Raw genomic sequence first — 56,687 nt, 5'->3', positions numbered from 1 at the left:
CCCATATTCACTTTGCCGGCGCGCAGGGTGCACGCACACGCACCGCAGTGGCCTTCCCGGCAGGAGAACGGCGCGTCCAGGCCCGCGGCCAGCAGCACGTCGAGCAGCTTGGCGGTGCGCGGCCAGGAGACGGTGTGGGTTTGGCCGTCGAGTTCCACCACCGCGGTCGCCGGCGCCTCGTCACCGCTGTCGTCGACCTTGACGGCCGCGAACGGATCCGATTCCAGCGACTTGAACACCTCGATGTGCACCTGTTGGGCGGGCACTTTCAGCGCCGCCAGGGCGTCCCGGGCCGCCTGCATGAACGGGCCGGGTCCACAGATGAACACCGGCCGGTCGGTGTAGGGCGCGACGAGCTTGGCCAGCGCGCTCGCGCTCGGCAGCCCCTGCAGCGACTCTAGCCAGTGCAGCACCGTGAGCCGGTCGGGATACTTCGCCGCCAACTCGCGCAGCGCGTCTCCGAAGATGACCGAGCGGTCGTCGCGGTTGGCGTAGAGCAGCGTCACCTGTCCACCGCCCTCGGCAAGCGCCGATTTGCAGATCGACATGATCGGGGTGATGCCGCTACCCGCTGCCAGCAGGAGGAAATCGGCGTCGAGGGTTGTGGGGACGAAGTTGCCCGACGGGGCCAGCACGTGGATGCGCATGCCCACCTGCGCGTGATCGCACAACCAGTTGGAGGCGTACCCGTCGGCGGTTCGTTTGACCGTGACCGCCAAGGCGTCGTCGGTGTAGGGCGAACTGCACAACGAGTAGCAGCGCGCCACCGAACCGGTACGCTCGCTGGGCACGCGCAGCGTCAAGAATTGGCCGGGGGCGTAACGCAGGCGCCGAGGGGGGATCTCCGGGTCGTCCGATCCGTCGGGCACCGCGAAGACCAGCGATCGCGCCTCGTCGGTTTCGTCGACGACCTCGGCGATCTGCAGTTCAAGGACGTGGTCGCCGAGTGGCTCGTCTCCAATTGCCTCGGTCAAGACCCGTCCTCTCTTCCGTCATAACTAGAACATGTTACAGAAAACCCATTTGGTATCGCTACCTGCCGCAGGAATACCTAGCTCGACACAAATCGGAACGTGTTCTAGTCTTTCTCTAAGTTCGCAACCCGGAGAGGCAAAAGTAAGTGACGTCCATTCAACAGCGTGATGCTCAGTCTGTCTTGGCTGCCATCGATGATCTGCTGCCGGAGATTCGGGATCGCGCCCAGGCCACGGAGGATCTGCGGCGGCTGCCCGACGAGACCGTCAAGGCGCTCGACGACGTCGGCTTCTTCACCCTGTTGCAGCCGCAGCAGTGGGGCGGACTGCAGTGCGACCCTGCGCTGTTCTTCGAGGCGACGCGTCGACTGGCGAGCGTGTGTGGTTCCACCGGGTGGGTGAGCTCAATCGTCGGCGTGCACAACTGGCATCTGGCGCTGTTCGACCAACGGGCCCAAGAGGAGGTCTGGGGCGAGGACCCGAGTACGCGGATCTCGTCCTCGTACGCACCGATGGGGGCGGGCGTGGTGGTCGACGGTGGCTACCTGGTCAACGGGTCGTGGAACTGGTCCTCGGGCTGCGACCATGCCAGCTGGACGTTCGTCGGCGGCCCGGTCATCAAGGACGGCCGGCCGGTGGACTTCGGCAGTTTCCTGATCCCGCGCAGCGAATACGAGATCAAGGACGTGTGGTACGTGGTCGGCTTACGTGGTACCGGCAGCAACACCCTGGTGGTCAAGGATGTCTTTGTGCCCCGGCACCGGTTCTTGTCGTACAAGGCGATGAACGACCACACCGCGGGAGGGCTGGCGACCAACAGCGCACCTGTCTATAAAATGCCATGGGGCACAATGCATCCCACTACGATTTCGGCGCCGATTGTCGGCATGGCCTACGGTGCCTACGCCGCGCACGTCGAGCACCAGGGCAAGCGGGTGCGCGCGGCGTTCGCCGGGGAAAAGGCCAAAGACGACCCGTTTGCCAAGGTCCGTATCGCCGAGGCGGCCAGCGACATCGACGCCGCGTGGCGCCAACTGATCGGTAATGTGAGCGACGAATACGCGCTGCTGGCTGCCGGCAAGGAGATTCCGTTCGAACTGCGCGCCCGTGCGCGCCGCGACCAGGTGCGCGCCACCGGTCGCTCAATCGCCTCGATCGACCGGCTGTTCGAGGCGTCCGGTGCCACCGCGTTGTCCAATGAGGCTCCGATTCAACGGTTCTGGCGCGACGCGCACGCCGGTCGGGTGCACGCCGCCAACGACCCCGAGCGGGCATACGTGATCTTTGGAAACCACGAGTTCGGGTTGCCGCCCGGCGACACCATGGTCTAGCTGGTCTAGGCGAAATGACAGCTACCGAGGAATTGACGTTCGAATCCACCTCGCGCTTTGCGGAAGTGGACGTCGACGGGCCGCTGAAACTGCACTACCACGAGGCCGGCGTGGGCAACGACCAGACGGTGGTGCTACTGCACGGCGGTGGGCCCGGCGCGGCGAGCTGGACGAACTTCTCGCGTAATATCGCGGTGCTGGCGCGGCACTTTCATGTGCTGGCCGTCGACCAGCCCGGTTACGGCCATTCCGACAAGCGGGCCGAGCACGGCCAGTTCAATCGCTATGCCGCGATGGCGCTGAAGGGGCTCTTCGATCAGCTGGGGCTGGGGCGGGTACCGCTGGTGGGCAACTCGTTGGGCGGGGGAACCGCGGTCCGGTTTGCGCTGGACTACCCGGCCCGGGCAGGACGGTTAGTGCTGATGGGCCCGGGGGGCCTGAGTATCAACCTGTTTGCGCCCGACCCGACCGAGGGAGTCAAACGGCTGTCGAAGTTCTCCGTTGCGCCCACCCGGGAGAACCTCGAGGCGTTCCTGCGGGTCATGGTCTACGACAAGAACCTGATCACCCCCGAGTTGGTGGATCAGCGGTTTGCGCTGGCCAGCACCCCGGAGTCGTTGACGGCAACACGGGCGATGGGAAAGTCGTTCGCCGGAGCCGACTTCGAGGCCGGCATGATGTGGCGCGAGGTGTATCGGCTGCGCCAGCCGGTGTTGCTGATCTGGGGTCGTGAGGACCGGGTCAACCCGCTGGACGGCGCGCTGGTTGCGTTGAAAACGATTCCGCGTGCGCAGCTGCACGTATTCGGGCAGTGTGGGCATTGGGTGCAGGTGGAGAAGTTCGACGAGTTCAACAAGCTGACGATTGAATTTCTGGGAGGTGGCAGATGAGCATCCGGTCGCTGGGCTATCTGCGCATCGAGGCCACTGACATGGCTGCCTGGCGGGAGTATGGACTGAAGGTCCTGGGCATGGTCGAGGGCAAAGGGGCCCCAGAAGGGGCCCTGTATCTGCGGATGGATGACTTTCCGGCCCGGCTGGTGGTCGTGCCCGGTGAGCACGACAGGCTGTTGGAGGCCGGTTGGGAATGCGCGAATGCCGAAGGCCTGCAGGAAATCCGGAACCGCCTGGATTTGGAGGGCACGCCGTACAAAGAGGCCACCGCCGCCGAGCTGGCCGATCGCCGGGTGGACGAGATGATCCGGTTTGCCGACCCTTCCGGCAATTGCCTGGAGGTCTTCCACGGTACCGCGCTGGAACACCGCCGAGTGGTCAGCCCGTATGGGCACAGGTTCGTCACCGGTGAGCAGGGTATGGGCCATGTGGTGCTGTCCACCCGCGACGATGCTGAGGCGTTGCATTTCTACCGAGACGTGCTCGGCTTTCGGCTGCGTGACTCGATGCGGCTACCGCCACAGATGGTAGGGCGGCCCGCCGACGGGCCGCCAGCCTGGCTGCGTTTCTTCGGCTGTAACCCGCGTCACCACTCGTTGGCCTTCCTGCCGATGCCGACGTCCAGCGGCATCGTGCACCTGATGGTCGAGGTCGAGCAGGCCGACGACGTGGGCCTGTGCCTGGACCGGGCGTTGCGGCGCAAGGTGCCGATGTCGGCCACCCTGGGCCGGCATGTCAACGACCTGATGCTGTCGTTCTACATGAAGACGCCCGGTGGCTTCGACATCGAATTCGGTTGTGAGGGCAGGCAAGTCGACGATCGGGACTGGATCGCCCGGGAGAGTACTGCGGTCAGCCTATGGGGTCACGATTTCACCGTAGGCGCTCGCGGCTAGCTCGAAAGCAAACGATGTCGGCTCAGATCGATCCACGCACGTTCCGCTCCGTGCTCGGTCAGTTCTGTACGGGGATCACTGTCATCACCACTGTGCACGACGACGTGCCCGTCGGGTTTGCGTGCCAGTCGTTCGCGGCGCTGTCGTTGGAACCGCCGTTGGTGCTGTTCTGCCCCACTAAGGTGTCGCGGTCCTGGCAGGCCATCGAGGCCAGCGGCCGGTTCTGCGTCAACGTACTGACCGAAAAGCAGAAAGACGTCTCGGCGCGATTCGGCTCGAAGGAGCCGGACAAGTTCGCCGGTATCGATTGGCGCCCTTCGGAACTAGGCTCACCGATCATCGAGGGATCGCTGGCCTACATTGACTGCACGGTGGCGTCGGTGCACGACGGCGGCGATCACTTCGTGGTGTTCGGTGCCGTCGAGTCACTGTCAGAGGTCCCGGCGGTCAAGCCGCGGCCGCTGCTGTTCTATCGCGGCGACTACACCGGCATCGAGCCGGAAAAGACCACGCCGGCGCACTGGCGCGACGACCTGGAGGCTTTCCTCACCACCACCACCCAGGACACCTGGCTCTAGTGGCGCGAGCAGACGCAAAATCGCCCATTTTGCGGGCGTGTTGGGCGATTTTGCGTCTGCTCGCCGTCGCCGGTAAGCAGTCTGGTGAGCCACGTCCGGTATGTCGCGTGGTTGGGGCAGCTGTCCTCGCGGATGGCGAATATGCAGACGCTTACGTCAAGGAGCAGCATTGTCGCCGATCAGTTCGGCGAGGGCTTCCTTGTCGTCCAAGTCGACACCGGCCTGCAAGCCTCCGGTGCCGTGGGTCGGCAATAGCATCAGTAACAGGCATCATGATGCGTTGTTGTGTCCGGCGCCGATCCTCCGACCCGCCGGGCATTCGGCCAGATGGCGCGAGCAGCCACCGGATGGGTGAGTGTCAGCGGGCAGTTTGCCGTAGCCGCCGACACGTGTCGCTGCGAGGGCACTTTGTTTGCCGTCGACCCAGAAACTCATGTGGCAAACCACAATCGGTGCGACATAGTTGGCCGGCTGCGCGACGAACGCCCGAATACCCTGCGGTCGGTCCGACGCGGCGACGAGGTCAGAATGGCAACATGGCACTGGATCTGACCGCGTACTTCGATCGCATCAACTATCGCGGCGCTACCGATCCAACCCTGGATGTTCTGCAGGATCTGGTGACCGTGCACAGTCGAACGATTCCGTTCGAGAACCTCGACCCGCTGCTGGGGGTGCCGGTCGACGACCTCAGTCCACAGGCGCTGGCCGACAAGCTGGTACTTCGGCGCCGAGGCGGGTACTGCTTTGAGCACAACGGGCTGATGGGTTATGTGCTGGCCGAACTCGGCTATCGGGTGCGCCGATTCGCCGCCCGCGTCGTCTGGAAGCTCGCGCCGGACGCGCCCCTGCCGCCGCAGACGCACACCCTGCTGGGGGTCACGTTCCCCGGCTCGGGCGGATGCTATCTCGTCGACGTCGGATTCGGCGGCCAAACACCGACCTCACCGCTTCGCCTCGAAACCGGCGCCGTCCAGCCGACAACGCACGAACCTTATCGGCTCGAGGACCGCGTCGACGGCTTTGTCTTGCAGGCGATGGTCCGGGACACATGGCAGACACTGTACGAATTCACCACCCAGACCCGCCCGCAGATCGATCTGAAAGTGGCCAGCTGGTACGCCTCAACACACCCGGCATCGAAGTTCGTCACGGGACTGACCGCCGCGGTGATCACCGACGACGCCCGGTGGAACCTATCTGGCCGCGACCTTGCCGTTCACCGTGCCGGTGGTACCGAGAAGATCCGCCTTGCCGATGCGGCAGCGGTTGTCGACACCCTGAGCGAACGGTTCGGGATCAACGTGGCAGATATCGGCGAGCGCGGCGCGCTCGAGACGCGCATCGACGAGCTATTGGCTCGGCAGCCAGGAGCCGATGCGCCGTAAGGCTTCTTCGATGTCGCCGCTTGGCCCGGCAAACGATATCCGAACAAACGAACCCCCCCGTGCGGTGTCGAAATCGATTCCGGGTGCGATCGCAACACCGGTGTCGGCCAGCAACTTTGAGCAGAAGGCCAGCGAATCGCTGGTGAAGTCCGAGACGTCGGCGTAGACGTAGAATGCGCCGTCGGTGGGTGCCAGCCGGTCGATGCCGATGCGACGCAGACCGTCCAGCAACAGCGAGCGGTTGATCGCGTAGCTGGCCAGGTTGCCGTCGGCCTCGGCGGTCGCCTCCGGGGTGAACGCGGACACCGCGGCGATCTGCGACAAGACCGGCGGGCAGATGGTGAAGTTGCCGGTCAGGCAGTCCACCGCGCGGCGCAGCACCGTCGGCACCAGCAGCCAGCCCAGCCGCCAGCCCGTCATCGCGTAATACTTGGAAAAGCTGTTGACTACCACCGCGTTTCGCGACGTCTGCCAGGCGCAGCTGGTTTGCGGTGCCCCCTGGTACACCAGGCCGTGGTAGACCTCATCACTGATCAACCGGACATCCGATGCGTCACACCACGACGCGATGGCCGCCAGTTCTTCGGGCGGGATGACGGTTCCGGTCGGGTTGGCCGGGCTGGCGACGACGACACCGCGCAGCGGTGGGTCGATCTCGGCCAGCATCTGCGCGGTCGGTTGGAATCGGGTCTGCGGTCCGCACGGGATCTCCACGACCTCACATCCCAGCGCTGACAGGATATTCCGGTAGCACGGGTAGCCGGGACTGGCCATCGCGACCCGATCACCGGCGTCGAAGCACGCCAGAAACGCGAGCAGAAAGCCGCCCGAGGAGCCCGTGGTGATCACCACCGCATCGGGTTCGACGGTGATGCCATGCCGGCGTTGGTAATCCGCGGCGATAGCGTCGCGCAGCTCCGGAATACCCAGCGCCACCGAGTATCCCAACTGGTTGAGATGCAGGGCGGCGGCCGCGGCCGCACGCACCGGTTCCGGAGCGCCCGCACTGGGTTGGCCCGCCGAAAGATTCACCAGATCCCCATGGGTGCGCTGGCGCTCCGCGGCCGCCAACCAGACGTCCATCACGTAGAACGGGGGAACGCCGGCACGCAGGGCGACACGATCCGTCACGGCGACTCCCACACCTCAGATTCCAAACGGCGCAGCACCTCTCGTGGCGACTCGAGCAATTGTGCACTGCCGTGCGCTCGTTTGAAATACAGGTGCATGTCGTGTTCCCAGGTGATCGCGATGCCGCCGTGCAGTTGGATGCCCTCGGCCGCCGCGGTGCTCAACGCCTCGCTGGCGGCCAGCCGCGCGGTGGCGGCGTTGGTGGGTGTGGGCGCGTGGCAGGCGTCGGCGACGACGGCCCGGGCCGCGGCGATGGTCACATACAGGTCGGCCATCCGATGCTTGAGGGCCTGGAAACTGCCGATCGGGCGGCCGAATTGCACTCGGCTCTTGGCGTATTCGACGGTCAGCTGCAGGCAGCGTTCGGCGGCGCCGATCTGCTCGGCCGCCAACAGGATTGCTGCGGTGTCGGCGATTCCGGGATCGGGGCACAGCGGCTCGGTCTCTTCGGATTGCAGGCGGGCCAGCCGGCGAGTGGGGTCCATGGTGGCGACGGGCTGCGCGCTAAAGCGAGTCCACCTGGTCAGCTGCCCGCTGGTGGCGGCGACGACGATATCGGCGATGTCGCCGTTGACCACGTAGTCGGGGTCCAGCACCAGCGCGCCGATCGCGCTGCCTTGGGCAAGCTCCGTGAGTGCTTGCGCATCCGGCTTAGCTGCGGCCAGCAGCGCCAGCTCCGCCAGCGTGGTGCCCAGCAGCGGAGAAGGCACCAGCGCCCGGCCCAGCTCCTGCACGACGATCGCGGCATCGGCGAGTTCACCGCCCGCGCCGCCCAGCTCCTCCGGAATGACCAGCGCGGCGGCACCGACCTGCTCACATAGCAGCCGCCACAGCGATTCGTCGTAGCCGCGGTCGGAGGCCATCGCTGCGCGCACCGCCGCCGGGCCGGCATGCTTAGCCACCAGGGAGGCGACGGTTTCCCGTAGCATCTGCCGTTCTTCAGGGGGGGTCATAGCGCCTCCAGCACACGCCGCCGATGCTCCTGCGGCGTACCCCAGGCCGAGTGCAACGCCTGCACCCGCAACAACCACAGCGACAGGTCATGCTCGCAGGTGAACCCGATGGCGCCGTGGGTCTGCAACGCCGAGCGTGCCGCCAGCAGAGCCGCCTCGCTCGCGGCGGCTTTGGCGGCGCTGACATCGCGCGGCTCGAGTGACACGGCCGCGCCGTAAACCAGGGGGCAGGCCAGCTCGATCGCAATGTGCACGTCGGCGAGTTTGTGCTTGATGGCCTGATACGAGCCGATCGCCCGGCCGAACTGCGTGCGCTGTTTGGCGTAGTTGACGGCGGCCTCCAGCAGCGCCTGCCCGGCGCCGACCAGTTGTGCGGCGGTGGCCAGCGCCCCGAACTCATAGGCGCGCGCCACTACGTCTTTCGGGGCCCGCCAGGCCTGGCCGGATGCCGCCACCTCATACAGCCGCCGGCTGGGGTCGACGGACCGGTGGCAATCACCCGGCGTCCCTTCGGTGACGCTGCCATCGCCCGCGAGCAGTACCAGCCCGGCGGTGTCGGCGTCGACGGCGCGCGGAACCCGCGGCGGCATGGCCACGGTGGCGATGAGCTCACCGGAAGCTAGCCCATGGCTGCGTTCAGCCTGATCATCATGAGCCAGCAGAATCGGTGCCACGGCAATGGATTCGGTGACCGGGCCGGGCACGCACCAGCGCCCGAGACGTTCGAGCGCGACAACCAGATCGACCGGACTGGCACCCAGTCCGTCGAACTTCTCCGCTACGCCCAACGCGGTGACGCCCAGGTTGGCCAACTGCTGCCACACCTTGCGGCCGGGCGCCACATCACCGGCAGCCCAAGCACGGACGACGCCGGGCAGGTCGGCGGCGCCGAGCGCCGCGTCGATGCTGGCCGCGAAGTCGCGCTGCTGTTCGTTGAGTGCGAATTCCATGGTCACGTCTTCTCGCGTGGCAGGCCCAGCAGCCGTTCGGCAATGATGTTGCGCTGGATTTCGTTGGTCCCGGCATAGATCGGGCCGCCCAGGGCGAACAGCAACCCCTCGGTCCACGGGCCGGCCAGCTCCCCATCGGCGCCGCGCAGGTCGAGCGCGGTCTGATGCAAGTGCACGTCCAGCTCGGACCAGAACACCTTGGTCACCGACGATTCCGCCCCCAGTTCGCCACCGGCGGCCAGCCTGGTCACCGTGCCGAAGGTCTGCAGCCGGTAGGCCTGCGCCTTGATCCAGGCGTCGGCGACCCGGTCGGCGAACTCCGGGGGCGAGCCGCGGTCCTTCCACAGCTGGACCAGCCGTTCGGCGGAGGCCAGGAAGCGGGCTGGGCTGCGCAGCGACATGCCGCGCTCGTTGCTTGACGTGCTCATGGCCGCGCGCCATCCGTCGTTCGGTGCCCCAATCACATCCCGGTCGGGGACGAACACGTCGTCGAGAAAGATCTCACCGAAACCGGTGTCGCCGCCCAGTTGGGCGATTGGGCGCACGGTAACACCCTTGGCTTTCAGGTCGAACATGAAATACGTGAGCCCGCGGTGCCGTTCGACCGCGGGATCGGAGCGGAACAGCCCAAAACCCATGTCGGCGAACGGCACCCGCGAGCTCCAGATCTTCTGCCCGTTGAGTAGCCAGCCGCCGTCGACCTTGCTCGCGGTGGAGCGCAGCGACGCCAGGTCGCTGCCGGATTCCGGCTCCGACCAGGCCTGCGCCCAGATCTGTTCGCCGCTAGCCATTTTCGGCAGGATCCGGTCAAGCTGTTCGGCTGTGCCGTGCGCGAACAGCGTCGGCGCCAGCATCGAGGTGCCGTTGGCGCTGGCCCGGCCCGGGGCGCCGGCGCGAAAGTACTCCTCCTCGAACACGATCCAGTGCAGCAGCGGCGCGTCCCGGCCACCATACTTAGCCGGCCAGGTGATCACCGACAGGCCCGCGTCGAACAGTACTCGGTCCCAATAACGGTGTTGCGCAAAGCCTTCCGCATTGTCGTAGGACTTCGTCGGGATCGATGCGGCATTGGCGGCGAGGAACTCGCGCACCTCGGCCTGAAAGGCCAGGGTCTCGTCGTCGAAATTCAGGTCCATCTAGCCCAGCTCTCGCAGTTGTGGTTTGCTCACCTTACCGGCGGCGTTGCGCGGCAGTACGTCGACGAACCGCACCGACCGGGGTGTCTTGAAGTTCGCCAAATGTTCACGGGTGTAAGCGATCACCGATGCCTCGTCGAGGCCCGTGCCGGGGCGCGCCACCACGAACGCCCGGCCGACCTCGCCCAGCCGCTGGTCGGGAACGCCGATCACCGCGGCGTCCGCGACGCCGTCCATCCGGGCCAGCACCTGCTCGACCTCGGCGGGATAGACGTTGAATCCGCCGCAGATGTACATGTCCTTCAGGCGGTCGGTGATGCGCAGGTTGCCCGCCTGGTCGACGGCACCGATGTCGCCGGTGTGCAGCCAGCCGTCGGCGTCGATGGCGGCCGCGGTCGCCTCCGTGTCGTCCAGATAGCCCACCATGACGTTCGGCCCGCGCAGCAACACTTCCCCGTCGTCCGCAATGCGCAACTCAAAGTCGGCGAACGGCCGCCCGCACGTCGTCGCAACGGTCACCGCGTCGTCCTCGGGGCGGCACATCGTCCCCATCCCGTTGGCCTCGGTCAACCCGTAGGCGGTCAGCACGATGTCGATGTCAAGTTCGGACTGCATGCGCTCCACCAGCACCACCGGCACGGTGGCCGCACCGGTGACCGCGAACCGCAGCGAGCTCAGGTCGAAGTCTTTGCGGGCCGGGTGATCCAGCAGGCTCTGGTAGATGGTCGGAGGGCCCGGCAACACGGTGATGCGGTGGCGCTCGATGGCCCGCAGCGCGTGCAGCGGATCGAACGTCACGTGCGGGATCAGCGTGGCACCGGTCTGCAGGCAGGCCAGGATGCCGGCCTTGTAGCCGAAGTTGTGGAAGAACGGGTTGATGCACAGGTAGCGGTCGTCGCTGGTGATCTTCCCGTTGGCGGCCCAGGATGCCGAGGCCGACAGCGACTGCCGGTGCGCGCACAGCACGCCTTTGCTGCGGCCGGTGGTGCCGGAGGTGAACAGGATGTCGCTGACGTCCTGGGGTGCGACGGCGGCGGCACGGGCTGCGACGGCATCCAGGGCCCCGGCACCCGTGGCGATGAACTCGTCCCAGGTCCCGTCGTCGGCTTCGACCGGCACCCGCACGACGTGCCGCAACGCGGGCAGCGCGGCCCGGTCCAGGCCGGCCGCCCGGTCGGCGCCCAGGAAGAGGCCCGCCGCGAACAGCACCGGCGCGCCGGCTCGGTCCAAGATGTCGGTGGCTTCTGTGGCGGTGTAGCGGGTGTTCAACGGCACCACCGCGGCGCCGGCGTGGTGGATCGCCAGGCAGGCCACCACCCAGTGCCAGGTGTTCGGCGACCAGATGGCCACCCGGTCTGCGGGTTCGACACCGAGGGCGATCAGCGCCGCCGCGGCGCCGTAGACCGCGTCGCGCAGCTCGGTCGACGTGAAACGCCGGTCCTCGGCGATCAACGCCGTGTGGTCGGGTAGCTGGCGCACGAGACGATCCAGCGCCGCGGGCACGGTGCGCAGATCGTTTATCAACGGACGCTCCTAACAAAGCAAGTGCTTGGTAGGTTAGCCTACAGGGCATGCAGGACGTCGAGGAGTTCCGGGCGCAGGTCCGCGGTTGGCTCGCCGACAATCTGGCCGGCGAATTCGCGGCACTTAAGGGCCTCGGCGGGCCGGGGCGCGAGCACGAAGCGTTCGAGGAACGCCGGGCGTGGAATCAGCGCCTGGCCGCCGCGGGGCTGACCTGCCTGGGCTGGCCGGAAGAACACGGCGGGCGGGGGCTCTCGACCGCGCACCGGGTGGCGTTCTACGAGGAATACGCCCGCGCCGACGCGCCGGACAAGGTCAACCACTTCGGCGAGGAACTGCTGGGTCCGACGCTGATCGCGTTCGGAACGCCGCAGCAGCAGCGGCGCTTCCTGCCGCGCATCCGCGACGTCACCGAGCTGTGGTGTCAGGGATATTCGGAGCCCGGCGCTGGCAGCGACCTGGCCAGCGTTGCGACCACCGCAGAACTCGACGGCGACCAGTGGGTGATAAACGGCCAGAAGGTGTGGACGTCGCTGGCGCACCTGTCGCAATGGTGCTTTGTGCTCGCACGCACCGAGAAGGGCTCGCAGCGCCACGCCGGCCTGTCGTATCTGCTGGTGCCGCTGGACCAGCCCGGCGTGCAGATCCGGCCGATCGTGCAGATCACCGGCACCGCGGAGTTCAACGAGGTGTTCTTCGACGACGCCCGCACCGACGCCGACCTGGTGGTCGGCGCACCGGGCGACGGCTGGCGGGTCGCGATGGCGACGCTGACCTTCGAGCGCGGCGTCTCGACGCTGGGTCAGCAGATCGTCTACGCCCGTGAGCTTTCCAATCTGGTCGAGCTGGCGCGGCGCACCGCCGCCGCGGATGACCCGCTGATCCGGGAGCGGCTGACCCGGGCGTGGACCGGGCTGCGCGCCATGCGCTCCTATGCTTTGGCCACCATGGAAGGGCCAGCCGTTGAGCAGCCCGGCCAGGACAATGTGTCAAAGTTGTTGTGGGCCAACTGGCATCGCAACCTGGGTGAGCTGGCCATGGACGTGATCGGTAAACCCGGAATGACCATGCCCGACGGCGAGTTCGACGAGTGGCAGCGGCTATATCTATTCACCCGCGCCGACACCATCTACGGAGGATCCAACGAGATCCAGCGCAACATCATCGCCGAGCGGGTGCTCGGTCTGCCCCGGGAGGCCAAGGGATGAACCTGTCCGTAGCGCCGAAAGAGATTGCCGGACATGGACTTCTGGATGGCAAGGTGGTCGTCGTGACGGCGGCTGCGGGCACCGGCATCGGTTCGGCCACCGCGCGGCGAGCCTTGGCGGAGGGCGCCGACGTGGTGATCTCGGACCACCATGAACGACGGCTGGGGGAGACGGCCGCCGAGTTGTCTGCGCTGGGGCTGGGCCGGGTGGAGCATGTGGTGTGCGACGTGACGTCCACCGCCCAGGTCGACGCGCTGATCGACTCGACCACCGCCCGGATGGGCCGGCTCGACGTGCTGGTCAACAACGCCGGGCTGGGCGGGCAGACGCCGGTGGCCGACATGACCGACGACGAGTGGGACCGCGTGTTAGACGTGAGCCTGACGTCGGTGTTCCGGGCCACCCGGGCCGCATTGCGCTACTTCCGCGACGCGCCGCATGGCGGGGTGATCGTCAACAACGCCAGCGTGCTGGGCTGGCGGGCCCAGCATTCGCAGTCGCACTATGCCGCCGCCAAGGCCGGGGTGATGGCGTTGACCCGGTGCAGCGCAATCGAAGCCGCCGAGTATGGGGTGCGGATCAACGCCGTCTCGCCCAGCATCGCCCGGCACAAGTTCCTGGACAAGACCGCCTCGGCCGAGCTGCTGGACCGGCTGGCGGCCGGCGAGGCGTTCGGCCGGGCCGCCGAGCCCTGGGAGGTGGCGGCCACCATCGCGTTTCTGGCCAGCGACTACTCGAGTTACCTGACTGGTGAGGTGATTTCGGTATCCTGCCAGCACCCGTGAGTGTCGCGCTACCCCAACAGCTGGCGCAGGTTGAACAACCCCGATATGGCGGTGCCCATGTTAAACAGGCCCGTGTTCAAGCCGCTCCGGACGGAGCCAAAGAGGGTGCCCGGGACGCCGATGTTGCCAATGCCCGAGGTCTGGCCGTTGATGACAGTGCCCCCGCTGGCCGTGTTGAAGAACCCGGAGACGTCGACGGCTAAGGGGCCGGTGGGGGTGTTGAAGAAGCCCGAGACGTCGGTGCCGGTGTTGCCGAAGCCCGAGTTGGTCAGGCCGCTGTCGGTAATGATCCCGAAACCGGTGTTCACATTGCCCGCATTCCACGAGCCGGTGTTGATGTTGCCCGAGTTCCCATTGCCGGTGTTGACGTTGCCGGAGTTGTCAAACCCCGTGTTGACGAAGCCCGCGTTTCCGAAGCCGGTGTTTAATTCACCCGCGTTCCCCAAGCCGGTGTTGAGGATGCTCGCGTTCCCGAAGCCGGTGTTGAGAACGCCCGCGTTCCCGAAGCCGATGTTGGCGTTGCCGGAATTCCCGACGCCCAGGTTGTTGAGGTCGCCAGGCACCAGGGTATTGGCTCCGGTGTTGAAGACGCCGATGTTGCCGCTGCCGGAGTTGAACAAGCCGATGTTGTTGGTGCCGGAGTTGCCGATGCCGATATTGCCGCTGCCGGAGTTCAGCAGCCCGGCCAGGTTGATGCCCATCTGATTGTTGCCGGTGAGCCCGATTCCGATGTTGTTGTTGCCGGTGTTGCTGAAGCCGAAGTTGTTGTTGCCGGTGTTGCCGCCACCGATGTTGCCGTTGCCGGTGTTGCCGCCGCCGGTGTTGGCGTCGCCGGTGTTGCCGAAGCCCATGTTGTTGTTGCCGATGTTGCCCAGGCCCACGTTGTTCTGGCCCGGCGTCGCCAAGAGGTTAACGTCTATGGGGCCCTGGTTGCCGAAGCCGATGTTTCCGGTGCCGACGTTGCCGGCGCCGAAGTTGTCGCTGCCTCGGTTGCCGCTGCCGATGTTGTTATTGCCGATGTTGCCGCCGCCGAGGTTGGAGCTGCCTTTGTTTCCGTTGCCGATGTTGCCGCTGCCGGTGTTGCCGCCGCCGAGGTTGGCGTTGCCCTGGTTGCCGATGCCCAGATTGGGCAGGGTGTTGAGGAACTGTTGCAGGCCGGCCGGCAACGGCAACTGCGCGGCGGCCTGCGAGGCCCCGGCGTGATAGCCGGTCATCGCCGCCACATCAGCGGCCCAGTATTCCTCGTAAAGGCTTTCAACGGCGGCGATCCACGGCGCGTTGAGCCCCAGCCAATTCGACCGAATCAACGCCAAGAACGCCTCACGGTTGGCCGCCACCGCGGCCGGAGGCACGATCGCGGCCTTGGCGGCCTCGAACACGCTGGCCACCGCCTTAGCCTGCCCGGCAGCCAGCTGGGCTTGAGCCGAGGCTGTGGTCAAAAAGCCCGCATACGGCGCCGCCGCGGCGGCCATCGCCGCCGACGCCGGGCCCTGCCACGCCTGCCCGGTTAACCCCGTGGTCACCGAGGAGAACGACGACGCGGCGGTTCCCAACTCCGCGGCCAGCCCGTCCCAGGCCGCCGCCGCCTGAAGCATCGGCGCCGAACCGGCACCCAGGTACATCCGCAACGAGTTGATCTCCGGCGGCAACACCGAAAAATGAGCCATGTTGACCTCCTCGTTACTGGCGCCGCCGCCGCACCAGGGTGATCGGCACGATCCGCGTAGTCCGATTAGGCTATGACGACGCGCGGAAGAATATGCGCAATCCGCCAGAATGCCCAGAACGCTAGGCACTCTCCGCCGATACCCCAGATGTCTCCCGTGATCAGGTACCAAGCCCCTCGATCCTGCACCTGGGCCGGGCTGTGCGGGCAAGGCGTCCATCCAGCGCCAGCAACGTCGCATCTAATGCCCCGGTGAGCGAAGGGCGCATCCCTCGTACCGAATTCCCGGATTCCCACCCCATCGAGGTCGCAGCTGGCCGAGCAAGCGCTTGGTTGATAGTCTGGTCGGATGGATCGAGTGGCCGGTCAGGTCAATAGCCGGCGAGGCGAGTTGCTGGAGCTCGCGGCGGCGATGTTCGCCGAGCGCGGACTGCGCGCCACCACCGTGCGCGATATCGCCGACGGCGCCGGCATCCTATCCGGCAGCCTGTATCACCATTTCGCCTCCAAAGAGGAGATGGTCGATGAGCTGTTACGCGGTTTCCTCGATTGGCTCTTCGCCCGTTACCGCGACATCGTGGATAGCACGGCCAATCCGCTGGAGCGGCTGCAGGGCCTGTTCATGGCGTCGTTTGAGGCGATCGAGCATCATCACGCGCAAGTGGTGATCTACCAGGATGAAGCGCAACGGCTGGCGTCGCAACCCAGGTTTTCCTACATCGAGGACCGTAACAAGCAGCAGCGCAAGATGTGGGTGGACGTGCTCAACCAGGGCATCGAAGAGGGCTACTTCCGGCCCGACCTAGACGTCGACCTGGTCTACCGATTCATCCGTGACACCACCTGGGTGTCGGTGCGCTGGTATCGACCCGGTGGGCCGCTCACCGCCCAGCAGGTGGGCCAGCAATACCTAGCCATCGTGCTTGGCGGGATCACCAAAGAGGGAGTCTGAAATGCCCCGTGTCGACGACGATGCGGTGGGGGTACCACTCACTGGCAACGGGAGAGGAGCGGTTATGACAGAGGCGTACGTCATCGACGCCGTACGGACCGCGGTCGGCAAGCGGGGCGGCGCACTGGCCGGTATCCATCCCGTCGACCTGGGTGCCCTGGCCTGGCGCGGACTGCTGGACCGGACCGACATCGACCCCGCCGCCGTCGACGACGTGATCGCCGGATGTGTCGACGCCATCGGCGGACAGGCGGGCAACATCGCCCGACTGTCGTGGCTGGCCGCCGGCTATCCCGAAGAGGTCCCCGGTGTCACCGTGGACCGCCAGTGCGGATCCAGCCAGCAGGCGATTTCCTTTGGCGCGCAGGCGATCATGTCCGGCACGGCGGATGTCATCGTGGCCGGCGGCGTGCAGAACATGAGCCAGATCCCGATCTCGTCGGCGATGACCGTGGGCGAACAGTTCGGGTTCACCTCGCCGACCAACGAATCCAAGCAATGGTTACACCGGTATGGCGACCAGGAGATTTCACAGTTCCGTGGCTCGGAGCTGATCGCCGAGAAGTGGAACCTGTCCCGTGAAGAGATGGAGCGGTACTCGCTGACCAGCCACGAACGCGCGTTCGCGGCGATCCGCGCCGGCCACTTCGAAAACGAAATCATCACTGTGGAAACCGAATCCGGGCCGTTCCGGGTTGATGAGGGCCCGCGGGAGTCGTCGCTGGAGAAGATGGCCGGCTTGCAGCCGCTGGTCGAGGGCGGCCGGCTGACGGCGGCGATGGCCAGTCAGATCTCCGACGGCGCCAGTGCAGTGTTGCTGGCCTCCGAGCGGGCCGTCAAAGACCATGGACTTAGGCCCCGTGCCCGCATCCACCACATCAGTGCGCGCGCCGCCGACCCGGTATTCATGCTGACCGGACCCATCCCCGCCACCCGGTACGCGCTGGACAAGACCGGGCTTGCCATCGACGACATCGACACCGTCGAGATCAACGAGGCGTTCGCGCCGGTAGTTATGGCCTGGCTCAAGGAAATCAAGGCCGACCCGGCGAAGGTCAACCCCAACGGCGGCGCGATCGCGCTGGGGCATCCGCTAGGCGCCACCGGCGCCAAACTGTTCACCACCATGCTGGGCGAGCTGGAGCGCATCGGTGGCCGCTACGGGCTGCAGACCATGTGCGAGGGCGGCGGCACCGCCAACGTCACCATTATCGAGCGGCTGTAGGCCTTCGTTGGCGCCGAGGGTGAATCTCACGACGGGTCGTCGGCGTGTCGCGTCGTGCGATTCACTGTCGGCGGGGTGTCGGTGGGTGATGCCAGGATGTGGCCATGGACGAACTTCCATGGCCCGTCCTGGGCTCGGAAGTGTTGGCCGCAAAGGCCATTCCGGAGCGGGCCATGAGACAGCTCTACGAGCCAGTCTACCCGGGCGTCTACGCCCCGGCCGGTGTGGAGCTGACGGCGCGCCAGCGCGCCCACGCGGCGTGGCTGTGGTCGCGGCGCCGCGCCGTCGTGGCCGGCAATTCGGCGGCGGCGCTGCTTGGCGCGAAGTGGGTAAACCCAGCGCTTGACGCAGAGTTAGTGCACGCCAATCGAAAGCCTCCGCCGCGCATCGTCGTGCACACGGATCGATTGGCGCCGCACGAGACGGTTGCGGTTGACGGTGTCGCGGTAACCACCCCGGCGCGCACCGCCTTCGATATCGGGCGGCGCACACCCTCGCGGCTGCAGGCCGTTCAACGGCTGGACGCGTTGGCGAATTCGACCGATGTCAAGGTCGCCGACGTGCAGGCCGTCATTGCCGAACATACCGGTGCGCGCGGCCTGGTCCGCCTCCGTGCGGTGCTGCCGCTGATCGACGGGGGTGCGGAATCCCCACAGGAGACGTGGACCCGATTGGTGTTGATCGATGCCGGTCTGCCGAAGCCGCAAACACAGATCAGAGTGTTTGACGACTACGGGGACTTCGTCGCCCGCATCGACCTGGGCTACGAGCAATTGCGAGTCGGTGTCGAGTATGACGGGCCACAGCATTGGACAGACCCGGCGCAGCGGGCTCGGGACATCGAGCGGTCCACCGCGTTGCTGGATCTGGGCTGGACGATCATCAGGGTCACCAGTGAGCTGCTCCGGTACCGCCGGGGCACGTTCGTTGGCCGCGTCGATGCCGCGATGCGGGCGGCGGGATGGCGCCCATGAGCGCCGAGAGTGAACCACACGACGGCGAATCGGCGTGTCGCGTCGTCAGATTCACAGTCGGCGCAAGTATGGGGCGGCGCCACGAACCTAGGCGTCGTAGTCGACGGCGACGAATGGTGTCGTCGGGTGTGACTGGCAGGTCAGGATGTAGCCGGCATCCAGCTCCGCCTTCCGGAGGGCGAAGTTGTGGTCCATCTCGACGTTGCCCTCGATCAGTTTGGCTCGGCAGGTGCCGCATGCGCCGCCCATGCACGCATACGGCGCATCGCTGCGCAGCCCCAGCGCCCCTTCCAGAATCGAGTCGCCGGGCACCAGATCGAATATCGCCCGCTGCCCGGACAGCGTGAAGGTGACGGTGGCTCCCGCATAGGAGGGACGGGTCGCCGGGGGCGTGTCGAACCCGTAGAACAACTCCAGGTGAATGCGCTCGGAGTCCACGCCGTGCTCGATCAGGGTCTCGCGCACCGCGGTGGCCATGGCGAGCGGGCCGCAGATGAACCATTCGTCCACACCGGCCGGCCGCAGGGTACTCGTCAGCCACCTGGTGAGTTTGTCTCGGTCGATGCGCCCGCGCAGCTCCGGGGTGTGCAGCGGCTCGCTGGAGAGCACGTGCAGGATTTCCAGCCGGTCGGCATAGCGCGACTCCAGACGATCCAGCTCGGCCCGAAACATCGTCGATTCCTTGGTGCGGTTGCCGTAGATCAGCGTGAATCGGCTTTCGGTCTCGATCTCCAGCGTGGTCGCCAGGATGGACAGCACCGGGGTGATCCCGCTGCCGGCCACCAGGCCCACATAGTGCTTGCGGTGCAACGGATCCAGCGGGGTGCCGAACCGGCCGGTCGGTGTCATCAGCTCGAGCACGTCGCCGGCCTTCAGTTCGTTGGCCACGAACGTCGAAAACGCCCCGCCGGGAATGTGTTTGACGGCGATGCGCAGCTGGGCGCGGGTGGCCGGGGCGCAGATCGAGTAGTTGCGCCGGATGCCTTGGCCGCCCAGGTCGGTGCGCACCGTCACGTGCTGGCCCGGCTCGAATCGGAACGCGTCCCGCAATGCTTCCGGCACCGCGAAAGTCACCAGGGTGGCATCGGCGGTGATGGGATCCACCGACGCGACCGGGATGCGGTGCAGCACCGCGTGCGGCGAGCTGGAGCGGGCCGGCATCCGCACCGGCAGCAGTCGCGCGAGCCGGCCGTTGAGCTCCTTCCACTGCCGGTACTCGTCCGGATTCAGTTGCTGGCCAAAGACCGTGGAGATCGCGGCGTTGCGTTCCAGATACGCCTCCTCGTTGCGCCGCCAGGTGCGCAGGTACCGGTAGAACGGCACCGACGGGTGCAGGTGGTGCACCAAGTGGTAGTTCTGCGACAGCAGCACCGGGGTGAACAGCCACTCGGCGCCAACCCGGTTGCGGGTCGCGCGGTAGCGGTTGCTGCGCTGGGTGTCCTCCAGACCGTGGTGGGGCAGCCAGTCGAACCACCAGGCCAGCACGGTAAGGCCGATACGTTGCGGGATCAGGAAGACGATCGCCAGCGTCCAGAAGTTGCCGGTGACGATGGCGACGATCAGGCCGGTCAGGAACAGGGTCATCATCACCAGCGTCTCGGCGACCTCGATGACCGGCCGGCTGCGGCCGCGAGGCAGGTAGTACTTGATGTAGAAGTACTCGACCATCGACCAGCGCAACGGCAGCACCCACAGCGAGCCGTGTGAGGCGAAGGTGTCCGGGTCTTGCTCGTCGTCGTTGGAATGGCGGTGGTGCTGGATGTGGATGTACCCGAAGGCCGGGAACGCGACCACCGGCCCGACGAAAAGCCACGCCAGCCGCCCGAACAGCCCGTTCACCCACCGGATGGAGCTGATCGCGTAATGCGATGCGTCATGCACGACGGTGAACATCACGAACGTGACCGCGGCGTTGACGGGGATCGTCACCCAGAACGGGATCCATCCGCTGATGTAAGCGGTCGTAGAACCGACGAACGCGGTGAGCGTGGCCAGGAAGATCCCGATCGTGGGCAGCGCGAGTCTGGGGACCGACTCACCGGGGTCCGGCAGAGGGTGGTGCGCGGCGGACTCTGGAGCCGCCTGGTCCATCTCGACGGTCGACATAGCTGCGATAGCGTACTCTGCTTGACACGCGTCAGTCACTCCACCAGCGCAGATGCGGTTTGTAAATGTGTGATGGCGTCAAGCACGATCGACTCGATCAGCTCTTTGCACGACGGTAGGTCGTCAAGAATGCCCGCTACCTGGCCCGATGCCAGCACCCCGGCCTCGGTGTTGCCGTCGACCAGGCCGGCTTTGAGCAGCATCGGGGTGTTTGCCGCCATCAGCACCTGTGACCAGGTCAATTCCTTGCCGTGGCGCATGGTCAGGCCGTCTCGGATCATCGACCGCCAGGTCATCTGCGACATCCGTCTAAACTTGCCGGCATTGCGCAGCGCGGCCGCGAAACCTCGTGCCCGCGAGCCGCTTTCCAGCTTCTCGACCAGCTCGGTGCGCAGCACCCGGTGCGGCATCCCGTCGACGCGGGTGGTGACCACGGTGCCGTCCAAGCCGGCCTGCAGGTAACGCCGTTTGACCGCGTCGGGCACGGTGGAATCCGAGGTGAGCAGAAACCGGGTGCCCATGGCCACCCCGGCGGCGCCGTAGCACAACGCCGCGGCTAGCCCGCGCCCGTCGAAGAAGCCGCCGGCGGCGATCACCGGGATGCCGGTGCCCGCCACGGCGTCCAGCACCGACGGCAACAGCAGCGTGGTGGCGACCGGCCCGGTGTGGCCGCCGCCCTCGCCGCCCTGCACGATCATCGCGTCGGCGCCCCAGGCCGCCACCTTGCGCGCATGTTTGGCCGCGCCGATCGACGGTATGACCACCGCGCCGGCTTCTTTGAGCCGGGCGATCAGCTGCTGTTTGGGTGCCAACGCGAACGAGGCCACCCGCACCCCCTCGCGGATCATCAACTCGACGCGGTCGCCCGCGTCGGCTGCGTCGGCGCGGATGTTCACCCCGAATGGCTTGTCGGTGACGGCCTTGACCTTTGTGATCGCCGCCGCCAGCTCGTCCAGCGTCATGGTGGCCGAGGCCAAGATGCCCAGCCCGCCCGCGTTGGCGGTGGCCGACACCAGCCGGGCACCGGCCACCCAGCCCATCCCGGTCTGCACCACCGGGTGCTCGATGCCGATGAGCTCGGTCAGCGGCGTACGCAGCCTCATAGCCACCGCCGACAATGCAGTGGGGGTACCACCCGCTTGCAGGGGACGAAGCGATGTGGGCGCACCTCCCGCTTGCGGGGGAGAGGAGGCGGAACAATCATGATCGTATCTCCCTGTCCCGCAACGACTTCGGATCGATTACCGCGCGGATCAGGTGCAGTTCGTCGTCGGTGGGCAGCCTGGTCTGCTCGGCCGCGTCGAGGTCATGCACCTCGAACGAGGTGGCGTCGCGGACGTCGCCGGGCGTCACCCCGGGGTGTAGGGATACCGCCCGCATGGAGTGGTCGGGGCCGCCGAAGTCGAACACGCCTAGGTTGGACACCACCCGGTAGACGTTGACGAACCGGAAGGCCGGATTGTCCGGATCCACCTTGTCGTAGCCGATGCCGGAGACCACATCGACGGCCTCGACAAAGACCCGCTTGCAGTGGTTGCCCACCCAGTAACTGGTGGCGTGGTTGATGGTGTTGCCCGGCGAGCCGCGGACGCCGAACATCTGCCGGGTCGGCCGCTGCAGCGGCCCGAACGCCGAGATGTTCTGATTGCCATAGCGGTCGACCTGATTGGCGCCCATCACCACGTGCCGGCGCCCCCAGGCCAGGGTTTCGAAAACCCGGCCGAACGGCATCCACCCCTCAATCCTGTTTGGGGCGCCCGTCTTGCCCAATGCCGGTGTGTCCGCGAGCAGCTGAGCCTCGCCGTCGGTCAGCAGAATGTCCGGCGCGAAGGTGAGCCGCGCCAGCCGCGCCCCTACCGAGGCCATGTTGGTCATGGGGCTGATCATGATTTCGCCTGCATCGCGGAACAACTCGGCGCAGGCGACGGCACACACTTCGGCTCGGGTGCTCACCGTGATGCTCCAAAGTTGTGCACCGCGGCCTGGTAGTCCGCTTCGGTGCCGGATAGGTAGGTGTGCACGAACTGCTGCCAACCCACCTGTGTCGACGCCGCTTCGGCGTAGTGCCGCTGGAACTGCTCGTCGCGCCCGTAGTCCGGTGCGGCGGTGGTGAAGTGGGCGCCGCCGGGTGCTTCCACGATGGCGTCGACCATCATCCGGTTGACCAACAGCGCCTGCGGCGGCACCGATTTGACCAGTTCCTCGGTGGCGACGATGCGCTCCACCGACAGAAAGCGCCGCTCGGCGGCCATCAAGAAGAGATCGTCGAAGTAGGGGTCGATGCCGGTGTAGGCCGCATTGCCGTGGCTGTCACCGAGATTCAAGTGGGCGAAGGCGGCATCCAGGCGCAGTGCCGGCATGGCGATCAGTGTCTCGTACCCGCCGCCAGGCGCCGGATACGGCGACGTGACCGTCTGCAGCTCGCCTGCCCAGAACTGTGGTACCGAGCTGCCCAGCCCGGCGCGAATAGGCAGGAACGGCAGCCGTTGTGCCGCGGCCTGCAAACCGCAGCGCAGCATGCCCTCGTCCATCTCCCGGGCCTCGATCGCGCCGCTGGTGCGGGCGTGCGCGAACCACGGGTCGTAGAACGGCGGCGAGTCCAGCGAGACGAACCCGTAGTAGACCCGCTTGACCTTGCCCGCCGAGCACAGCAGCCCCAGGTCCGGCCCGCCGTAGGTGACCACCGTCAAATCGGTGACATCCGAGCGCAGGATGGCCCGCACGAACGCCATGGGCTTGCGCCGCGAGCCCCAGCCGGCGATGCCGATGGTCATGCCGCTGCGCAATTGCGCGACGGCGTCGTCAAGAGAGGTTCGTTTATCGGGCACTATGACTTCTTCACAAAGGCGTCGCGGTGCTCGTCGGCGACTCCGGCGAGGTTGAGCTCGAAGGTAAAACCTTGCTCCATCCGGTAACTCGCATTGACCCGTTGCACGTCGATGAAGTTCAGCGCCTCCTTGGCGGCGCGGATGACCCGGGTGTCTTTGGCGGCGATGTCGCGGGCCACCCGCAAAGCGGCCTCGTCCAGCTGATCGCGGGACACCACCTCGTGCACCGAGCCGAAGTGCTGCAAGGTGGCCGCGTCCACGGTGGCCGCCGTAAAGAACAGCCGTCGCATCAGGTGCTGGGGCACCAGCCGCGAGAGGTGCGTGGCCGCGCCCAGCGCGCCCCGTTCCACCTCGGGCAGGCCGAAGGTGGCGTCCTCGGAGGCCACGATGACGTCGGAGTTGCCGACCAGGCCGATGCCGCCGCCCACGCAGAATCCGTTCACGGCGGCGATCACCGGCACCGCGCACTCGTAGACGGCGCGGAATGCGGCGAAGCAGCCGCGGTTGGCGTCGATCAGCGCCGTGAAACCTTCGGTTCGTTGCATCTCTTTGATGTCCACCCCGGCGTTGAAGCCGCGCCCCTCGGCCCGCAGGATCACCGCGCGGGTGTCGGAGTTGGCGCCCGCGGCCGTCACCGCGTCGGCCAGGTCGAACCACGCTTTCGACGGGATGGCGTTGACCGGCGGGTAGTCGACGGTGACCGCGACGATGCCCGGTTCGGGCGTGGTGGAGGTGATCGGCATTGCACTCCTGCGGGTTCGCTACCTAAGCAAGCACTTGCTTGGTACACTAGCACAGTGACTCTCGCCGAGGCAGCCGACGCCATCAATTTCGGGCTGGCCGGGCGGGTGGTTTTGGTCACCGGCGGTGTCCGCGGGGTAGGCGCGGGCATCAGCTCGGTATTCGCCGAACAGGGCGCGACCGTGATCACCTCCGCGCGACGAGCGGTCGACGGCCAACCGTATGAGTTCCACCGCTGCGACATCCGGGACGAGGACTCGGTCAAGCGCCTGGTCGGTGAGATCGGGGAGCGGCACGGCCGACTCGACATGCTGGTCAACAACGCGGGCGGCTCGCCATACGCGCTGGCCGCCGAGGCGACACACAACTTCCACCGAAAGATCGTCGAGCTCAATGTGCTTGCACCGCTCCTGGTTTCCCAGCACGCCAACGTGCTGATGCAAGCGCAGCCCAACGGTGGGTCGATCGTAAACATCTGTAGCGTCAGCGGTCGCCGTCCCACTCCCGGCACGGCGGCCTATGGCGCGGCCAAGGCAGGCCTGGAAAACCTGACCACCACGCTGGCGGTGGAATGGGCACCCAAGGTTCGGGTCAACGCCGTGGTGGTCGGCATGGTGGAAACCGAACGGTCCGAACTGTTCTACGGTGATGCCGAGTCGATCGCTCGCGTCGCCGCCACGGTGCCGTTGGGCCGGCTGGCACGACCTGCCGACATTGGTTGGGCTGCAGCGTTTTTGGCGTCCGATGCGGCGTCATATATCAGCGGGGCGACGCTCGAGGTGCACGGCGGCGGTGAGCCGCCGCCGTACCTGGGCGCCTCGAGTGCCAACAAGTGACGAGCAAAGGAGCAATGGGGTCATGGGCTTGGTCGACGGCCGGGTGGTCATCGTCACCGGAGCGGGTGGCGGCATCGGCCGCGCACATGCGTTGGCCTTCGCGGCCGAGGGTGCGCGCGTGGTGGTCAACGATATCGGTGTGGGCCTGGACGGTTCGCCGGCAAGCGGCGGCAGCGCAGCCCAAGACGTGGTCGACGAGATCCTTGCGGCCGGTGGCCAAGCCGTCGCCGACGGGTCGGACATCTCGGACTGGGACCAGGCGGCCAACCTGATCCAGGCCGCCGTCGAGACGTACGGTGGTGTGGACGTCCTGGTGAACAATGCCGGCATCGTGCGGGACCGGATGATCGCCAACACCAGCGAAGAGGAGTTCGACGCTGTCATCGCGGTGCACCTCAAGGGCCACTTCGCCACCATGCGGCACGCCGCGTCCCATTGGCGGGGACTGTCCAAGGCGGGCAAAGCCCCGAAAGACATTGACGCGCGGATCATCAACACCAGCTCTGGCGCGGGCCTACAGGGCAGCGTGGGGCAGGGCAACTACAGCGCCGCCAAGGCCGGAATCGCGGCGCTGACGCTCGTCGGCGCCGCCGAAATGAGGCGGTACGGCGTGACCGTCAACGCGATCGCGCCGGCGGCGCGCACCCGCATGACCGAGACTGTGTTCGCGGAGATGATGGCCAAGCCGCAGGAGGGGTTCGACGCGATGGCCCCGGAGAACGTCTCACCCTTGGTGGTATGGCTGGGCAGTGCGGAGTCCCGCGATGTCACTGGGAAGGTATTCGAGGTCGAGGGCGGCATCATCCGGGTCGCCGAGGGCTGGGCGCATGGCCCGCAGGTGGACAAGGGCGTGAAATGGGATCCGGCCGAGCTGGGGCCCGTCGTCAGCGACCTGTTGGCCAAGTCGCGGCCGCCGGTTCCGGTCTATGGGGCCTAGTTATCTGCGCCGAGCGTGAACTCAGGGCGAGATTTCGGCCGTTTTCTCGCCCTGGCTTCACGTTCGGCGAAGTTGGGAACGGTCAGGGTTCGCAAACCACGATCGGGATCGTGCGGTCGGTCCAGGACTGGTAGTCCTGATAACTTGGGTACATCGTGACCAACTGTGGCCAATATTCGGCGCGCTCCTCGTCGGTCGCGTCCCGCGCGGTAAGGTCCAGCACTTCCTTTTTGATCTGTACCTGAACCTTGGGGTTGGCCTTGAGGTTGAGGTACCACATCGGGTTCTTCTCCGCGCCGCCCTTGGAGGCCGCGACAATGACCCGCCCACCGTCGCGCAGGAAGTAGAGCGGGTTGACCCGCGGCTGGCCGGTCTTGCGGCCGGTGGTGGTCAGCAGCGCGACCGGAATCTTCTGGAAGGTGCCGCCCAGACCCTCCCCGTCGTTGCGGCGGTACATCCAGGTATTAATCCGTGACATCCACTTGATAAAGAAGTCGCTGAGCGGCGAATTCAGAAACCGCGGCGGTGATTTCGGCATGACGCTGATCCTAGCGACCAAGGGTCGCCAAAGGCGCGCGTCCGCCTCGCTATCTAATCATCGGTCGCTTCATGTTGCAGTCACGCCGCACGGTGCCCTGCCGCAGCTAGGTTAAATCCGCTCGATGATGGTGCCGGTGGACAGGGCCCCGCCGGCGCACATGGTGATCAGCGCGAGGCTCTGGTCGGTGCGCTCGAGCTCGTGCAGGGCGGTGGTGATCAGCCGGCTGCCGGTGCAGCCCACCGGATGCCCCAGCGCGATCGCCCCGCCGTTGACGTTGACCCGGTCCATGTCGGGCTCGTGCACCCGCGCCCAGGACAGCACCACGGACGCGAACGCCTCGTTGATCTCGACGATGTCGATGTCGCCGATCTTCATGCCGGCCTTCTCCAGCACCTTCGCGGTGGACTGCACCGGGCCGTCCAGGTGGTAGTAGGGCTCGGCGCCGACGAGTGCCTGGGCGACGATCCGGGCCCGCGGGGTCAGGCCGTGCGCACGTGCCACGGCTTCGTCCATCCACAACACGGCTGCCGCGCCGTCGGAGATCTGCGACGACGTGCCCGCGGTGTGGATGCCGCCCTCGAGCACCGGTTTCAGCTCGCCTAGCCCCGCCATCGTGGTCTCGCGCAGGCCCTGGTCGCGAAAGACCAGGCGCCGCTCGCCGGTGGGCTGATTCTGCTCGTCGAGCACCGGCGCCTGGATCGGCGAGATCTCGCGGTCAAAGCGGCCCTCCGCCCAGGCCCGCTGCGCGCGTCGCTGCGACTCGAGCCCGAAGACATCCACGTCCTCGCGGGTGATGCCGCGCCGCTTGGCGATCCGCTCGGCGGCCTCGAACTGGTTCGGCAGGTCGATATCCCATGACTGCGCGCGGATCAGCGAGCGGTCCGGCCCGGCGTTGGCGCCCAGCCCGACCCGGCTCATCGCCTCGATGCCGCAGGCGATGCCGACATCGATGGCACCGGCCGCGATCAACCCGGCAATCAGATGGTTGGCCTGCTGGCCGCTGCCGCACTGGCAGTCGACGGTGGTGGCGCCGACGTGTTCGGGCAAACCGGCCGTCAGCCAGGCCACCCGGCTGATGTTGTTGGATTGCTCCCCGAACTGGGTCACGCAACCGCCGATGACCTGTTCGACGTCACCGGCGTGAAGGCCGGACTGGATGCCGGCCTTGTCGACCACCGCCTTTTGCACCGCGCCCAACAACTCGGTGGCATGCAGCCCCGACAGCCATCCGTTGCGTTTGCCGATGGGGCTGCGGGTGGCTTCAACGATGACCGGGTAACCCATGGGGCCAGGCTAGAACACGTTTCATTACTATGACAAGCAAGGTTGCTTCAATGCCTTTTGTCTGCGGTGAAGGCATGTTTTACTGGCAGAAGGTCCTCACTAGGACAGCTAGTGTCGTGGAATCACCAGTCAGTGGAGATTGCAGTAAGGAGAACTACCGTGCCCAGCCCCAATCTGCCGCCCGGGTTCGATTTCACCGACCCCGCAATCTACGCCGAACGGCTGCCGGTTGCCGAATTCGCCGAGCTGCGGTCCGCGGCGCCGATCTGGTGGAACGGGCAGGATCCTGGCAAGGGCGGCGGCTTTCACGACGGCGGTTTCTGGGCGATCACCAAACTCAACGACGTCAAAGAGATATCGCGGCATAGCGACGTGTTCTCCAGCTACGAAAACGGGGTGATCCCGCGATTCAAGAACGACATCGCGCGTGAGGACATCGAGGTTCAGCGCTTCGTCATGCTCAACATGGACGCGCCGCACCACACCCGGCTGCGCAAGATCATCTCTCGCGGCTTCACGCCACGTGCGGTCGGACGCCTGCATGACGAGCTCCAGGAGCGCGCCCAGAAGATCGCCGCGGAGGCGGCCGCCGCGGGTTCTGGAGACTTTGTCGAGCAGGTTTCCTGTGAGTTGCCATTGCAGGCGATCGCGGGCTTGCTGGGCGTGCCGCAGGAGGACCGCGGCAAGCTGTTCCACTGGTCAAACGAGATGACCGGCAACGAGGATCCGGAATACGCCCACATCGATCCGAAGGCGTCCTCGGCGGAGCTGATCGGCTATGCGATGAAGATGGCCGAGGAGAAGGCGAAGAACCCCGCCGACGACATCGTGACTCAGTTGATCCAAGCCGATATCGACGGCGAGAAGCTCTCCGACGACGAGTTCGGCTTCTTCGTGGTGATGCTGGCGGTGGCCGGTAACGAGACCACCCGCAACTCCATCACCCAGGGCATGATGGCGTTCGCTGAACACCCCGACCAGTGGGAGCTGTACAAGAAAGTGCGTCCGGAGACCGCGGCCGATGAGATCGTGCGCTGGGCAACCCCGGTCACCGCTTTTCAGCGCACCGCGCTGCGGGACTACGAGTTGTCCGGCGTACAGATTAAGAAGGGTCAGCGGGTGGTGATGTTCTACCGGTCGGCTAACTTCGACGAAGAGGTTTTCCAGGATCCGTTCACATTTAACATCCTGCGCAACCCCAACCCGCACGTCGGCTTCGGCGGCACCGGCGCTCATTACTGCATCGGTGCGAATCTGGCCCGGATGACGATCAACCTAATCTTTAACGCCGTAGCCGACCACATGCCCGACCTCAAGCCGATCTCGGCGCCCGAGCGGCTGCGGTCCGGCTGGCTCAACGGCATTAAGCACTGGCAGGTCGACTACACCGGTAGATGCCCGGTTGCTCACTAATGGATTTCGATCCCACTGCGGAACAGCAAGCCGTCGCCGACGTGGTCACGTCGGTGTTGGAGCGGGACATCTCGTGGGAGGCGCTGGTCTGCGGTGGTGTGACGGCGCTGCCGGTGCCGGAACGTCTCGGCGGCGACGGCGTGGGCCTATTCGAAGTCGGCGCGCTGCTCACCGAGGTGGGTCGCCACGGCGCCGTCACGCCGGCGCTGGCAACGCTGGGTCTTGGGGTGGTGCCGCTGCTCGAGCTGGCATCCGCCGAGCAACAGGACCGCTTCCTGGCCGGGGTGGCCAAGGGAGGAGTACTGACCGCCGCGCTCAACGAGCCCGGGGCGGCGCTGCCGGATCGGCCTGCCACTAGCTTTGTGGGTGGGCGGTTGTCGGGCACCAAAGTCGGTGTTGGCTACGCCGAACAGGCGGACTGGATGTTGGTGACCGCCGACAACGCCGTCGTGGTGGTGTCGCCGACGGCCGACGGTGTGCGCATGGTTCGTACGCCCACATCGAATGGTTCAGACGAGTATGTGATGACGATGGACGGCGTGGCGGTTGCCGACTGTGACATCCTGGCGGATGTAGCCGCGCACCGGGTCAATCAGCTAGCGCTGGCCGTCATGGGTGCATACGCCGACGGGCTGGTCGCCGGGGCGCTGCGGCTGACCGCCGACTACGTGGCGAACCGGAAGCAGTTCGGTAAGCCGCTGTCAACCTTCCAGACCGTGGCCGCGCAGCTCGCCGAGGTTTACATCGCCTCGCGCACCATTGACCTGGTGGCCAAGTCGGTGATCTGGAGACTGGCCGAGGATCTGGATGCGGGAGATGATCTGGGCGTCCTCGGGTACTGGGTGACATCGCAGGCGCCGCCGGCGATGCAAATCTGCCATCACCTGCACGGCGGCATGGGGATGGACGTCACGTATCCGATGCACCGCTACTACTCCACGATCAAGGACCTCACCCGGCTGCTGGGCGGGCCCTCGCATCGCCTTGAGCTCCTGGGAGCGCGATGTTCATTGACCTGACGCCGGAGCAGCGCCAGCTGCAAGCCGAGATACGGCAATACTTTTCGAATCTCATCTCGCCCGACGAGCGCACGGAGATGGAGAAAGACCGGCACGGCCCGGCCTACCGTGCGGTGATACGGCGCATGGGCCGGGACGGCAGGCTCGGTGTTGGGTGGCCGAAAGAGTTCGGCGGTCTGGGTTTTGGTCCGATCGAGCAGCAGATCTTCGTCAACGAGGCCCATCGCGCCGACGTGCCGCTGCCCGCGGTGACGCTGCAGACCGTCGGCCCCACGCTGCAGGCGCACGGCAGCGAGCTGCAGAAGAAGAAGTTCCTGCCGGCGATCCTGGCCGGTGAGGCGCACTTCGCGATCGGCTACACCGAGCCGGAAGCCGGCACCGACCTGGCGTCGTTGCGCACCACCGCCGTTCGCGACGGCGACCACTACATCGTCAACGGCCAGAAGGTCTTCACCACCGGCGCACACGACGCCGACTACATCTGGCTGGCCTGCCGCACCGACCCGAATGCCGCTAAGCACAAAGGCATTTCCATTCTAATCGTCGACACCAAGGATCCCGGCTATTCCTGGACGCCGATCATCTTGGCCGACGGCGCCCACCACACCAATGCCACGTACTACAACGACGTGCGCGTGCCGGTCGACATGCTGGTCGGAAAGGAGAACGACGGCTGGCGGCTGATCACCACCCAACTCAACAACGAACGGGTAATGCTCGGCCCGGCCGGGCGGTTCGCCAGCATCTACGACCGGGTGCACGCGTGGGCGTCCGTGCCGGGTGGCAACGGCGTGACGCCGATCGACCACGACGACGTCAAGCGGGCTCTTGGTGAGATTCGTGCGATCTGGCGGATCAACGAGTTGCTCAACTGGCAGGTAGCGTCCGCCGGTGAGGACATCAACATGGCCGATGCCGCGGCCACGAAAGTCTTTGGCACCGAGCGTGTTCAGCGTGCCGGCCGGCTCGCCGAGGAAATCGTTGGCAAGTACGGCAACCCCGCCGAACCCGACACCGCCGAGCTACTGCGCTGGCTGGACGCCCAGACCAAGCGCAACCTGGTGATCACCTTCGGCGGGGGTGTGAACGAAGTCATGCGCGAGATGATCGCCGCGTCTGGCCTCAAAGTGCCAAGGGTGCCCAGGTGACCGGGGTGAGCGACATTCAGGAAGCGGTTGCCCAGATCAAGGCGGCCGGGCCCAGCAAGCCGCGCCTGGCCCGTGACCCGGTGAACCAGCCGATGATCAACAACTGGGTGGAGGCCATCGGCGACCGCAACCCCATCTATGTGGACGACGCGGCGGCTCGCGCCGCCGGCCACCCCGGAATCGTCGCGCCACCGGCCATGATTCAGGTGTGGACCATGATGGGTCTGGGCGGAGTGCGTCCGAAGGACGATCCGCTGGGACCCATCATCAAGCTGTTCGACGACGCCGGCTACATCGGTGTGGTTGCCACCAACTGCGAGCAGACCTACCACCGCTACCTATTGCCCGGGGAGCAAGTCAGCATCAGCGCCGAGCTCGGTGACGTCGTCGGACCCAAGCAAACCGCGCTCGGCGAGGGCTGGTTCATCAACCAGCACATCGTATGGCAAGTCGGGGACGAGGACGTCGCAGAGATGAATTGGCGCATCCTCAAATTCAAGCCCGCGGGTTCTCCGAGCTCGGTGCCTGACGATTTGGATCCCGACGCTATGATGCGTCCCTCGTCGTCGCGGGACACCGCGTTTTTCTGGGATGGAGTCAAGGCCCACGAATTGCGGATCCAGCGGCTTGCCGATGGCAGCCTGCGGCACCCACCGGTGCCGGCGGTGTGGCAAGACAAATCGGTGCCGATCAACTACGTCGTCTCCAGCGGTCGCGGCACGGTGTTCAGCTTCGTGGTGCATCACGCGCCGAAAGTTCCGGGTCGCACGGTGCCCTTCGTGATCGCGCTGGTGGAGCTCGAGGAAGGGGTACGCATGCTGGGCGAGCTGCGGGGGGCCGATCCTGCTCGTGTTGCGATCGGTATGCCGGTACGAGCGACCTATATCGATTTCCCCGACTGGAGCCTCTACGCATGGGAGCCTGACGAATGACGGTTGTTGGTGCTGTGCTGCCTGAGCTGAAGCTCTACGGAGACCCGACGTTCATCGTCTCAACGGCGCTGGCTACCAGGGACTTCCAGGATGTGCATCATGATCGAGACAAGGCCGTCGCCCAGGGGTCGAAAGACATTTTCGTCAACATCCTCACCGACACCGGGCTGGTGCAACGCTACGTCACCGACTGGGCGGGCCCGTCGGCGCTGATCAAGTCGATTGGGCTGCGGCTGGGGGTGCCGTGGTACGCCTACGACACGGTGACGTTCTCCGGTGAGGTGACCGCGGTGAACGACGGCTTGATCACGGTAAAGGTGGTGGGCCGCAATACCCTTGGCGACCACGTGACCGCGACGGTGGAACTTTCGATGAGGGATTCGTAGTGTTATCGGGTCAGGCGGCCATCGTCGGTATCGGCGCCACCGACTTTTCGAAGAACTCCGGTCGAAGTGAGCTGCGGCTGGCGGCCGAGGCGGTGTTGGATGCGTTGGCCGATGCGGGCCTGAGCCCGACCGATGTCGACGGGCTGACCACGTTCACGATGGACACCAACACCGAAATCGCCGTGGCGCGTGCGGCCGGCATCGGCGAGCTGACGTTCTTCTCCAAGATCCACTACGGCGGTGGCGCCGCATGTGCGACCGTGCAGCACGCCGCTATGGCAGTGGCCACCGGGGTGGCTGACGTCGTGGTGGCGTATCGGGCATTCAACGAACGATCCGGCATGCGGTTCGGTCAGGTGCAAACTCGTTTGACCGAGAATGCCGACTCCACCGGCGTGGACAATTCGTTTTCGTATCCGCACGGGCTCTCCACGCCCGCCGCGCAAGTGGCGATGATCGCTCGCCGGTACATGCACCTGTCTGGTGCGACCAGCCGGGACTTCGGTGCTGTCTCGGTGGCCGACCGCAAGCATGCCGCCAACAACCCCAAGGCGTACTTCTACGGCAAGCCGATAACCATTGAGGACCACCAGAATTCGAGGTGGATCGCCGAGCCGCTGCGGCTGCTGGACTGCTGCCAGGAGACCGACGGCGCGGTCGCGATCGTGGTGACGTCAGCTGCGCGCGCACGGGACCTCAAGCAGCGCCCGGTGGTCATTGAGGCGGCTGCGCAGGGCTGCAGTCCAGACCAGTACACGATGGTCAGCTACTACCGGCCGGAACTCGACGGCCTGCCCGAGATGGGCCTGGTGGGCCGGCAGCTATGGGCGCAGTCGGGGCTGACGCCGGCCGATGTCCAGACCGCAGTCCTCTACGACCACTTCACGCCGTTTACCCTGATTCAGTTGGAGGAGTTGGGATTCTGCGGCAAGGGCGAAGCGAAAGACTTCATCGCCGACGGCGCGATCGAGGTGGGCGGGCGGCTGCCCATCAACACCCACGGCGGTCAACTCGGCGAAGCCTACATCCATGGCATGAACGGCATCGCGGAGGGGGTGCGGCAGCTGCGCGGCACCTCGGTGAACCCGGTGGCGGGCGTCGAGCATGTGCTCGTCACCGCGGGCACCGGGGTGCCTACGTCCGGGCTGATCCTGGGTTAACTACCACACCAGGTTGCCGTGGCTGAAATAAGGGCCGGCGGTGGGGGCGTACTGTGAGTAGCCCGCGTCGACGAGCGGCTTCAGCACGTTGTTCAGCCCGCCGACGATCCAGTCTGGGACACCGATCTGCTTCAGTGGCAACAGCAACGGCAGCGTGGGCGACGGAATCATGTACGTTGTCGTGGTTCCGCCCAGTGAACTCGTGACAGCGGCGATCTCTATCCCCTGTTGTGGTGCGGCGTAGGCGGTCAGATCGTGAAAGTAAGCCGCGCCCATCAGTGCGTTGGCGCCGGCCAACAGGTTCCACGGACGGTCGGGCGGATCGGCCCAGATATCGTACTGGCTATTAACCACGCTGGTGTTGTACTGGCTCTCGGGCGCATTCCCCACGGTGTACCCCGCGATTGGAATGGTGGTGCCAACGGGCAGGTAGGTCTGGGCAAGACCGCGTTCCGGGCCGGCGAGCTCGACGAATGTGAGCGCGCTCGAGGGTGGCGCGTTGGGGTCGATGGCCAGATAGGCAAGTTCGCGGTCGATGACCATGCTGCCCATCGACAGTCCGGCCACCGTCACCGGCTGACCGGAGGCCGTGGCGGCCAGGATCTCGTTGTGCAACATCTGCTGACCGATAGCGATGGACTGGTTGGCATCGACGGCGCCAAGAGAGCCGCTAAGGACCCCGATGGTGGCCGGATAGCTCACCACTTCTGGCGTGGTGCCCGGAAACCAGTTCGTGCCGATCGCGGTGTTCAGCTCGGCATAACGCGCCGCCAGTAGCCTTCCGATGAACGGCAGTAACGTCGCTGCATGCACCGGAGATGCGCCGGGGACGGTAATGCGTGTCGTCGTTGAACTCGGGTTAGCGAGTTCCGTGTTTGTGCTGTCGGAGTGTTCGCCGCCCAACCGCCTGGGCAGCTCATGCAGCAACTGCTGCCACGGCCGCAACCGCGCCCCGACCGCCGAGGCCACCGCATGGTAGTTCAACATCGCGACAACATCCTGAGCCCACATCTGCTCGTAGATGGCCTCGGCGGCCGCAATCGCCGGGGTGTTCTGCCCGAACACATTCGACCCCGCCAACCAGGCCACGAGGGCGCGGTTCGCCGCGACCAGCGCCGGGTGTACGGTTGCGGCGAACGCCGCTTCATAGGCCAGCGCCATCGTCTGAGCCTGGCTGGCTGCTCCCTCTGCCTGGGTGGCCGCCGCGGCCAGCCACCCCGTATGGCGGGCGGCCTGCGCCGCCATCATCCGAGACGACGGCCCTTGCCACCAACGGTCCGCCAGGCCGGAGCACACCGACTCGAACGAGGCCGCCGCCAACCACAGTTCGGCGGCCAACTCATCCCAGGCCGCCGCGGCCGCCGATAGCGACCCGGGCCCCCCACCCGCGTACATCCGGGCCGAATTCACCTCTGGTGACAACGTCAAGAAATCCGCCATGACAACATCCCGCCGGCTCGGCCCAACCGCCGCGCCACCACTGCGACGGCCCCGTCACCGCAGACCATAGCAGCAATGTCATGTCGACTTCTGCGAAATCCGCAGTCTCACCAAACCTTTAGCGCCGACCGCACCGCTATGCCGGCACCAGCTCCACTCCGCTGAGCACCACAGCGTTGTCACGAGTGGGTGCGACGACACTGGCCACCAGGCGGCGGCCGTCCTTCCACACGTTGACCGTGAGCGTCTCGCCCGGGTACGCCACGCCAGCAAAGCGTGCGCCGTAGCCGGCCACGGCCGTCGCATCGGAGTCCAGCAATGCATCGACGATCGCCTTGCAGGTCATCCCATAGGTGCACAGGCCATGCAGAATAGGCCGGGGAAAGCCTGCGGCAGCGGCGAATTCGGGATCCGAGTGCAGCGGGTTGCGGTCGCCGCAGAGCCGGTAGAGCAGCGCTTGCTGCGGCAGAATCGGCATCGCGACCTGCAGATCGGGCGCCCGCTCCGGCGCGACATCTGATCCCGACGGCCCGCGCTTGCCGCCGAATCCGCCTTCGCCACGGGCATAGATCGACCGCTTCTGCGTCCACAGCAGCAAGCCGTCCGGTGTGGTCGCCGTCGTTTCGCTGCAGATTACCGCGGCTTTGCCCTTGTCCCAGATGGCGGTGAACCGGGTGACCGCCCTGGCCGAACCCGACGGCGGCAGCGGGGCGGGAACCTCGACTCGCTCGCTGGCGTGCAGCACCTTGCTGAGCTCGATATCGATGCCCGGAAACTGGACGGTCGGTGGTGTGGTGAGGTGGAAGGTGGCCGCGACGTTGCCGAACGTCGGCAACACCTGCGGTGTATCGTCCGCCAGATAACTCAGCTCACGGGGGTTCATCGGATCAGAGCCGGCGCCCAGTCCCAGCTGGTAGAGCTGCACATCGGTACTGGTCCAAGAGAATTCGACGGGCGGTAGCTGTGCACCCAGCGCGACGTCCAAGTCGATGGGCATATCAGCGCTTTCCCGCCTGATCGGCAATGTGCAGCGCCGCCAGGTACCCGAACGTCATCGCCGGGCCTATCGTGCCGCCCGGACCGGGGTAGGTGTGTCCCATCACTGGGGCACTGACATTGCCTGCAGCGTAAAGGCCGTCGATGATGCTGCCGTCGTCCCGCAGAGCACGTCCGTTGACATCGGTGCGGATACCGCCCTTGGTCCCCAGGTCGCCCGGAACCATCTTGGCGCCATAATAGGGCGGGTGGCCGACCTCGCCGAGGTTCGGATTGGGCTTGTTGCTCGGGTCGCCGTAGTAGCGATCGTAGGCACTTTCCCCGCGGTGGTAGTCCTCGTCGACACCGGACCGGGCGAATGCGTTGAAACGCTGGACGGTGGCAGTGAGTTCGTCCGCGGGCAGACCGGCCTTGCCGGCCAGCTCCGCAAGGGTATCGGCCTGGACGATGACGCCGGAATCCAGCCACCTGCTCGGAATGCGTTGCCCTGGTTGTAGTCCCGCGAAGATGTAGCGGTCCCGGTATCGCTGGTCGAACACCAGCCACGCCGGAATGTTCTCGCCCGGTCCGGGCCCCTGGCCGTGTTCGCCGCCGTACATATGATGACAGGCTTCGACGTATGGCATCGATTCGTTCATGAATCGCTTGCCTGACATGTTGACGATGATCGAACCGGGAGAGTTGCGCTCCGAGAGCGCGAACCATGGTTTGCCGACCAGCGGTACCGTCGGGCCCCACCAAGCGTCATCCATCAGATCCAGTGCTGCGCCGAGCTTTTCGGCGGCGAGAATGCCGTCACCGGTATTGGCGCTGGCGCCCACGGTCCACTCGGTGGTGATGGGTGCCCGCTGGTACTTGATTCGCATCTGCTCGTTATGCTCGAAACCACCACAGGCCAGGATCACGCCGCGGCGAGCCCGGATCAGCTGCGGCTCAGCGGATTCCGCCTCGTGGGAATCGCGGACGTATACCCCGGACACGACGCCATTTTCGACGAAAAGATCGGTGAAGGCGGTGTTGAGTTCGACCGGCACTCCGGCGCGCTGCAACCCGATCCGCAACGGCCCAATGAGGGCTCGACCCATGCCGACCAGGTTCTTACCTGTTGCCTTCGCCCACATCGTGCGGGCGCCGACCTTCATGCTGCGCAGCACGCCACGGGGGTGACGTTTGAGCTGATTGAGGCGAACGTAGTCCTGCTGCATCACAACCACATTGAGCGGAACCTTGCCATACGCGGGCTCCAGCCCGGCCATGTCGGCACCAAGCTTGCGCGCGTTGAACGGTTTCGGCTCGATCGAACGTCCGCCCGGGCGGCCGCCCGGAGCCTCGGGGTAGTAGTCGGAGTAGCCGGGTACCCAGCACATCTTCAGCGGCGTGTGCTTCAGCACGAACGACAGCATCTCGGGCCCGCGGTCGAGGTAAGCATCGATGCGTTCCGGCTCGACGATTTCGCCGACGATGCCGTGCAGATAGGTGCGTGCCGCCTCCGGTGTATCTCGAACGCCGCGGCGCTTGAGGACCTCGTTGTTGGGGATCCAGACGCCGCCGCCCGAGCGTGCGGTGGAGCCGCCGTAGTGCGGGGCCTTCTCGACGACTACCGTCGAGAGACCTCGGTGAGCGGCGACCAGCGCAGCAACCATGCCGGCGGCGCCGCTGCCGACCACCACGACGTCGAACTCCTGCACAGTCATGTAGAACACGTTATAGAATTGCTCGGGTCGGGCGCTACTGGCCCGGTCACGCCTACGAGGGGACTTCGCCGAATGCTCCGTGATGCCACCCGTGATGAGCTGGCCGCCGACCTAGCACAAGCCGAGCGAAGCCGCGACCCGATCGGTCAACTGACCGCCGCCCATCCCGAGATCGATGTCGTCGACGCCTACGAGATCCAGTTGATCAACATCCGGCAGCGGGTGGCCGAGGGTGCCCGCGTGGTGGGTCATAAGGTCGGGCTGTCGTCGCCGATCATGCAGCAGATGATGGGGGTTGACGAACCAGACTACGGACACCTGCTCGACGACATGCAGGTGTTCGAAGACACGCCGGTCCAGGCGTCCCGGTACCTGTCTCCGCGGGTTGAGGTGGAGGTGGGCTTCATCCTGGCCGCCGACCTACCGGGTGCGGGCTGCACCGAGGACGACGTGCTGGCGGCCACCGAGGCCCTGGTGCCCGCCATCGAGCTGATCGACACCAGGATCAAGGATTGGCAGATCAAGATCTGCGACACCATCGCCGACAACGCCTCGGCGGCGGGCTTCGTGTTGGGCGCGGCCCGGGTGCCGCCGGCCGATCTTGACGTCAGGGCGATCGATGCGAAGCTGACCCGCAACGGCGAGGTGGTGGCCGAGGGCCGCAGTGATGCGGTGTTGGGTAACCCGGCGACCGCGGTGGCTTGGCTGGCCGGCAAGGTCGAGAGTTTCGGCGTGCGGCTGCGCAAAGGCGACATCGTGTTACCCGGGTCATGCACGTTCGCGGTCGAGGCGCGGGCCGGCGACGAGTTTGTCGCCGACTTCACCGGGCTGGGTTTGGTCCGGTTGTCGTTCGAATAAGGGGAGCAACATGCCGTCCAAGGCAAAAGTGGCGATTGTCGGGTCGGGAAATATCAGCACCGATCTGCTGTACAAGCTGCTGCGATCGGAGTGGCTGGAGCCGCGCTGGATGGTGGGCATCGACCCGGAGAGCGATGGCCTGGCGCGCGCGGCCAAGCTGGGTTTGGAGACCACCCACGAGGGGGTGGACTGGCTGCTGGCGCAGCCCGATAAACCCGACCTGGTGTTCGAGGCAACCAGTGCCTACGTGCACCGGGACGCGGCGCCCAAGTACGCCGAGGCCGGGATCCGGGCCATCGACCTGACGCCGGCGGCGGTGGGTCCGGCGGTGATCCCGCCGGCGAACCTGCGCGAGCACCTGGACGCGCTGAACGTCAACATGATCACCTGCGGGGGACAGGCGACCATTCCGATCGTGTACGCGGTGTCTCGGATCGTGGAGGTGCCCTACGCCGAGATCGTGGCGTCGGTGGCTTCCGTTTCAGCGGGACCGGGCACGCGCGCCAACATCGACGAGTTCACCAAGACCACCGCCCGTGGGGTCCAGACCATCGGCGGGGCCGCCCGCGGCAAGGCGATCATCATCTTGAATCCCGCCGACCCGCCGATGATCATGCGCGACACCATCTTTTGCGCCATCCCCACCGACGCCGACCGCGAAGCGATCGCCGCCTCCATCCACGACGTCGTCAAAGAGGTGCAGACCTACGTGCCTGGATACCGGCTGCTCAACGAACCGCAGTTCGACGAGCCGTCGATCAACTCGGGCGGGCAGGCGCTGGTCACCACGTTCGTCGAGGTTGAGGGCGCCGGGGATTACCTGCCGCCCTATGCGGGCAACCTGGACATCATGACCGCGGCGGCCACCAAGGTGGGCGAGGAGATCGCCAAGGAGACGCTGGTTGTAGGAGGAGCGCGATGACCGATATGTGGGACGTCCGCATCACGGACACCTCGCTGCGGGATGGGTCGCACCACAAACGCCACCAATTCACCAAGGACGAGGTCGGTGCCATCGTGGCCGCCCTAGACGCCGCTGGCGTGCCGGTGATCGAGGTGACCCACGGCGACGGCCTGGGCGGCTCATCGTTCAACTATGGCTTCTCGAAAACCCCTGAGCAGGAGCTGATCAAGCTGGCCGCGGCGACCGCGAAAGAGGCCCGGATCGCGTTTTTGATGTTGCCCGGTGTGGGCACCAAGGACGACATCAAAGAGGCGCGGGACAACGGCGGGTCGATCTGCCGGATCGCCACCCACTGCACCGAGGCCGACGTGTCGATCCAGCATTTCGGGCTGGCCCGCGAACTGGGTCTGGAAACCGTCGGGTTTTTGATGATGGCCCACACCATTGCGCCGGAGAAACTGGCCGCCCAGGCCCGCATCATGGCCGACGCCGGCTGCCAGTGTGTCTACGTCGTCGACTCCGCCGGTGCCCTGGTGCTCGACGGCGTGGCCGACCGGGTGTCGGCCCTGGTCGCCGAGCTCGGCGAAGACGCCCAGGTGGGCTTTCATGGGCACGAGAACCTCGGTCTCGGGGTGGCCAATTCGGTGGCGGCGGTGCGCGCGGGCGCCAAGCAGATCGACGGGTCCTGCCGGCGTTTCGGCGCCGGGGCGGGTAACGCGCCGGTCGAGGCGCTGATCGGGGTGTTCGACAAGATCGGCGTCAAGACCGGCATTGATTTCTTCGACATTGCCGACGCCGCCGAGGACGTGGTGCGCCCGGCCATGCCGGCCGAATGTCTGCTCGACCGCAACGCGTTGATCATGGGGTATTCCGGGGTCTACTCCAGCTTCCTCAAGCATGCGGTCCGCCAGGCCGAGCGCTACGGCGTGCCGGCGTCGGCGCTGTTGCACCGGGCCGGTCAGCGCAAGCTCATCGGTGGCCAGGAAGACCAGCTCATCGACATCGCGCTGGAAATCAAACGCGAGCTGGATAGCGGTGCGGCCGTAACGCATTGACGACACCGCTGGTTCGCGGATTTCACGGAAACGCAGATGGTCCGACCCGGTTTGTCCTACGGTTCTGACTGATTGTCAGGTCGGGAAGGGACGGGGTCATGAACTATGCGGTATTGCCGCCGGAGCTTAATTCGTTGCGGATGTTCACGGGTGCAGGTTCGGCGCCGATGTTGGCGGCGGCGGTGGCCTGGGACGGGCTGGCCGCAGAGTTGGGGTCCGCGGCGTCCTCGTTTGGGTCGGTGACCTCGGACTTGGCAAGTCAGGCGTGGCAGGGGCCGGCGGCGGCGGCGATGGCGGCGGCGGCGGCACCGTATGCGGGATGGTTGAGCGCTGCGGCGGCCCGGGCCGCGGGGGCGGCGGCCCAGGCCAAGGCGGTGGCCAGCGCGTTCGAGGCGGCACGGGCGGCGACGGTGCACCCTTTGCTGGTGGCGGCCAACCGCAATGCGTTTGCGCAGTTGGTGATGTCGAATTGGTTCGGGCTGAACGCGCCGCTGATTGCGGCCGTTGAGGGCGCCTACGAACAGATGTGGGCCGCGGATGTGGCCGCGATGGTGGGCTACCACTCCGGGGCCTCGGCGGCGGCCGAGCAGTTGGTGCCCTTTCAGCAGGCGCTGCAGCAGCTGCCGAACCTGGGTATCGGCAATATCGGCAACGCCAACCTGGGCGGCGGCAACACCGGCGACCTGAACACCGGCAACGGCAACATCGGTAACACCAACCTGGGCAGCGGGAACCGGGGTGACGCGAACCTGGGCAGCGGCAACATCGGCAACTCCAACGTGGGCGGCGGGAACGTCGGCAACGGCAACTTCGGCAGCGGCAACGGGAGGGCGGGACTTCCAGGCAGTGGGAACGTCGGCAACGGGAACCTCGGCAACAGCAACCTGGGCAGCGGCAATACCGGCAACTCCAACGTCGGGTTCGGGAATACCGGCAACAACAACGTCGGCACCGGAAACGCCGGCAGCGGCAACATCGGCGCCGGGAACACCGGCAGCAGCAACTGGGGCTTCGGCAACAACGGCATTGGCAACATCGGTTTCGGCAACACCGGCAACGGCAACATCGGCTTCGGGCTCACCGGCAACAACCAGGTGGGCATCGGTGGGCTGAACTCGGGCAGCGGAAACATCGGCTTGTTCAACTCGGGCACCAACAACGTCGGTTTCTTCAACTCCGGCAACGGCAACCTGGGTATCGGCAACTCCAGCGACGCGAATGTGGGCATCGGAAACTCGGGGGCCACCGTGGGCCCGTTCGTGGCGGGCCATAACACCGGTTTCGGGAACTCGGGTTCGCTCAACACGGGCATGGGAAACGCCGGGGGCGTGAATACCGGTTTCGGAAACGGCGGCGCAATAAACCTCGGCTTCGGGAACTCGGGCCAGTTGAATGCGGGCAGCTTCAACGCGGGCAGCATCAACACGGGCAACTTCAATTCCGGACAAGGCAATACCGGTGATTTCAACGCCGGCGTCAGAAATACCGGCTGGTCAAACTCGGGCCTCACTAACACCGGCGCCTTCAACGCGGGTTCGCTCAACACCGGGTTCGGCGCCGTCGGCACCGGCTCCGGCCCGAACTCGGGTTTCGGCAACGCCGGCACGAACAACTCGGGCTTCTTCAACACGGGCGTTGGCAGCTCGGGGTTCCAGAACGGGGGCAGCAACAACTCGGGCCTGCAAAACGCGGTCGGCACCGTCATCGCGGCGGGTTTCGGAAACACCGGCGCCCAAACGGTGGGTATCGCAAACTCGGGCGTCTTAAACTCCGGATTCTTCAACTCGGGCGTCCACAACTCGGGCGGCTTCAACAGCGAGAACCAGCGGTCGGGGTTCGGGAACTGATTTCGCTTTGGTGCGGTATCGAATGCCATAACCGGTGGGGACCCGCTCCAAGCGCGGTTGCGCTACTACTGCAGTCCCAGTTCGTTGGTGTTGGAAGCGCAATGCGCGACGGTCAAGGTGCGCCGCCATCACGCACTGATGTCACCCGCCCGAGAGTGGACGTGTCATCACGGTCAGCCGTACGCCGTATCGGGGCACCACGCCAGCCCGTCCGGCCCCCGAGGCTGGCATCCCGGGCAGTCCAGGCACTCCAGCGGCGGGGGCGTCGCCGCCGGGCAGTGTGGTCATTGGGGTGGCATCGAACGCCCTGACGGTGGTGACCGCGGGCGCCTTCCAGGCGGGCGGCACCGACATTTGCCCGATGGTACCCGCGCCGCGCATCGCGGCCGAAACTTCGCCCGGGCCGCGTAGTGCTCCGTCCGATAGTGACTTGGCCATGCTGGTCAGCGGCGCGAGGAACGCCGGGGCGATGTCGGCTGGTGGGGGAGCGGCCGCCGCAGCCGCGCTCCCTAGCTCGGGCAAGATCCCCAAATTCTTCTCGGCCCCAATGATGCCGGTACCCATCGAATTGATGTTGTTGATCGAGCCGATCATTGCGTACCAAGCCAGTAGGCCGTCGAGCAAACAGAACTCGTCCCCGACGATGCTCGGGAAAGGTATCGCATTGACGATTTCGCCCGCCTCCAGGAAAAAGGGTGTCAGCTCGGGCGCGATCGGCAGCAGCAGTATTCCGATTTCTTCCAGGAGGTTTCCCAGCCAGTTGCCGTCGGCGGCGCCGGCGTTGGCGGTCGCGCGGCTGACTTCGGCGCTTTGCGCCGGCAGACCGGCTGAGTTGGTGTCTTGCTGCGGGGAGGTAAATGGTGTCAAAGTCCGCGCTGCCGCCGAGGTGGCCGCGTAGTCGTACATGGCGGTGGCGTCCTGTTCCCACATCTCGGCGTACTGGGTCTCCAGGGCCGCAATCGCCGCGGTGTTCTGGCCGAAAAAGTTGGTCGCTATCAGCGATAGCACCTGTGCACGGTTGGCCATGATTGCCGGTGGCGGCACCGTCATGGCGAACGCCTGCTCAAATCCGGTCGCGGCCGCGGTGATCTGGGTGGCCGTCTGCCTTGCCTGCGCGGCGGTGGTGGTCAGCCACTCAACATACGGGGTGACCGCCGCACCCATCCTCACAGACGATGGACCCAGCCATTGCCAGCCGGTGAGGCTGGCGATCACCGAGCGGTAGGTCTCCGCCGCCGACTGCAATTCCGCCGACACCTGATCCCAGGCGGCGGCGGCCCACAACGAGCCCGCTCCCGGCCCGCTATACATCCGTGTCGAGTTGACTTCCGGCGGAAGCATCGCGAAATCCATGAACATCTGCGAATGCCTTTCCCTAGCTGGTCGCGGATAGGCCGGGCTGCCGTCAGTGCTGAGATCGCAACGGCAGGCGCGTCATTGGGTGGCTGTCGCGGATGCAGACTTCGTTAGCCGCCGCTGGACGGTCAGTAGAGTTCCGCATCGCGACACCCTTTCCGGCGCATCTCACGGACCGGGTCTCGACCAGCCTCGCGTCAATCCACGCCGCTACGAATACACATATAGCGGACAATATACTGCTCAGACTGTCGTATAACGCAACAATAAGCTAGATCAATAATGGGTAGCTCGTGCGCAGGGCTCTGGAAGCGAGCGGGCTTTGTCTTCAATTGCCGTAAATGACGGGGGCAGATGTTCGCCATTGACGCAAAACAGGAACACGTTCTAGTGTCGAAGTCGTGTACTCCGACCCGCTGCGCGAGGCGATCGCAGAAGCCGAGCAGCTGGTAGCCGCCGCCCCGCACATCGAGACTGAAGCCGACCTGCTCGAAGGGCTGCAATACCTGGCCGGCTGCATCGCGGGCTGCATGCACCTGGCCTTCGACTACGAGCGTGACCACCCGTTCCTGCAGTCCGGAACAGGGCCGTTCACGAAGATGGGCCTGGACAACCCCGACACCCTCTACTTCGGCACCCGGCTGCAGGCCAACCGCGACTATGTGGTCAGCGGACGGCGCGGCACCACCACCGACCTGAGCTTTCAGCTGCTCGGCGGCGAGTACACCGACTATAACGTGCCGGCCAGCCAGGCCGCGTTCGACGACCGTGAGCTCGACATCGCCGCGGACGGCAGCTTCGAATGGCGGTTGCGGCCCAGCGCTCCCGGGCAACTAGTGATCCGGGAGGTGTACGGCGATTGGTCACAACAGCGCGGCACGCTGGCCATCGCCAGGCTGGACACCGTCGGCACCGCGCCGCCGCCGCTGACTCGCGAGCTCATGGAAAAGCGTTATGCCACAGCGGGATCCCAGCTTGTGAACCGGGTGAAAACCTGGTTACAGTTTCCCCAGTGGTTCTACCTCAATATCCCGGTTAACACCATGGTGGCGCCTCGGTTGACTCCCGGTGGCCTGGCCACCCAATACTCGTCGGCCGGTCATTTCGAGCTGCGGCCGGGTCAAGCGCTGGTGATCACGGTGCCGGTGAGCGACGCCCCCTACTTAGGGTTTCAGTTGGGCAGCATGTGGTACATCTCGCTGGACTATATCAATCATCAGACCTCGTTGAATGCCAGCCAGGCCCAAGCGGACCCGGATGGCAAGGTGCGCATCGTGGTCGCCGAGCAGAATCCGGGTGTGACCAACTGGGTGGAAACGCTCGGCCATCGGCGCGGGTTTCTGCAGTTCCGCTGGCAGCGGGTATCCCGTGAGCTCACCGAGGCCGATGGGCCCACCGTCGAACTGGTCGACTTCGACGCCATCCCGGCGGCACTGCCGCATTACCAGCACAACAAGATTTCCGAGGATGATTGGCGGGCGCGAATTGCGTTGCGTCAACGGCAAATCGCGACCAGGATGCTGGGATGACCGGGATGCTCAAGCGCAAGGTGATCGTCGTCAGTGGCGTCGGACCGGGGCTGGGCACGACGCTGGCGCACCGATGTGCGCGAGACGGCGCCGATCTGGTGCTGGCTGCGCGCAGCGCGGAGCGTCTCGACGACGTCGCCAAGCAGATCATCGACACCGGGCGACGGGCGGTGGCGGTGCGCACCGACATCACCGACGACGACGACGTAAGCAACCTTGTGCAGGCCACGCTGGCGGCGTACGGCAAGGCCGACGTGCTGATCAACAACGCGTTCCGGGTGCCATCGATGAAACCATTGGCCGGCACCACATTTGAGCACATCCGTGACGCGATAGAGCTCAGCGCGCTGGGGACGCTACGACTCATCCAGGCGTTTACGCCCGCGCTGGCGCAGTCTCACGGCGCGATCGTCAACGTCAACTCCATGGTGATCCGGCACTCGCAGCCGAAATACGGCACCTACAAGATGGCCAAGTCCGTACTGCTAGCTATGTCGCATTCGCTGGCCACGGAACTGGGCGAGCAGGGAATTCGCGTCAATTCCGTTGCACCCGGCTATATCTGGGGTGACACGCTGAAAAGCTATTTCGACTATCAGGCCGGCAAATACGGCACTACCGTGGATCAGATCTATCAGGCGACCGCGGCAAACTCCGATCTCAAACGGCTGCCAACCGAAGACGAGGTGGCCTCAGCGATTCTTTTCCTGGCCAGCGACCTGGCCAGCGGCATCACCGGGCAGACCCTGGACGTCAATTGCGGGGAGTACCACACGTAATGACTCGGCGTCCCGATCGGAAAGATGTGGCCACCGTCGACGAACTGCACGCATCGGCTACCAAACTGGTGGGTCTCGACGATTTTGGCACCGACGACGACAACTACCGTGAGGCGCTGGGTGTGTTGCTGGACGCTTACCAGGGCGAAGCCGGCCTCACCGTGTTGGGCAGCAAGATGAACCGGTTCTTCCTGCGCGGTGCGCTGGTGGCCAGGCTACTGTCCCAGTCCGCGTGGAAGCAGTATCCGGAGCACGTCGACGTTGCCATCAAACGGCCTATCTTCGTCACCGGGTTGGTGCGCACCGGAACCACTGCGCTGCACCGGCTGCTGGGCGCCGACCCGGCCCACCAAGGCCTGCACATGTGGCTGGCCGAGTACCCGCAGCCGCGCCCCCCGCGCGAGACCTGGGAGTCAAACCCGTTGTATCGCCAGCTCGATGCACAGTTCACCCAGCATCATGCCGAGAATCCGGGATACACCGGCTTGCATTTCATGGCGGCCTACGAGTTGGAGGAGTGTTGGCAGCTGTTGCGGCAGTCGCTGCATTCGGTGTCGTACGAGGCGCTGGCGCATGTACCCAGCTATGCCGACTGGTTGTCACGCCAGGACTGGACGCCGTCGTATTGCCGGCACCGCCGCAACCTGCAGCTGATTGGGCTCAACGATGCCGAAAAGCGGTGGGTACTAAAGAATCCGAGTCATCTATTTGCCCTGGATGCGCTGATGGCGACCTATCCCGATGCCCTGGTGGTGCAGACTCACCGGCCGGTGGAGACGATCATGGCGTCGATGTGCTCGCTGGCGCAGCACACCACAGAAGGGTGGTCGACGAAGTTTGTGGGCGCCCAGATCGGTGCGGACGCGATGGACACCTGGTCGCGTGGGCTGGAGCGGTTCAATGCCGCACGGGCCAAATATGATTCGGCCCAGTTCTACGACGTGGACTACCACGACTTGATTGCCGATCCGCTGGGTACGGTGGCAGATATCTACCGGCACTTCGGGTTGACGCTGTCCGACGAGGCTCGACAGGCAATGACAACCGTCCACGCCGAGAGCCAGAGCGGTGCCCGGGCCCCAAAGCATTCCTATTCGTTGGCTGACTACGGGCTCACGGTCGAAATGGTCAAAGAGCGGTTCGCCGGGCTGTGATTCGGTGTGCTGTTTGGCCAGCCGCGTCGCATTGGTCGAGCAGATACGCAATTTGCCCGCCTCAGCGCGACAACTCGCCAGCCGCCCGAAATTGTTTGATTACCAGGTGGATTGCCCGAGCTGTCGCTTGCCAGGGAGACGGGACCACCTGATTGCCAGGGGGTAGTGAACAGTTCGCTACCCCCAGCAGTTGCTCCCACGCCGCACCATGACCATCCGGCCGGGCCGGACGCACCGCGTCGGCGACCGCCCCGATCAACCCGTCATCGATAGCGCTGACATCGTCGTCGCGGGGCAGACCGGGTGCCTGCGCGGGCCTCCACGTAGCGCCGCACCGTCTTGCGGTCCATACCGCAATGCGCGGCGATCGTGCGGCACCCCGGGGCCGGCAACCCGGCCACCCCCAGCCAGACCCGCAGCACTTCCCTGATCTTGTTCATACTGACCTCCCGAAAAGCCATGCCCGCCGCCTCCCGTGACTTGAGCTGTCACGACGATCGCACGAATAAGCGAAAAGACCACCGACGCGGCGCGCCGTGGTCCCGTGACTGGCAATCAAGGTGGTCCCGTCCTCCCCCTGGCACAAGCAGATCACACTGGTCCCAAGCTCATGGCAGGCGGCATACTGGACCAGCTAGCGGTGATCTACCATCCAGCGAGACGCCAGTTGAACACACGTATTTGAGGTGAAATGATGTTGGATCGGTTACGACAGGGTGGCTATTGGCTCGTTAGAGGCAAAATCAACCTGATAGATCGGGCTTTCACATCATGTCGCATAGAGTCGTTCGCGGATCTCGGTGCCGTTTGGGGAGTGGAAGGCGCCTATACATTTCGCGCCCTGGATAAGTACCCGGTAAAAGAGGCAGTATTGGTCGATGGCCGCATAACTCCAACAGTCGCGGCCCGTGCAAATTCATATCCGCAACTTCGCGTTATTGAGGGGAACTTCGGAGACCAGGAGATTGCCGATAAAGTCGGTAATGTCGACGCCCTCTTCCTATTCGATGTGCTGCTGCACCAAGTGTCGCCTGATTGGGACACTATCCTGGATATGTACGCAAAGAATGTACGTTGTTTGCTGATTTATAATCAACAATGGATAGGTTCAACAACCACAGTTAGATTGTTGGATCTGGGTGAAAAGCACTACTTTCGTAACGTCCCGCACAGCAAACTTAACAAGGCTTATAGAGATCTCTTTCAAAAACTCGATAAAAAGCACCCGGATCATGACAAGCCGTGGCGCGATATACCAGACATCTGGCAATGGGGTATCACCGACGCTGATCTCGAATCAAAAGCTTCTGAACTCGGTTTCAAGCTGCTCTACAAGGAGGATTGCCGCGGATTTGGCTGGCTGCCCAATATTCAGAATCGGGCCTTTCTTTTTGCGCGACAATAAGGTCACAGTAAACCCTCGTTTTGTGAGATGCGGGGCGGGCCGGGCGAAGTCGACCTCGAGTGAATGGATCTCGAGTGAATGGACAGGGCATCGCCTACGAGTCGCATCCCCATCCAACAGACCGGTGCTCTTGCATCGGACCCTGAAGGTCCCGCACGGAGGGTGTGGTTGCCGGCGCGGGGTCAAGGTGCGGTAGCGACGTAGTGTTTGAACGAATTTCTTGATGCTCCAACCTGTTTGGTGTTCAATCCAGTTCTGACCGCCAGGGCGGCGAACACGATGCTCTGGTGCGCCTCGATCGACTCGCGCACACCGGAGAGGCTTCATAGGAAGCTCAGTCCCGGAACCGCCGTCACAAACCGTACGCCTCGGTGGCACCGTGCCGGATGCGGCACCGTATCCCGCGGCAAGCGGGTGTGCGACGTTATCGGTTTGGGTCGTGGTGCTCCAAGTAGCCCTCGGCCACTGCGTGTTCGATGCTGTCGGTCAGCCGGGGACAGGACCTGGTGCGTGCGGAATCCCCGCCGCGTGCCCGCAGCTCGGTGAAGTACGCGCAGCGCCGCGACGCCTCGGTGTTCCATTGCACAGCGGTATGACCCGGCCCCAGCCTCTTTACGGTCACCGTGACATGGCAGAACCGGCAATCCACCGGTTGCAGGCCTGAGGTCAGATAACGGTCGCGCTCGGCGCGGCTGGCTTCGCGCACCGCGGCAGCACGCTGCGGGTCGTCAGCGAAATCCCTTGACTTCGACCAGGATCCACATGTGCGGTGTTGCTCGGGGGAATCGTTGTGATCGTGATGATCACCGTGCAGCAGTAGCATCGACCGGGCCAGCCGATCGACGTCGGGAACCGCCGGCTGATCGTCAGGCATGTCCGTCAGTGTTGCTCGGCGGGCACGTCGTCGGAAACTTCTCTCGATTTCAAGTTCTTCTCTACCTCGGCATTCCAGAACTCGTTGGCGCGCTTGGTGTCGACCTCGATCTCGAAGCGCTCCACCATCTCTGGTTTTATGTCGGCTACGTCGACATAAAACTGTTCATACCAGCGGCGCAGCTGATACACGGCGCCGTCCTCTTCAACCAGCAGCGGGTTGTCGATGCGGGTCTTGTGCTTCCAGATCTCGACATCCTGCAAGAAGCCCTTGCTGACGCCCTCGGTGAACACCCGCGACAACTTGTCGGTCATCTCTTCGCTCATACCCTTGGGCTTTTCGACGATGACGCCCCATTGCAGGACGAACGAGTTCTGGGTCACCGGGTAGTGGCAGTTGATCAGGATCGACTCGGACTTGTAGTTGCCGTAGCGGTTGTGCAGCCAGTTGATCATGAACGACGGCCCGAAGTAAGACGCCTCCGAATCCAGATGCGCCTCACCGTAAGACGTCCCCAGATCGTCGACATCGGGCCGGCCCACGTTGTGCAGATACTGCGAGGCGATGTGGCCCTCGAAGACGTTCTTGAAGTACGTCGGCAAACCGAAGTGGATGTAGAAGAAGTGCGCCATATCGGTGACGTTGTCGATGATGTCGCGGCAGTTGGACCCTTCGATGAGGATGCGGTTCCACCGCCAGTCGGTCCACTCGTCGCTGGCCGCCTCGGGAATCTCGGGGATCCGGACCGCGGGGTCGGGTGGATTGCCCTCATGGTCGTGCCAGACAAACAGCAGCCCGCTGCGCACATCGGTCGTCCACGACCGAGTGCGCGCCATTCTGGGTGTGCGCCTGGCATACGGCACCAATTTGCAGCGGCCGTCGCCACCCCAGCGCCAGTCGTGGAACGGGCAAGCGACCTCGTCGCCTTTGACGGTGCCCTCGGACAGGTCGCCGCCCATGTGCCGGCAGTAGCCGTCGAGGACTTTCAGGTCCCCGTGGGAATCAGCGAACACAACCAGCTTGGTGCCGAACGCCTCTACCCCGTGTGGCTTCCCTTCCAAATAGTCCTTCGCGACGCCCAGGCAATGCCAGCCACGCGCATACCTGGTCGGCAAGGCGCCGGCATCGATCTCCCGAACACCGACTCCACTCGTGTCGGTACTCACCTGTCACCTCCCGATCGGTATCGCTAACTAGAACACGTTACAGTTTTCTCTCCGGTGAGCGCAACGACAGCGAGTCTGGCCACGGCATATGTACGACGGGCGTATATCTAAACGATGCCGCTGTTTTCTTTCGAGGGCCGATCGCCCCGGATCGATCCCACCGCGTTTGTGGCCCCGACAGCCACCCTGATCGGCGACGTCACCATCGAGGCTGGGGCGTCGGTCTGGTTCAATGCCGTGCTGCGCGGCGACTATGCGCCCGTCGTCGTGCGCGAGGGGGCCAATGTGCAGGACGGGGCGGTATTACACGCACCGCCCGGCATCCCGGTAGACATCGGCCCGGGGGCGACAGTGGCGCACCTGTGTGTGATCCACGGCGTCCACGTCGGGTCTGAGGCTCTGATCGCCAACCACGCGACGGTCCTCGACGGAGCGGTAATCGGCGCGCGCTGCATGATCGCCGCGGGAGCGCTGGTGGTGGCCGGCACTCAGATTCCGGCCGGAATGCTGGTAACGGGAGCGCCGGCCAAGGTGAAGGGACCGATTGAAGGAACGGGCGCGGAAATGTGGGTTAACGTCAATCCGCAGGCCTATCGTGACCTGGCTGCACGGCATCTGGCCGGACTGGAACCCATGCAGGCGTCGCTGCGGGTTAAGCCGTCGGCAGTTTTAACATCCGGTTGTAAAAGTCGATCACGTAGACGGCGCCGTCGTTGTCCACCGCCACATCAGTTGGGGAGAAGAGTCCGGTGAACGGCAGCTGCGACTGCGCATTCGAGCCGGCCGCCAGCTTCAGCACCCGATTGTTGTTCAGATCGGCCACATAGACGCTATCGTCGCGGTCCACCGTCACACCGGCGGGAAAGCTGAGATCGGCGAATGGGAGGTGCACCGGCGTGGCCGACCCCGCGGTCAACGCCACCACGCGATTGTGGCCGCTGTCGGTCACGTAGACGGTGCCAGCACCGTCCACCGCCACATCATAGGGGTGGTCGAGCCCGACGAACGGCAGTTCGGTAGGGGTATCTGCGCCTGGGGGCAGTTTCAACACTTTGGCATTGTCATAGTCGACGACATAGACGCTGTCGCTGCGGTCCACTGCCAAACCATGCGCATCGCCAAGGCTGCCGAACGGGAGCTCGACCGGGGGTTCGATGCCGGCCGCGAGTTTCAACACATGGTGGCTGTCTTCATCGATGACATAGACGTCGCGGTTGCTGTTTACCGCCACGCCGCCTGGACCGATGGTGTCGGTGAATGGCAACGTGGTCGGGGTGTTGGAGCCGGCCGGCAGTTTCAGCAGTCGCTTGTGACCGGAGTCGGCCACGTAAACGGCGTCCGCCAGGTCCACCGTCACCCCGTCGGGATTCCAAAGGTCGATCGGCACCACGACCTGGCTGGGCGGGGAAGGAGTGGTTGGCGATGCGGCCTGCCTGGACGTGGACGACCCAGAAATTTTTGGCTCAAAGATCAGGTAACCAATGGCTGCGAGGGTCACCACGACAACGACTGCAGCTCCAGTAATGGCTAAGGTGCGTCGATTCCGCGGCCACCCGTAGCGTCGGCGTTCGGAATCCACCGGCCAGCTCCCCCTTTGCAATCGCGACCGCGACGGAGAAAGAGTACCTGAGCACTTGCCCGCGCGCAGAACTGACGTCTGGCTATCGGGTGTGAACTTCACCATGCTCGGATGGTCTGCGGCGTCGCCCGGATCGCGCCGGGCGATTATGCGGCTGCCTGTTTGGGTTTCTCGCAGCCGACCACCCACATAGAGAAGTACTGCGAGCCGCCACCGTAAGCGTGCCCCAAGGCCTTTCGCGCACCCGGAACTTGACGCGCCTCCGCCTTGCCCATGACTTGGATCGCGGCCTCGGCGAAGCGGATCAGGCCCGATGCGCCGATCGGATTGGCGGACAGCACGCCGCCGGAAGGGTTCACCGGTAGTCGACCGCCGATCGCAGTCTCGCCGGCCTCGGTGAGCTTCCAGCCCTCGCCCTCGCGGGCAAATCCCAGATTCTCCAACCACATCGGCTCGAACCAGGAGAACGGGACGTAAATTTCGGCGGCGTCGATTTCGTCGATGGGGCTGGTGATGCCCGCGGCCTTCCACAGCGCCGCCGCCGCGTCGCGGCCGGCCTGCGGGTTGACCTGGTCGCGCCCGGCGAAAGCCAGCGGCTCGGTGCGTAATGCGGTGCCATGAATCCAGGCCACCGGATGCCCTTGCGCCAGTCGCGCGTCGGCGATCTCCTCGTCGCCGACGACAACCGCGCACGCACCGTCTGACGACGGGCACGTCTCATCGAAACGTATTGGATCCCAGAGCATCTGAGATGCCATCACCTTCTCCAGGGTGATGTCGGGCTGCTGCAGATGTGCCAACGGGTTGCGGCTGCCGTTGAGCCGGTCCTTGACCGCAACCATAGCACCGATGTGTGCCGGTGCGCCCGAGCGGCGGATATAGGCCCGGACATGCGGGGCGAAGTATCCCCCCGCACCGGCACCGACCGGTTTGGTGAACGGCACAGGAATCGACAACGCCCACATGGCATTGGATTCCGACTGCTTTTCCCAGGCTAATGCCAGGACCCGGCGGTATTTGCCGGATTGCACCAGGCTGGCAGCCACTACCCCGGTGGATCCGCCAACCGAACCGGCGGTGTGTACCCGGATCAGCGGCTTGCCGGTCGCGCCCATGGCGTCGGCCATGAATAGCTCCGGCATCATCACCCCTTCGAAGAAGTCGGGCGCCTTGCCGACCACGACGGCGTCGATGTCGTCGAAGGTGGAACCGGAATCCGCCAGCGCTCGGTCGATGGCCTCCCGCACCAGACCGTTCATCGAAACGTCTTGGCGCTTGGCGACATACTTGGTCTGCCCGGTGCCGAGTACGGCGGCCAGCTTTCCGGCCATCAGCGCTGCCCCTCCACTATCCCCGTCCTTCCATGACCGCGACCAGGTTTTGCTGCAGCGCCGGTCCGCTGGTGGCGTGCGCCAGCACGCGCCGCGCCGATCCGTCCCAGATATGTTGTGCGGCAAAGCCGATACGCTCAAGGCCGGCGGCGAACATGGGGTTGGCGGCCAACGGGCCGCCGGACGGATTCACTTTCGTCTTACCCGGAATCCTGATGGCCTCCGCGACGATCAGGTGCTGGTGGGTAAAGGGCCCATGGATCTCCGCCACGTCGATGTCGCCGGTGTGTCCGCCGGTGGCTATCTTGGCCGCCAGTTTGGTCGACGGAGACTCGGTGATGTCGCGCGCCCCCAGCGCCGGAGACTCGATGCGATGTTCGATTCCGGTGATCCACGCCGGATTTTCGCGCAGTTCTCGGGCGCGGTTGTCGGCCGCGAGCACGACCGCGGCGGCACCGTCGGTAATCGGCGCAATGTCGTGGCGCCGCAGCGGATCGGCAAAAAACGGCCGTGCCAGCAGTTCCCCGACGGTGATCGGCGGCTCCACGGAATCCACCCGGCGAGCGTTGGTGAAGGAATCGAACGCCACTCGCGCCATCTGCTCGTGGGTCCACTTGCCGGAGTCCAGCCCCAACCGCGCCTGTAGTCCCGCCATCGATACCGAATCCGGCCACAGCGGCGCGACGGTGTACGGGTCGGTCTGGCGGGACAGCACACGGCGCAGCGTTCCGGCCGAGGACTTCCCGAAGCCGTACACCAGCGCGGTGTCGACCTCGCCGGTCAGCAGTTTGATGTAGGCCTCATACAGTGCCCAGGCGGCGTCCATCTCGACGTGCGATTCGTTGATCGGCGGTACGGCTCCGATGGAGTCGATCGCGGAGATGAACGAAAATGCTCGTCCAGCCAGGTAATCCGACGAACCCGAACACCAGAATCCGATGTCGGCCTTGGTGATGCCCAGCTCGTCGTATAGCTGGGCGAAGCACGGCATCAGCATCTCGACGCCGTTGGTAGTGCCGTCGGTGCGGCGCACGTGCGGGGCGTGGGCGAAGCCGACAACGGCAATATCGCGAACGCTCATTGGTTGGTGGGCCCTTTACAGGTGGTGCTTGTAGGTGTCGTAGTCGGCATCCGGTTCGCCGGTGGGGCGGAAGTACTCGATGTTGTCGATGCCCAGTCCCCACCGCTCCCGCGGCTTCCACACCGCCTCGACGCGCATGCCCATCCGCACCTGGTGCGCGTCGACGTCGGAAACCAAATGCAAAAACGGGATGTCGGCGCCGTCGAGCAACACGTAGGCCGCCACATAGGGCGGCTTGATTCGCTGGCCCAGGAACGGGATGTTGACGATCGCGAACGTCGTCACCGTGCCCTTGTCGGGCAGCTCGACAAACTCGGAGGTGGGTTTCCCGGTGGCCGGGTCGGCGCCATGCGGCGGGAAGTATACCTTGCCGGTCTTTCCGGTTCTGGCGCCCACGAGCTTGCCCTGGGCGATGGCGCGCAGATACGCACTCTCCTCGTACGAGGCGGTGTGCTGAATTTCCAGCTGGATCGGCGTGACGATCATGGTGACCGGGTCCCGCGCATCCTCGGTCTTGTGAGCCGCCACCGGTTCTGCGGTCTCGCCGAGCGCAAAGCAGGCGATATCGGTGATGGCGCCCACCGGTTGGTCGGCCCAATGCGCGTGCACCCGGGCGCCGGTGTGGATGGCGGAAGGGCCGGCGGTTCCCACATCAACGGCGTGCATCAGCAAGGTGTCGGCGCCGTCGAGCTTGATCAGCGCCCAGGCGAACGGCCGGTCCAGGGGCTGGCCGGCTAGCGGCTCGGGTTGCCAGGTCCAGGACGCGACGGTGCCGACGCTGGACACCGGTACCATTTCGCTCAGGGGTTCGTAGGTAACCGGGTCATATTCCACCGGCGGCACATGGACTCGGCCGTCGGATCCGCGCACCCCGACAATGCGGCGTGCACGCAAGGCGGTGAAAAACCTGCTTAACGTGGGCCCCACCGAACGGGTGTAGTCGAAGGACAACGTGAGGGGCGCGGAAAGGGGCGGCTCAGAGTGATCGATCAGCGCCGGGCCGCTCGAGCTGGCTGTCACGCCTGTCGAGTAGAACAGGTTCTAACAACGGTTTCAACATTGCCCTCCTGAAGGGCGTCGTGGAGGCAGGGATGAAGCTCGGACTACAGCTGGGGTATTGGGGCGCGCAGCCGCCGCAGAACCATGCGGAACTCGTCGCCGCGGCCGAGGATGCGGGTTTTGACACGGTGTTCACCGCCGAGGCGTGGGGGTCCGACGCCTACACGCCGCTGGCCTGGTGGGGCTCGTCGACGCAACGGGTGCGGCTGGGTACGTCGGTGATCCAGCTGTCCGCGCGCACACCAACGGCCTGTGCGATGGCCGCGCTGACACTGGACCATCTGTCCGGTGGCCGGCACATTCTCGGGCTCGGCGTGTCCGGTCCGCAGGTGGTCGAGGGTTGGTACGGGCAGCGGTTTCCCAAGCCGCTGGCTCGCACCCGCGAATACATCGACATCGTGCGCCAGGTGTGGGCCCGAGAATCGCCGGTGACCAGCGCCGGGCCGCACTACCGGCTGCCACTGACGGGGGAGGGCACGACAGGTCTGGGCAAAGCGCTCAAACCCATCACCCATCCGCTGCGCGCCGACATACCAATCATGCTGGGGGCCGAGGGGCCCAAGAACGTCGCGCTGGCCGCCGAGATCTGCGATGGCTGGCTGCCCATCTTCTATTCGCCACGCATGGCCGGCATGTACAACGAATGGCTCGACGAAGGATTCGCCCGGCCCGGCGCCCGGCGTAGCCG

54 protein-coding genes and 1 pseudogene (2 of these 55 only partly in view) are annotated in these 56,687 nt (G+C 65.4%); 30 read left to right on the top strand and 25 right to left on the bottom strand.

What is annotated here, in order from left to right:
• Nucleotides 1–974, bottom strand: partial view of a 3-ketosteroid-9-alpha-hydroxylase reductase subunit gene (gene kshB / locus FF952_RS18815; RefSeq protein ID WP_003900102.1) — the 5' portion only. The gene continues 103 nt to the left of window position 1, outside the view; only the first 974 of its 1,077 coding nucleotides appear in the window; its start codon is at nt 972–974; its stop codon lies off the left edge, out of view.
• A gap of 146 nt (nt 975–1,120) precedes the next feature.
• Here kshB and hsaA point away from each other — a divergent pair, with 146 nt between their 5' ends.
• The 7 genes from hsaA to nat all read left to right on the top strand — a co-directional run bounded on the left by hsaA (nt 1,121) and on the right by nat (nt 6,060).
• A complete protein-coding gene (gene hsaA / locus FF952_RS18810) occupies nt 1,121–2,305 on the top strand; it encodes a 3-hydroxy-9,10-secoandrosta-1,3,5(10)-triene-9,17-dione monooxygenase oxygenase subunit (RefSeq protein ID WP_003419383.1) in 1,185 nt (394 codons plus the stop codon).
• 14 nt (nt 2,306–2,319) lie between these two features.
• Complete coding sequence (hsaD, locus tag FF952_RS18805; RefSeq protein WP_003419381.1) at nt 2,320–3,195, top strand: 4,5:9,10-diseco-3-hydroxy-5,9,17-trioxoandrosta-1(10),2-diene-4-oate hydrolase; 876 nt, start codon at nt 2,320–2,322, stop codon at nt 3,193–3,195.
• The gene (gene hsaC / locus FF952_RS18800) at nt 3,192–4,094 is read left to right on the top strand and encodes an iron-dependent extradiol dioxygenase HsaC (protein ID WP_003419378.1); all 903 of its coding nucleotides are present in this window, start codon (nt 3,192–3,194) and stop codon (nt 4,092–4,094) included. The genes hsaD and hsaC overlap by 4 nt, the downstream gene beginning before the upstream one ends.
• A 14-nt stretch (nt 4,095–4,108) precedes the next feature.
• A complete protein-coding gene (gene hsaB / locus FF952_RS18795; RefSeq protein WP_003419374.1) occupies nt 4,109–4,672 on the top strand; it encodes a 3-hydroxy-9,10-secoandrosta-1,3,5(10)-triene-9,17-dione monooxygenase reductase subunit in 564 nt (187 codons plus the stop codon).
• An 84-nt stretch (nt 4,673–4,756) separates the two neighbouring features.
• A complete protein-coding gene (locus FF952_RS18790) occupies nt 4,757–4,927 on the top strand; it encodes a hypothetical protein (protein ID WP_003906149.1) in 171 nt (56 codons plus the stop codon).
• Between the two features lie 30 nt (nt 4,928–4,957).
• Nucleotides 4,958–5,224 carry a hypothetical protein gene (locus tag FF952_RS18785; protein WP_003419367.1) on the top strand — a complete coding sequence of 89 codons (267 nt, stop codon included), beginning with the start codon at nt 4,958–4,960 and terminating at the stop codon, nt 5,222–5,224.
• Nucleotides 5,209–6,060: an arylamine N-acetyltransferase gene (gene nat / locus FF952_RS18780; protein WP_003419364.1), complete on the top strand. Its 852-nt coding sequence runs from the start codon at nt 5,209–5,211 to the stop codon at nt 6,058–6,060. The genes FF952_RS18785 and nat overlap by 16 nt, the downstream gene beginning before the upstream one ends.
• On the opposite strand, the gene FF952_RS18775 is transcribed toward nat, so the two are convergent.
• From FF952_RS18775 to fadD3, 5 genes are read right to left on the bottom strand one after another with little or no spacing between them, the layout of a single operon-like run.
• Nucleotides 6,025–7,191, bottom strand: a complete 1,167-nt coding sequence (locus tag FF952_RS18775; RefSeq protein WP_003419356.1) for a pyridoxal phosphate-dependent aminotransferase — start codon at nt 7,189–7,191, stop codon at nt 6,025–6,027. The two genes, nat and FF952_RS18775, sit on opposite strands and share 36 nt — an antisense overlap.
• Complete coding sequence (ipdE2, locus tag FF952_RS18770) at nt 7,188–8,144, bottom strand: acyl-CoA dehydrogenase IpdE2 (protein WP_003419352.1); 957 nt, start codon at nt 8,142–8,144, stop codon at nt 7,188–7,190. Before ipdE2 ends, FF952_RS18775 begins: the two co-directional genes overlap by 4 nt.
• Entirely contained in the window at nt 8,141–9,100 is a 960-nt protein-coding gene (locus FF952_RS18765; protein WP_003902521.1) for an acyl-CoA dehydrogenase family protein, read from the bottom strand. The genes ipdE2 and FF952_RS18765 overlap by 4 nt, the downstream gene beginning before the upstream one ends.
• Nucleotides 9,097–10,230 carry an acyl-CoA dehydrogenase family protein gene (locus tag FF952_RS18760; RefSeq protein ID WP_003904356.1) on the bottom strand — a complete coding sequence of 378 codons (1,134 nt, stop codon included), beginning with the start codon at nt 10,228–10,230 and terminating at the stop codon, nt 9,097–9,099. Before FF952_RS18760 ends, FF952_RS18765 begins: the two co-directional genes overlap by 4 nt.
• Entirely contained in the window at nt 10,231–11,754 is a 1,524-nt protein-coding gene (gene fadD3 / locus FF952_RS18755; RefSeq protein ID WP_003900098.1) for a 3-((3aS,4S,7aS)-7a-methyl-1,5-dioxo-octahydro-1H-inden-4-yl)propanoate--CoA ligase FadD3, read from the bottom strand.
• Between the two features lie 47 nt (nt 11,755–11,801).
• Here fadD3 and ipdE1 point away from each other — a divergent pair, with 47 nt between their 5' ends.
• Nucleotides 11,802–12,959, top strand: coding sequence for an acyl-CoA dehydrogenase IpdE1 (gene ipdE1, locus FF952_RS18750; protein WP_003419340.1), 1,158 nt, complete (start codon nt 11,802–11,804; stop codon nt 12,957–12,959).
• The gene (ipdF, locus tag FF952_RS18745; protein ID WP_003900097.1) at nt 12,956–13,744 is read left to right on the top strand and encodes a (5R,7aS)-5-hydroxy-7a-methyl-1-oxo-2,3,5,6,7,7a-hexahydro-1H-indene-carboxyl-CoA reductase; all 789 of its coding nucleotides are present in this window, start codon (nt 12,956–12,958) and stop codon (nt 13,742–13,744) included. Before ipdE1 ends, ipdF begins: the two co-directional genes overlap by 4 nt.
• A gap of 8 nt (nt 13,745–13,752) precedes the next feature.
• Here the strand turns inward: ipdF and FF952_RS18740 are convergent, their stop codons facing one another.
• Nucleotides 13,753–15,411 carry a PPE family protein gene (locus FF952_RS18740; protein WP_003905108.1) on the bottom strand — a complete coding sequence of 553 codons (1,659 nt, stop codon included), beginning with the start codon at nt 15,409–15,411 and terminating at the stop codon, nt 13,753–13,755.
• 348 nt (nt 15,412–15,759) lie between these two features.
• Here FF952_RS18740 and kstR2 point away from each other — a divergent pair, with 348 nt between their 5' ends.
• From kstR2 to FF952_RS18725, 3 genes are all read left to right on the top strand, one after another.
• On the top strand, nt 15,760–16,362 hold the full coding sequence (kstR2, locus tag FF952_RS18735; protein ID WP_003419329.1) for a TetR family transcriptional regulator KstR2: 603 nt from the start codon (nt 15,760–15,762) through the stop codon (nt 16,360–16,362).
• Nucleotides 16,363–16,426: 64 nt separating this feature from the next.
• Nucleotides 16,427–17,587: a steroid 3-ketoacyl-CoA thiolase FadA6 gene (fadA6, locus tag FF952_RS18730; protein WP_003419328.1), complete on the top strand. Its 1,161-nt coding sequence runs from the start codon at nt 16,427–16,429 to the stop codon at nt 17,585–17,587.
• A 104-nt stretch (nt 17,588–17,691) separates the two neighbouring features.
• Complete coding sequence (locus FF952_RS18725; RefSeq protein WP_003419327.1) at nt 17,692–18,561, top strand: type IV toxin-antitoxin system AbiEi family antitoxin; 870 nt, start codon at nt 17,692–17,694, stop codon at nt 18,559–18,561.
• A gap of 87 nt (nt 18,562–18,648) precedes the next feature.
• Here FF952_RS18725 and FF952_RS18720 read toward each other — a convergent pair whose 3' ends face one another.
• The 5 genes from FF952_RS18720 to echA20 form a co-directional block, all read right to left on the bottom strand.
• Nucleotides 18,649–20,706 (bottom strand): fatty acid desaturase, encoded by a 2,058-nt coding sequence (locus FF952_RS18720; RefSeq protein ID WP_003419325.1) that lies wholly within the window; start codon nt 20,704–20,706, stop codon nt 18,649–18,651.
• Entirely contained in the window at nt 20,703–21,770 is a 1,068-nt protein-coding gene (ipdC, locus tag FF952_RS18715) for a (3aS,4S,5R,7aS)-5-hydroxy-7a-methyl-1-oxo-octahydro-1H-indene-4-carboxyl-CoA dehydrogenase (RefSeq protein ID WP_003419324.1), read from the bottom strand. Before ipdC ends, FF952_RS18720 begins: the two co-directional genes overlap by 4 nt.
• Nucleotides 21,771–21,867: 97 nt before the next feature.
• On the bottom strand, nt 21,868–22,620 hold the full coding sequence (ipdB, locus tag FF952_RS18710) for a cholesterol ring-cleaving hydrolase subunit IpdB (RefSeq protein WP_003419321.1): 753 nt from the start codon (nt 22,618–22,620) through the stop codon (nt 21,868–21,870).
• On the bottom strand, nt 22,617–23,495 hold the full coding sequence (ipdA, locus tag FF952_RS18705) for a cholesterol ring-cleaving hydrolase subunit IpdA (protein ID WP_003419318.1): 879 nt from the start codon (nt 23,493–23,495) through the stop codon (nt 22,617–22,619). Before ipdA ends, ipdB begins: the two co-directional genes overlap by 4 nt.
• Nucleotides 23,495–24,238 carry a (7aS)-7a-methyl-1,5-dioxo-2,3,5,6,7,7a-hexahydro-1H-indene-carboxyl-CoA hydrolase gene (echA20, locus tag FF952_RS18700; protein WP_003419315.1) on the bottom strand — a complete coding sequence of 248 codons (744 nt, stop codon included), beginning with the start codon at nt 24,236–24,238 and terminating at the stop codon, nt 23,495–23,497. The genes ipdA and echA20 overlap by 1 nt, the downstream gene beginning before the upstream one ends.
• Nucleotides 24,239–24,292: 54 nt before the next feature.
• Here echA20 and FF952_RS18695 point away from each other — a divergent pair, with 54 nt between their 5' ends.
• Together FF952_RS18695 and FF952_RS18690 are read left to right on the top strand one after the other, a co-directional pair.
• Nucleotides 24,293–25,072, top strand: coding sequence for an SDR family oxidoreductase (locus tag FF952_RS18695; protein ID WP_244736089.1), 780 nt, complete (start codon nt 24,293–24,295; stop codon nt 25,070–25,072).
• 22 nt (nt 25,073–25,094) lie between these two features.
• The gene (locus tag FF952_RS18690; RefSeq protein ID WP_003900711.1) at nt 25,095–26,009 is read left to right on the top strand and encodes an SDR family oxidoreductase; all 915 of its coding nucleotides are present in this window, start codon (nt 25,095–25,097) and stop codon (nt 26,007–26,009) included.
• A gap of 82 nt (nt 26,010–26,091) precedes the next feature.
• Here the strand turns inward: FF952_RS18690 and ddn are convergent, their stop codons facing one another.
• Together ddn and FF952_RS18680 are read right to left on the bottom strand one after the other, a co-directional pair.
• The gene (gene ddn / locus FF952_RS18685) at nt 26,092–26,547 is read right to left on the bottom strand and encodes a deazaflavin-dependent nitroreductase Ddn (RefSeq protein ID WP_003419309.1); all 456 of its coding nucleotides are present in this window, start codon (nt 26,545–26,547) and stop codon (nt 26,092–26,094) included.
• A gap of 111 nt (nt 26,548–26,658) precedes the next feature.
• Nucleotides 26,659–27,834 carry a steroid 3-ketoacyl-CoA thiolase gene (locus FF952_RS18680; protein ID WP_003419307.1) on the bottom strand — a complete coding sequence of 392 codons (1,176 nt, stop codon included), beginning with the start codon at nt 27,832–27,834 and terminating at the stop codon, nt 26,659–26,661.
• Nucleotides 27,835–27,993: 159 nt separating this feature from the next.
• Here FF952_RS18680 and cyp125 point away from each other — a divergent pair, with 159 nt between their 5' ends.
• From cyp125 to ltp2, 6 genes are read left to right on the top strand one after another with little or no spacing between them, the layout of a single operon-like run.
• Nucleotides 27,994–29,247 (top strand): steroid C26-monooxygenase Cyp125, encoded by a 1,254-nt coding sequence (gene cyp125 / locus FF952_RS18675; protein WP_003912260.1) that lies wholly within the window; start codon nt 27,994–27,996, stop codon nt 29,245–29,247.
• Nucleotides 29,247–30,266 carry an acyl-CoA dehydrogenase FadE28 gene (fadE28, locus tag FF952_RS18670; RefSeq protein ID WP_003419299.1) on the top strand — a complete coding sequence of 340 codons (1,020 nt, stop codon included), beginning with the start codon at nt 29,247–29,249 and terminating at the stop codon, nt 30,264–30,266. The genes cyp125 and fadE28 overlap by 1 nt, the downstream gene beginning before the upstream one ends.
• Nucleotides 30,251–31,414 (top strand): acyl-CoA dehydrogenase FadE29, encoded by a 1,164-nt coding sequence (gene fadE29, locus FF952_RS18665; protein ID WP_003419296.1) that lies wholly within the window; start codon nt 30,251–30,253, stop codon nt 31,412–31,414. The genes fadE28 and fadE29 overlap by 16 nt, the downstream gene beginning before the upstream one ends.
• Nucleotides 31,411–32,346 (top strand): 3-oxo-23,24-bisnorchol-4,17(20)-dien-22-oyl-CoA hydratase subunit alpha ChsH2, encoded by a 936-nt coding sequence (gene chsH2 / locus FF952_RS18660; protein WP_003419293.1) that lies wholly within the window; start codon nt 31,411–31,413, stop codon nt 32,344–32,346. Before fadE29 ends, chsH2 begins: the two co-directional genes overlap by 4 nt.
• The gene (chsH1, locus tag FF952_RS18655; protein ID WP_003419290.1) at nt 32,343–32,732 is read left to right on the top strand and encodes a 3-oxo-23,24-bisnorchol-4,17(20)-dien-22-oyl-CoA hydratase subunit beta ChsH1; all 390 of its coding nucleotides are present in this window, start codon (nt 32,343–32,345) and stop codon (nt 32,730–32,732) included. The genes chsH2 and chsH1 overlap by 4 nt, the downstream gene beginning before the upstream one ends.
• Nucleotides 32,732–33,892, top strand: a complete 1,161-nt coding sequence (gene ltp2, locus FF952_RS18650; RefSeq protein WP_003419287.1) for a 17-hydroxy-3-oxo-4-pregnene-20-carboxyl-CoA lyase — start codon at nt 32,732–32,734, stop codon at nt 33,890–33,892. The genes chsH1 and ltp2 overlap by 1 nt, the downstream gene beginning before the upstream one ends.
• Here the strand turns inward: ltp2 and FF952_RS18645 are convergent, their stop codons facing one another.
• From FF952_RS18645 to kstD, 3 genes are all read right to left on the bottom strand, one after another.
• A complete protein-coding gene (locus FF952_RS18645; RefSeq protein ID WP_003904349.1) occupies nt 33,893–35,332 on the bottom strand; it encodes a PPE family protein in 1,440 nt (479 codons plus the stop codon). It lies immediately after the preceding gene.
• 136 nt (nt 35,333–35,468) lie between these two features.
• The gene (gene chsH3, locus FF952_RS18640; protein ID WP_031656894.1) at nt 35,469–36,329 is read right to left on the bottom strand and encodes an enoyl-CoA hydratase ChsH3; all 861 of its coding nucleotides are present in this window, start codon (nt 36,327–36,329) and stop codon (nt 35,469–35,471) included.
• Between the two features lies 1 nt (nt 36,330).
• On the bottom strand, nt 36,331–38,022 hold the full coding sequence (kstD, locus tag FF952_RS18635) for a 3-oxosteroid 1-dehydrogenase (RefSeq protein WP_003419253.1): 1,692 nt from the start codon (nt 38,020–38,022) through the stop codon (nt 36,331–36,333).
• A gap of 72 nt (nt 38,023–38,094) precedes the next feature.
• On the opposite strand from kstD, the gene FF952_RS18630 reads away from it, so the two are divergent.
• From FF952_RS18630 to FF952_RS18615, 4 genes are all read left to right on the top strand, one after another.
• Complete coding sequence (locus FF952_RS18630) at nt 38,095–38,880, top strand: 2-keto-4-pentenoate hydratase (RefSeq protein WP_003419252.1); 786 nt, start codon at nt 38,095–38,097, stop codon at nt 38,878–38,880.
• A gap of 10 nt (nt 38,881–38,890) precedes the next feature.
• Nucleotides 38,891–39,802 carry an acetaldehyde dehydrogenase (acetylating) gene (locus tag FF952_RS18625; protein WP_003904348.1) on the top strand — a complete coding sequence of 304 codons (912 nt, stop codon included), beginning with the start codon at nt 38,891–38,893 and terminating at the stop codon, nt 39,800–39,802.
• Nucleotides 39,799–40,839, top strand: coding sequence for a 4-hydroxy-2-oxovalerate aldolase (gene dmpG, locus FF952_RS18620; RefSeq protein ID WP_003419250.1), 1,041 nt, complete (start codon nt 39,799–39,801; stop codon nt 40,837–40,839). The genes FF952_RS18625 and dmpG overlap by 4 nt, the downstream gene beginning before the upstream one ends.
• Before the next feature lie 98 nt (nt 40,840–40,937).
• Entirely contained in the window at nt 40,938–42,686 is a 1,749-nt protein-coding gene (locus tag FF952_RS18615) for a PPE family protein (RefSeq protein WP_003900088.1), read from the top strand.
• Between the two features lie 141 nt (nt 42,687–42,827).
• On the opposite strand, the gene FF952_RS18610 is transcribed toward FF952_RS18615, so the two are convergent.
• Entirely contained in the window at nt 42,828–44,045 is a 1,218-nt protein-coding gene (locus FF952_RS18610) for a PPE family protein (protein ID WP_003905107.1), read from the bottom strand.
• A gap of 398 nt (nt 44,046–44,443) precedes the next feature.
• Between FF952_RS18610 and FF952_RS18605 the strand changes: the two genes are divergently transcribed.
• Genes FF952_RS18605 through FF952_RS18595 form a run of 3 tightly spaced genes read left to right on the top strand, consistent with a single transcriptional unit; the run spans nt 44,444 to nt 47,504 of the window.
• A complete protein-coding gene (locus FF952_RS18605) occupies nt 44,444–45,571 on the top strand; it encodes a hypothetical protein (protein ID WP_003900087.1) in 1,128 nt (375 codons plus the stop codon).
• The gene (locus FF952_RS18600; RefSeq protein WP_003905106.1) at nt 45,568–46,350 is read left to right on the top strand and encodes an SDR family oxidoreductase; all 783 of its coding nucleotides are present in this window, start codon (nt 45,568–45,570) and stop codon (nt 46,348–46,350) included. Before FF952_RS18605 ends, FF952_RS18600 begins: the two co-directional genes overlap by 4 nt.
• Nucleotides 46,350–47,504, top strand: a complete 1,155-nt coding sequence (locus tag FF952_RS18595) for a TLR2-mediated response inhibitor (protein WP_003419222.1) — start codon at nt 46,350–46,352, stop codon at nt 47,502–47,504. Before FF952_RS18600 ends, FF952_RS18595 begins: the two co-directional genes overlap by 1 nt.
• 263 nt (nt 47,505–47,767) lie before the next feature.
• Here the strand turns inward: FF952_RS18595 and FF952_RS18590 are convergent, their stop codons facing one another.
• Complete coding sequence (locus FF952_RS18590; RefSeq protein WP_003908266.1) at nt 47,768–47,965, bottom strand: hypothetical protein; 198 nt, start codon at nt 47,963–47,965, stop codon at nt 47,768–47,770.
• Nucleotides 47,966–48,195: 230 nt separating this feature from the next.
• On the opposite strand from FF952_RS18590, the gene FF952_RS18585 reads away from it, so the two are divergent.
• On the top strand, nt 48,196–48,909 hold the full coding sequence (locus tag FF952_RS18585; protein ID WP_003900086.1) for a hypothetical protein: 714 nt from the start codon (nt 48,196–48,198) through the stop codon (nt 48,907–48,909).
• A 424-nt stretch (nt 48,910–49,333) separates the two neighbouring features.
• Here FF952_RS18585 and FF952_RS18580 read toward each other — a convergent pair whose 3' ends face one another.
• Complete coding sequence (locus tag FF952_RS18580; RefSeq protein WP_003419215.1) at nt 49,334–49,783, bottom strand: hypothetical protein; 450 nt, start codon at nt 49,781–49,783, stop codon at nt 49,334–49,336.
• Nucleotides 49,784–49,788: 5 nt separating this feature from the next.
• Nucleotides 49,789–50,949, bottom strand: coding sequence for a 3-ketosteroid-9-alpha-hydroxylase subunit KshA (kshA, locus tag FF952_RS18575; protein ID WP_003419211.1), 1,161 nt, complete (start codon nt 50,947–50,949; stop codon nt 49,789–49,791).
• A gap of 114 nt (nt 50,950–51,063) precedes the next feature.
• Here kshA and FF952_RS18570 point away from each other — a divergent pair.
• Nucleotides 51,064–51,585, top strand: a pseudogene (locus FF952_RS18570) (gamma carbonic anhydrase family protein); the annotation flags it as partial.
• A gap of 16 nt (nt 51,586–51,601) precedes the next feature.
• Here FF952_RS18570 and FF952_RS18565 read toward each other — a convergent pair.
• Genes FF952_RS18565 through FF952_RS18550 form a run of 4 tightly spaced genes read right to left on the bottom strand, consistent with a single transcriptional unit; the run spans nt 51,602 to nt 55,960 of the window.
• On the bottom strand, nt 51,602–52,633 hold the full coding sequence (locus tag FF952_RS18565) for an NHL repeat-containing protein (protein ID WP_003419207.1): 1,032 nt from the start codon (nt 52,631–52,633) through the stop codon (nt 51,602–51,604).
• Between the two features lie 41 nt (nt 52,634–52,674).
• Nucleotides 52,675–53,859, bottom strand: a complete 1,185-nt coding sequence (locus FF952_RS18560; protein ID WP_003901662.1) for a thiolase family protein — start codon at nt 53,857–53,859, stop codon at nt 52,675–52,677.
• Between the two features lie 16 nt (nt 53,860–53,875).
• A complete protein-coding gene (locus FF952_RS18555; protein ID WP_003419199.1) occupies nt 53,876–54,940 on the bottom strand; it encodes a thiolase family protein in 1,065 nt (354 codons plus the stop codon).
• A gap of 15 nt (nt 54,941–54,955) precedes the next feature.
• On the bottom strand, nt 54,956–55,960 hold the full coding sequence (locus FF952_RS18550) for a Zn-ribbon domain-containing OB-fold protein (RefSeq protein ID WP_014588846.1): 1,005 nt from the start codon (nt 55,958–55,960) through the stop codon (nt 54,956–54,958).
• Nucleotides 55,961–56,031: 71 nt separating this feature from the next.
• Here FF952_RS18550 and FF952_RS18545 point away from each other — a divergent pair, with 71 nt between their 5' ends.
• Nucleotides 56,032–56,687: the 5' portion of an LLM class F420-dependent oxidoreductase gene (locus tag FF952_RS18545; RefSeq protein ID WP_003419192.1), read on the top strand. Its footprint extends 376 nt past the window's final position; only the first 656 of its 1,032 coding nucleotides appear in the window; it begins with the start codon at nt 56,032–56,034; its stop codon lies off the right edge, out of view.

Origin of the sequence: Mycobacterium tuberculosis complex sp. N0072 (assembly GCF_030323725.1) — a bacterium.
GTDB classification, from domain to species: Bacteria; Actinomycetota; Actinomycetes; order Mycobacteriales; family Mycobacteriaceae; genus Mycobacterium; species Mycobacterium tuberculosis.
Note: the sequence above shows the minus strand (reverse complement) of the source record. Positions and strands in the feature narration are given on the sequence as shown.

Coding starts and splice junctions, on each gene's coding strand:
- FF952_RS18645 (WP_003904349.1), bottom strand. CDS start 35,332: ATGGCGGATTTCTTGACGTTGTCACCAGAGGTGAATTCGGCCCGGATG.
- chsH1 (WP_003419290.1), top strand. CDS start 32,343: ATGACGGTTGTTGGTGCTGTGCTGCCTGAGCTGAAGCTCTACGGAGAC.
- fadE28 (WP_003419299.1), top strand. CDS start 29,247: ATGGATTTCGATCCCACTGCGGAACAGCAAGCCGTCGCCGACGTGGTC.
- nat (WP_003419364.1), top strand. CDS start 5,209: ATGGCACTGGATCTGACCGCGTACTTCGATCGCATCAACTATCGCGGC.
- FF952_RS18565 (WP_003419207.1), bottom strand. CDS start 52,633: ATGGTGAAGTTCACACCCGATAGCCAGACGTCAGTTCTGCGCGCGGGC.
- FF952_RS18590 (WP_003908266.1), bottom strand. CDS start 47,965: ATGGCTTTTCGGGAGGTCAGTATGAACAAGATCAGGGAAGTGCTGCGG.
- FF952_RS18740 (WP_003905108.1), bottom strand. CDS start 15,411: ATGGCTCATTTTTCGGTGTTGCCGCCGGAGATCAACTCGTTGCGGATG.
- ipdE1 (WP_003419340.1), top strand. CDS start 11,802: ATGCAGGACGTCGAGGAGTTCCGGGCGCAGGTCCGCGGTTGGCTCGCC.
- hsaD (WP_003419381.1), top strand. CDS start 2,320: ATGACAGCTACCGAGGAATTGACGTTCGAATCCACCTCGCGCTTTGCG.
- ipdC (WP_003419324.1), bottom strand. CDS start 21,770: ATGAGGCTGCGTACGCCGCTGACCGAGCTCATCGGCATCGAGCACCCG.
- ddn (WP_003419309.1), bottom strand. CDS start 26,547: ATGCCGAAATCACCGCCGCGGTTTCTGAATTCGCCGCTCAGCGACTTC.
- chsH3 (WP_031656894.1), bottom strand. CDS start 36,329: ATGCCCATCGACTTGGACGTCGCGCTGGGTGCACAGCTACCGCCCGTC.
- FF952_RS18680 (WP_003419307.1), bottom strand. CDS start 27,834: ATGGGTTACCCGGTCATCGTTGAAGCCACCCGCAGCCCCATCGGCAAA.
- kstD (WP_003419253.1), bottom strand. CDS start 38,022: ATGACTGTGCAGGAGTTCGACGTCGTGGTGGTCGGCAGCGGCGCCGCC.
- fadA6 (WP_003419328.1), top strand. CDS start 16,427: ATGACAGAGGCGTACGTCATCGACGCCGTACGGACCGCGGTCGGCAAG.
- FF952_RS18760 (WP_003904356.1), bottom strand. CDS start 10,230: ATGGACCTGAATTTCGACGACGAGACCCTGGCCTTTCAGGCCGAGGTG.
- FF952_RS18580 (WP_003419215.1), bottom strand. CDS start 49,783: ATGCCTGACGATCAGCCGGCGGTTCCCGACGTCGATCGGCTGGCCCGG.
- FF952_RS18600 (WP_003905106.1), top strand. CDS start 45,568: ATGACCGGGATGCTCAAGCGCAAGGTGATCGTCGTCAGTGGCGTCGGA.
- FF952_RS18555 (WP_003419199.1), bottom strand. CDS start 54,940: ATGAGCGTTCGCGATATTGCCGTTGTCGGCTTCGCCCACGCCCCGCAC.
- FF952_RS18630 (WP_003419252.1), top strand. CDS start 38,095: ATGCTCCGTGATGCCACCCGTGATGAGCTGGCCGCCGACCTAGCACAA.
- hsaB (WP_003419374.1), top strand. CDS start 4,109: ATGTCGGCTCAGATCGATCCACGCACGTTCCGCTCCGTGCTCGGTCAG.
- hsaC (WP_003419378.1), top strand. CDS start 3,192: ATGAGCATCCGGTCGCTGGGCTATCTGCGCATCGAGGCCACTGACATG.
- ipdF (WP_003900097.1), top strand. CDS start 12,956: ATGAACCTGTCCGTAGCGCCGAAAGAGATTGCCGGACATGGACTTCTG.
- FF952_RS18690 (WP_003900711.1), top strand. CDS start 25,095: ATGGGCTTGGTCGACGGCCGGGTGGTCATCGTCACCGGAGCGGGTGGC.
- FF952_RS18610 (WP_003905107.1), bottom strand. CDS start 44,045: ATGTTCATGGATTTCGCGATGCTTCCGCCGGAAGTCAACTCGACACGG.
- FF952_RS18725 (WP_003419327.1), top strand. CDS start 17,692: ATGGACGAACTTCCATGGCCCGTCCTGGGCTCGGAAGTGTTGGCCGCA.
- FF952_RS18560 (WP_003901662.1), bottom strand. CDS start 53,859: ATGGCCGGAAAGCTGGCCGCCGTACTCGGCACCGGGCAGACCAAGTAT.
- echA20 (WP_003419315.1), bottom strand. CDS start 24,238: ATGCCGATCACCTCCACCACGCCCGAACCGGGCATCGTCGCGGTCACC.
- ipdE2 (WP_003419352.1), bottom strand. CDS start 8,144: ATGACCCCCCCTGAAGAACGGCAGATGCTACGGGAAACCGTCGCCTCC.
- kstR2 (WP_003419329.1), top strand. CDS start 15,760: ATGGATCGAGTGGCCGGTCAGGTCAATAGCCGGCGAGGCGAGTTGCTG.
- FF952_RS18625 (WP_003904348.1), top strand. CDS start 38,891: ATGCCGTCCAAGGCAAAAGTGGCGATTGTCGGGTCGGGAAATATCAGC.
- FF952_RS18615 (WP_003900088.1), top strand. CDS start 40,938: ATGAACTATGCGGTATTGCCGCCGGAGCTTAATTCGTTGCGGATGTTC.
- FF952_RS18595 (WP_003419222.1), top strand. CDS start 46,350: ATGACTCGGCGTCCCGATCGGAAAGATGTGGCCACCGTCGACGAACTG.
- dmpG (WP_003419250.1), top strand. CDS start 39,799: ATGACCGATATGTGGGACGTCCGCATCACGGACACCTCGCTGCGGGAT.
- fadE29 (WP_003419296.1), top strand. CDS start 30,251: ATGTTCATTGACCTGACGCCGGAGCAGCGCCAGCTGCAAGCCGAGATA.
- FF952_RS18585 (WP_003900086.1), top strand. CDS start 48,196: ATGATGTTGGATCGGTTACGACAGGGTGGCTATTGGCTCGTTAGAGGC.